The 57,671-nt window shown below is 34.8% G+C and carries 56 protein-coding genes and 1 riboswitch (2 of these 57 only partly in view); of the genes, 40 read left to right on the top strand and 16 right to left on the bottom strand.

What is annotated here, in order from left to right; translation table 11 throughout:
- Positions 1–148, bottom strand: the beginning of a protein-coding gene (locus AsFPU1_RS08455) for a glycosyltransferase family 4 protein (RefSeq protein WP_124971698.1). 1,115 nt of this gene lie to the left of the window's left edge; only the first 148 of its 1,263 coding nucleotides appear in the window; it begins with the start codon at positions 146–148; the stop codon falls past the left edge of the window.
- Positions 149–459: 311 nt separating this feature from the next.
- Between AsFPU1_RS08455 and AsFPU1_RS08450 the strand changes: the two genes are divergently transcribed.
- The 5 genes from AsFPU1_RS08450 to AsFPU1_RS08430 all read left to right on the top strand — a co-directional run bounded on the left by AsFPU1_RS08450 (position 460) and on the right by AsFPU1_RS08430 (position 7,533).
- Positions 460–1,086 (top strand): sulfotransferase family 2 domain-containing protein, encoded by a 627-nt coding sequence (locus tag AsFPU1_RS08450; protein ID WP_438357498.1) that lies wholly within the window; start codon positions 460–462, stop codon positions 1,084–1,086.
- 125 nt (positions 1,087–1,211) lie between these two features.
- Positions 1,212–2,327: a sulfotransferase domain-containing protein gene (locus AsFPU1_RS08445; protein ID WP_124971694.1), complete on the top strand. Its 1,116-nt coding sequence runs from the start codon at positions 1,212–1,214 to the stop codon at positions 2,325–2,327.
- 1 nt (position 2,328) lies between these two features.
- Complete coding sequence (locus AsFPU1_RS08440; RefSeq protein ID WP_124971692.1) at positions 2,329–3,492, top strand: aldo/keto reductase; 1,164 nt, start codon at positions 2,329–2,331, stop codon at positions 3,490–3,492.
- 333 nt (positions 3,493–3,825) lie between these two features.
- Complete coding sequence (locus tag AsFPU1_RS08435) at positions 3,826–5,853, top strand: ABC transporter ATP-binding protein/permease (protein ID WP_124971690.1); 2,028 nt, start codon at positions 3,826–3,828, stop codon at positions 5,851–5,853.
- Between the two features lie 18 nt (positions 5,854–5,871).
- Positions 5,872–7,533 (top strand): GUN4 domain-containing protein, encoded by a 1,662-nt coding sequence (locus AsFPU1_RS08430; RefSeq protein ID WP_124971688.1) that lies wholly within the window; start codon positions 5,872–5,874, stop codon positions 7,531–7,533.
- An 80-nt stretch (positions 7,534–7,613) separates the two neighbouring features.
- Here AsFPU1_RS08430 and AsFPU1_RS08425 read toward each other — a convergent pair whose 3' ends face one another.
- Together AsFPU1_RS08425 and AsFPU1_RS08420 are read right to left on the bottom strand one after the other, a co-directional pair.
- On the bottom strand, positions 7,614–8,606 hold the full coding sequence (locus tag AsFPU1_RS08425; RefSeq protein WP_124971686.1) for a hypothetical protein: 993 nt from the start codon (positions 8,604–8,606) through the stop codon (positions 7,614–7,616).
- Between the two features lie 129 nt (positions 8,607–8,735).
- Positions 8,736–8,933 carry a hypothetical protein gene (locus AsFPU1_RS08420; RefSeq protein WP_124971684.1) on the bottom strand — a complete coding sequence of 66 codons (198 nt, stop codon included), beginning with the start codon at positions 8,931–8,933 and terminating at the stop codon, positions 8,736–8,738.
- Between the two features lie 684 nt (positions 8,934–9,617).
- Between AsFPU1_RS08420 and bchL the strand changes: the two genes are divergently transcribed.
- From bchL to AsFPU1_RS08380, 8 genes are all read left to right on the top strand, one after another.
- On the top strand, positions 9,618–10,487 hold the full coding sequence (gene bchL / locus AsFPU1_RS08415; RefSeq protein WP_124971682.1) for a ferredoxin:protochlorophyllide reductase (ATP-dependent) iron-sulfur ATP-binding protein: 870 nt from the start codon (positions 9,618–9,620) through the stop codon (positions 10,485–10,487).
- Positions 10,488–10,747: 260 nt separating this feature from the next.
- Complete coding sequence (locus tag AsFPU1_RS08410) at positions 10,748–11,140, top strand: DUF5331 domain-containing protein (protein WP_124971679.1); 393 nt, start codon at positions 10,748–10,750, stop codon at positions 11,138–11,140.
- Positions 11,137–12,537: a ferredoxin:protochlorophyllide reductase (ATP-dependent) subunit N gene (locus tag AsFPU1_RS08405; protein ID WP_124971676.1), complete on the top strand. Its 1,401-nt coding sequence runs from the start codon at positions 11,137–11,139 to the stop codon at positions 12,535–12,537. Before AsFPU1_RS08410 ends, AsFPU1_RS08405 begins: the two co-directional genes overlap by 4 nt.
- 67 nt (positions 12,538–12,604) lie before the next feature.
- The gene (locus AsFPU1_RS08400) at positions 12,605–12,883 is read left to right on the top strand and encodes a DUF4258 domain-containing protein (RefSeq protein WP_124971673.1); all 279 of its coding nucleotides are present in this window, start codon (positions 12,605–12,607) and stop codon (positions 12,881–12,883) included.
- 4 nt (positions 12,884–12,887) lie between these two features.
- Positions 12,888–13,091 (top strand): hypothetical protein, encoded by a 204-nt coding sequence (locus AsFPU1_RS08395; RefSeq protein WP_124971670.1) that lies wholly within the window; start codon positions 12,888–12,890, stop codon positions 13,089–13,091.
- 24 nt (positions 13,092–13,115) lie between these two features.
- Positions 13,116–13,355, top strand: a complete 240-nt coding sequence (locus AsFPU1_RS08390; RefSeq protein WP_124971667.1) for a type II toxin-antitoxin system Phd/YefM family antitoxin — start codon at positions 13,116–13,118, stop codon at positions 13,353–13,355.
- A 33-nt stretch (positions 13,356–13,388) separates the two neighbouring features.
- Positions 13,389–13,754, top strand: coding sequence for a Lin0512 family protein (locus AsFPU1_RS08385; protein ID WP_124971664.1), 366 nt, complete (start codon positions 13,389–13,391; stop codon positions 13,752–13,754).
- Between the two features lie 174 nt (positions 13,755–13,928).
- Positions 13,929–14,693 carry a pantothenate kinase gene (locus tag AsFPU1_RS08380; protein WP_124971661.1) on the top strand — a complete coding sequence of 255 codons (765 nt, stop codon included), beginning with the start codon at positions 13,929–13,931 and terminating at the stop codon, positions 14,691–14,693.
- A 249-nt stretch (positions 14,694–14,942) separates the two neighbouring features.
- Here AsFPU1_RS08380 and AsFPU1_RS08375 read toward each other — a convergent pair whose 3' ends face one another.
- Together AsFPU1_RS08375 and AsFPU1_RS08370 are read right to left on the bottom strand one after the other, a co-directional pair.
- Positions 14,943–16,406: a RecQ family ATP-dependent DNA helicase gene (locus tag AsFPU1_RS08375; RefSeq protein WP_124971658.1), complete on the bottom strand. Its 1,464-nt coding sequence runs from the start codon at positions 16,404–16,406 to the stop codon at positions 14,943–14,945.
- Positions 16,387–17,433 (bottom strand): Vgb family protein, encoded by a 1,047-nt coding sequence (locus AsFPU1_RS08370; RefSeq protein ID WP_124971655.1) that lies wholly within the window; start codon positions 17,431–17,433, stop codon positions 16,387–16,389. Before AsFPU1_RS08370 ends, AsFPU1_RS08375 begins: the two co-directional genes overlap by 20 nt.
- 308 nt (positions 17,434–17,741) lie before the next feature.
- Between AsFPU1_RS08370 and AsFPU1_RS08365 the strand changes: the two genes are divergently transcribed.
- From AsFPU1_RS08365 to AsFPU1_RS08335, 7 genes are all read left to right on the top strand, one after another.
- Positions 17,742–18,515, top strand: a complete 774-nt coding sequence (locus AsFPU1_RS08365; protein WP_124971652.1) for a Tic22 family protein — start codon at positions 17,742–17,744, stop codon at positions 18,513–18,515.
- Positions 18,516–18,816: 301 nt separating this feature from the next.
- The gene (locus AsFPU1_RS08360) at positions 18,817–19,554 is read left to right on the top strand and encodes a Tic22 family protein (RefSeq protein WP_125061081.1); all 738 of its coding nucleotides are present in this window, start codon (positions 18,817–18,819) and stop codon (positions 19,552–19,554) included.
- Between the two features lie 15 nt (positions 19,555–19,569).
- Entirely contained in the window at positions 19,570–20,475 is a 906-nt protein-coding gene (prmC, locus tag AsFPU1_RS08355) for a peptide chain release factor N(5)-glutamine methyltransferase (protein WP_124977227.1), read from the top strand.
- A gap of 591 nt (positions 20,476–21,066) precedes the next feature.
- Positions 21,067–21,414 (top strand): NfeD family protein, encoded by a 348-nt coding sequence (locus tag AsFPU1_RS08350; RefSeq protein ID WP_125061080.1) that lies wholly within the window; start codon positions 21,067–21,069, stop codon positions 21,412–21,414.
- A 19-nt stretch (positions 21,415–21,433) separates the two neighbouring features.
- Positions 21,434–22,780: a flotillin family protein gene (locus AsFPU1_RS08345; protein WP_124977224.1), complete on the top strand. Its 1,347-nt coding sequence runs from the start codon at positions 21,434–21,436 to the stop codon at positions 22,778–22,780.
- A gap of 64 nt (positions 22,781–22,844) precedes the next feature.
- A complete protein-coding gene (locus AsFPU1_RS08340) occupies positions 22,845–24,134 on the top strand; it encodes a flotillin family protein (protein ID WP_124977222.1) in 1,290 nt (429 codons plus the stop codon).
- A gap of 707 nt (positions 24,135–24,841) precedes the next feature.
- On the top strand, positions 24,842–25,384 hold the full coding sequence (locus tag AsFPU1_RS08335) for a PAS domain-containing protein (RefSeq protein WP_227875712.1): 543 nt from the start codon (positions 24,842–24,844) through the stop codon (positions 25,382–25,384).
- Between the two features lie 10 nt (positions 25,385–25,394).
- Here the strand turns inward: AsFPU1_RS08335 and AsFPU1_RS08330 are convergent, their stop codons facing one another.
- Positions 25,395–26,393 carry a Gfo/Idh/MocA family protein gene (locus AsFPU1_RS08330; protein ID WP_227873525.1) on the bottom strand — a complete coding sequence of 333 codons (999 nt, stop codon included), beginning with the start codon at positions 26,391–26,393 and terminating at the stop codon, positions 25,395–25,397.
- Between the two features lie 246 nt (positions 26,394–26,639).
- Between AsFPU1_RS08330 and AsFPU1_RS08325 the strand changes: the two genes are divergently transcribed.
- On the top strand, positions 26,640–26,942 hold the full coding sequence (locus AsFPU1_RS08325; RefSeq protein WP_124975099.1) for a 2Fe-2S iron-sulfur cluster-binding protein: 303 nt from the start codon (positions 26,640–26,642) through the stop codon (positions 26,940–26,942).
- Positions 26,943–27,349: 407 nt separating this feature from the next.
- The gene (locus AsFPU1_RS08320; RefSeq protein ID WP_124975097.1) at positions 27,350–27,646 is read left to right on the top strand and encodes a ferredoxin; all 297 of its coding nucleotides are present in this window, start codon (positions 27,350–27,352) and stop codon (positions 27,644–27,646) included.
- A gap of 91 nt (positions 27,647–27,737) precedes the next feature.
- On the opposite strand, the gene AsFPU1_RS08315 is transcribed toward AsFPU1_RS08320, so the two are convergent.
- A complete protein-coding gene (locus AsFPU1_RS08315; protein ID WP_124975095.1) occupies positions 27,738–29,093 on the bottom strand; it encodes a 2-succinylbenzoate--CoA ligase in 1,356 nt (451 codons plus the stop codon).
- A 202-nt stretch (positions 29,094–29,295) separates the two neighbouring features.
- Positions 29,296–30,705 carry a helicase C-terminal domain-containing protein gene (locus AsFPU1_RS08310; RefSeq protein ID WP_227873524.1) on the bottom strand — a complete coding sequence of 470 codons (1,410 nt, stop codon included), beginning with the start codon at positions 30,703–30,705 and terminating at the stop codon, positions 29,296–29,298.
- Positions 30,706–31,194: 489 nt separating this feature from the next.
- Here AsFPU1_RS08310 and AsFPU1_RS08305 point away from each other — a divergent pair, with 489 nt between their 5' ends.
- Together AsFPU1_RS08305 and proB are read left to right on the top strand one after the other, a co-directional pair.
- Complete coding sequence (locus AsFPU1_RS08305) at positions 31,195–32,235, top strand: glucokinase (protein WP_124975091.1); 1,041 nt, start codon at positions 31,195–31,197, stop codon at positions 32,233–32,235.
- A gap of 39 nt (positions 32,236–32,274) precedes the next feature.
- Positions 32,275–33,393 carry a glutamate 5-kinase gene (proB, locus tag AsFPU1_RS08300; RefSeq protein WP_124975089.1) on the top strand — a complete coding sequence of 373 codons (1,119 nt, stop codon included), beginning with the start codon at positions 32,275–32,277 and terminating at the stop codon, positions 33,391–33,393.
- 100 nt (positions 33,394–33,493) lie between these two features.
- On the opposite strand, the gene AsFPU1_RS08295 is transcribed toward proB, so the two are convergent.
- Positions 33,494–34,267: a COP23 domain-containing protein gene (locus AsFPU1_RS08295; RefSeq protein ID WP_124975087.1), complete on the bottom strand. Its 774-nt coding sequence runs from the start codon at positions 34,265–34,267 to the stop codon at positions 33,494–33,496.
- Positions 34,268–34,990: 723 nt separating this feature from the next.
- Here AsFPU1_RS08295 and AsFPU1_RS08290 point away from each other — a divergent pair.
- The 3 genes from AsFPU1_RS08290 (at position 34,991) to AsFPU1_RS08280 (ending at position 37,497) form a co-directional block, all read left to right on the top strand.
- On the top strand, positions 34,991–35,395 hold the full coding sequence (locus AsFPU1_RS08290) for a RidA family protein (RefSeq protein ID WP_124975085.1): 405 nt from the start codon (positions 34,991–34,993) through the stop codon (positions 35,393–35,395).
- Between the two features lie 300 nt (positions 35,396–35,695).
- Positions 35,696–36,745 (top strand): DUF3474 domain-containing protein, encoded by a 1,050-nt coding sequence (locus AsFPU1_RS08285; RefSeq protein ID WP_124975083.1) that lies wholly within the window; start codon positions 35,696–35,698, stop codon positions 36,743–36,745.
- A 134-nt stretch (positions 36,746–36,879) separates the two neighbouring features.
- Positions 36,880–37,497 (top strand): hypothetical protein, encoded by a 618-nt coding sequence (locus tag AsFPU1_RS08280; protein WP_124975081.1) that lies wholly within the window; start codon positions 36,880–36,882, stop codon positions 37,495–37,497.
- A gap of 145 nt (positions 37,498–37,642) precedes the next feature.
- Here the strand turns inward: AsFPU1_RS08280 and mfd are convergent, their stop codons facing one another.
- The gene (mfd, locus tag AsFPU1_RS08275) at positions 37,643–41,125 is read right to left on the bottom strand and encodes a transcription-repair coupling factor (RefSeq protein WP_124975079.1); all 3,483 of its coding nucleotides are present in this window, start codon (positions 41,123–41,125) and stop codon (positions 37,643–37,645) included.
- Between the two features lie 167 nt (positions 41,126–41,292).
- Between mfd and AsFPU1_RS08270 the strand changes: the two genes are divergently transcribed.
- Positions 41,293–41,673 carry a methyl-accepting chemotaxis protein gene (locus tag AsFPU1_RS08270; RefSeq protein ID WP_124975077.1) on the top strand — a complete coding sequence of 127 codons (381 nt, stop codon included), beginning with the start codon at positions 41,293–41,295 and terminating at the stop codon, positions 41,671–41,673.
- Positions 41,674–41,677: 4 nt separating this feature from the next.
- Here AsFPU1_RS08270 and AsFPU1_RS08265 read toward each other — a convergent pair whose 3' ends face one another.
- Together AsFPU1_RS08265 and AsFPU1_RS08260 are read right to left on the bottom strand one after the other, a co-directional pair.
- On the bottom strand, positions 41,678–43,039 hold the full coding sequence (locus AsFPU1_RS08265) for a (Fe-S)-binding protein (RefSeq protein WP_124975075.1): 1,362 nt from the start codon (positions 43,037–43,039) through the stop codon (positions 41,678–41,680).
- A gap of 24 nt (positions 43,040–43,063) precedes the next feature.
- Positions 43,064–44,413 carry an FAD-binding oxidoreductase gene (locus tag AsFPU1_RS08260; protein WP_368665970.1) on the bottom strand — a complete coding sequence of 450 codons (1,350 nt, stop codon included), beginning with the start codon at positions 44,411–44,413 and terminating at the stop codon, positions 43,064–43,066.
- Positions 44,414–44,524: 111 nt separating this feature from the next.
- Here AsFPU1_RS08260 and AsFPU1_RS08255 point away from each other — a divergent pair, with 111 nt between their 5' ends.
- From AsFPU1_RS08255 to AsFPU1_RS08245, 3 genes are all read left to right on the top strand, one after another.
- The gene (locus tag AsFPU1_RS08255) at positions 44,525–45,637 is read left to right on the top strand and encodes an alkene reductase (protein WP_124975073.1); all 1,113 of its coding nucleotides are present in this window, start codon (positions 44,525–44,527) and stop codon (positions 45,635–45,637) included.
- A gap of 338 nt (positions 45,638–45,975) precedes the next feature.
- The gene (locus AsFPU1_RS08250; RefSeq protein ID WP_124975071.1) at positions 45,976–46,299 is read left to right on the top strand and encodes a hypothetical protein; all 324 of its coding nucleotides are present in this window, start codon (positions 45,976–45,978) and stop codon (positions 46,297–46,299) included.
- A 170-nt stretch (positions 46,300–46,469) separates the two neighbouring features.
- Positions 46,470–47,009 carry a GIY-YIG nuclease family protein gene (locus AsFPU1_RS08245; protein ID WP_124975069.1) on the top strand — a complete coding sequence of 180 codons (540 nt, stop codon included), beginning with the start codon at positions 46,470–46,472 and terminating at the stop codon, positions 47,007–47,009.
- A 280-nt stretch (positions 47,010–47,289) separates the two neighbouring features.
- Here the strand turns inward: AsFPU1_RS08245 and hemL are convergent, their stop codons facing one another.
- A complete protein-coding gene (gene hemL, locus AsFPU1_RS08240) occupies positions 47,290–48,594 on the bottom strand; it encodes a glutamate-1-semialdehyde 2,1-aminomutase (RefSeq protein WP_124975067.1) in 1,305 nt (434 codons plus the stop codon).
- Between the two features lie 326 nt (positions 48,595–48,920).
- On the opposite strand from hemL, the gene fabG reads away from it, so the two are divergent.
- Complete coding sequence (fabG, locus tag AsFPU1_RS08235; RefSeq protein ID WP_124975117.1) at positions 48,921–49,676, top strand: 3-oxoacyl-[acyl-carrier-protein] reductase; 756 nt, start codon at positions 48,921–48,923, stop codon at positions 49,674–49,676.
- A 24-nt stretch (positions 49,677–49,700) separates the two neighbouring features.
- Positions 49,701–50,195 carry a universal stress protein gene (locus AsFPU1_RS08230; RefSeq protein WP_124975065.1) on the top strand — a complete coding sequence of 165 codons (495 nt, stop codon included), beginning with the start codon at positions 49,701–49,703 and terminating at the stop codon, positions 50,193–50,195.
- 26 nt (positions 50,196–50,221) lie between these two features.
- Here AsFPU1_RS08230 and AsFPU1_RS08225 read toward each other — a convergent pair whose 3' ends face one another.
- From AsFPU1_RS08225 to ribE, 3 genes are all read right to left on the bottom strand, one after another.
- Positions 50,222–50,446, bottom strand: a complete 225-nt coding sequence (locus AsFPU1_RS08225; protein WP_124975063.1) for a riboflavin synthase subunit alpha — start codon at positions 50,444–50,446, stop codon at positions 50,222–50,224.
- 31 nt (positions 50,447–50,477) lie between these two features.
- Positions 50,478–50,554: riboswitch (Glutamine riboswitch) on the bottom strand.
- A 106-nt stretch (positions 50,555–50,660) separates the two neighbouring features.
- Positions 50,661–50,891: a hypothetical protein gene (locus AsFPU1_RS08220; RefSeq protein ID WP_124975061.1), complete on the bottom strand. Its 231-nt coding sequence runs from the start codon at positions 50,889–50,891 to the stop codon at positions 50,661–50,663.
- Positions 50,892–51,289: 398 nt separating this feature from the next.
- Positions 51,290–51,976, bottom strand: a complete 687-nt coding sequence (gene ribE, locus AsFPU1_RS08215; RefSeq protein ID WP_124975115.1) for a riboflavin synthase — start codon at positions 51,974–51,976, stop codon at positions 51,290–51,292.
- Positions 51,977–52,145: 169 nt separating this feature from the next.
- Here ribE and AsFPU1_RS08210 point away from each other — a divergent pair, with 169 nt between their 5' ends.
- The 7 genes from AsFPU1_RS08210 to gloA form a co-directional block, all read left to right on the top strand.
- Positions 52,146–52,733 (top strand): DUF3782 domain-containing protein, encoded by a 588-nt coding sequence (locus AsFPU1_RS08210; RefSeq protein ID WP_124975059.1) that lies wholly within the window; start codon positions 52,146–52,148, stop codon positions 52,731–52,733.
- Between the two features lie 105 nt (positions 52,734–52,838).
- Positions 52,839–53,405 (top strand): DUF3782 domain-containing protein, encoded by a 567-nt coding sequence (locus tag AsFPU1_RS08205; protein ID WP_124975057.1) that lies wholly within the window; start codon positions 52,839–52,841, stop codon positions 53,403–53,405.
- Between the two features lie 176 nt (positions 53,406–53,581).
- Entirely contained in the window at positions 53,582–54,148 is a 567-nt protein-coding gene (locus AsFPU1_RS08200) for a DUF3782 domain-containing protein (protein WP_124975055.1), read from the top strand.
- A gap of 176 nt (positions 54,149–54,324) precedes the next feature.
- On the top strand, positions 54,325–54,927 hold the full coding sequence (locus AsFPU1_RS08195; RefSeq protein WP_124975053.1) for a DUF3782 domain-containing protein: 603 nt from the start codon (positions 54,325–54,327) through the stop codon (positions 54,925–54,927).
- A 144-nt stretch (positions 54,928–55,071) separates the two neighbouring features.
- On the top strand, positions 55,072–55,860 hold the full coding sequence (locus AsFPU1_RS08190) for an MBL fold metallo-hydrolase (protein ID WP_124975113.1): 789 nt from the start codon (positions 55,072–55,074) through the stop codon (positions 55,858–55,860).
- A gap of 55 nt (positions 55,861–55,915) precedes the next feature.
- Entirely contained in the window at positions 55,916–57,550 is a 1,635-nt protein-coding gene (locus AsFPU1_RS08185) for a mechanosensitive ion channel family protein (protein ID WP_124975051.1), read from the top strand.
- 75 nt (positions 57,551–57,625) lie between these two features.
- Positions 57,626–57,671, top strand: partial view of a lactoylglutathione lyase gene (gene gloA / locus AsFPU1_RS08180; protein ID WP_124975048.1) — the 5' portion only. 392 nt of this gene lie beyond the right edge of the window; 46 of the gene's 438 nt are visible here — the first part of the coding sequence; the start codon lies at positions 57,626–57,628; the stop codon falls past the right edge of the window.

Here is a 57,671-nt window from a genome sequence, read left to right as displayed (position 1 = left end):
ACTCTTTATGTTCGGAAGATTTTGACCCATAAAAAATGACATCATTAGAGCAAGCAAGACGAAGAGCTAACTGATAGCATAAAATGCCTGAGCCAAATTTTGGCGGTTCAGCCAGAGTCCAAATATAATCAAAAAAAGCAATTTTCACGTCTTATCAGGGGTCTAATGACAATTATTAGCCTATAGTACCTAAGAATAAGTATTTAAACTCCAAAATTCAGGAAAATTTAATCTACATAAAGAAAAGTAAATATTAATAGATTAATATTCTTCTTTGTATGATATATTCTTTAAAAGGAATTAAAAATGCTAATTTTCGGTGTTTGTATTAAGTAAAAATACAGTAACTAGTATTTCTTCCACTTATTTCCATTGGTGTTATTCTCAAAAATTCTTGTGATTATTTCCCACAAATATAAATTTATCTTCTTTAAAACCTCAAAAACTGCAGGAACTAGCATGGAAATTGCCCTTTCTAAGTTTTGTGGTAAAAATGATATTATCACTCCCATTTCAAGAGAAGACGAAGTAATTAGAAAAAAATTGGGTTATCCAGGTCCCCAAAATTATGAAGTTTTATTGACTACTACTGATACCAGGATCTTTAAAAAGCCACAGTCAATTGTATTTTATAATCATATATCAGCCAGGGAGATAAAAAATTGGTTAAACGATGAAATTTGGTATGAATATTTTAAGTTTTGCTTTGAAAGAAACCCTTACGATCGCATAATATCATTATATTATCATTACATTAGTTATTTGCCTGAAAAGGATGAAAAGATGACTTTATCAGATTTTATCAATTCTGATTTGATTTTTGGTTTACGAAAATGGGGTTTTGATATTTATACCATTGACAAGGAAATTGTTGTTGATCAAGTTTATTTATATGAAAATTTAGAGCAAGAAATAGAAAATATTCGTTTACAGCTTAATCTCCCTGAAATGCTATTACTTCCGAAAGCCAAAGGACAATATCGTCAAGATAAAAAAACTTCTACAACCACATTAACCAAAGAAGAAATAAAAAAAATTTCTCAATTATTTGAGAAGGAAATTCAACTGTTTGGTTATACAATTTGACTTTATAATTCACGGTTGAGAATCAATAAAAAAATGTGGTAATAGTCAATAAATATAGCTGACAAAAAAGAATGGATTAAACTCAGCAGCTTATTTTATTTTCTTTAAATTATTGGATTAAAATTATGACAATACAAGCTAAAATTTTGAAAATTAACAGAAAAAACAAACCTCATTCTTTAGGAATTCCTTGTCTAGAAGATTTTGACTATGAAGAAGAAAAATGGATAGATATCAATCTTATTATTCATCAGCCTAATATTAATTTATATTGTCTTGATTTCTCAGAAAAATTAGCTATTTTTGTTGAAACTAATCCCGGTATTGATCTTTATCAATTTCCTTTCTTTTATCAAGCACAGTATAATCATGCACAGCGATTAATTGTCATAACTTTTGATGACTTATCAAAAATAGCACAAGAGAGAGAAAAACCCCAAAAACTGATCCTGATTTATTCAGTGGGGCGTTGCGGTTCAACCCTCCTTAATTCTGTTTTCAATCAACTAGAAAATACCGTCAGTTTTTCAGAACCAGGAGTATATGATCAACTGGTCATTATGCGACAATGGGATGGAAGTAATGACGGTCAAATTAGTCAATTAGTTGAAAATTGCACGAAATTATTTTGTAAATCAGGTCAGACATCGACACAGGTAATTAAATTTAGAAGTTATGGAATTGAAATTGCCGACTTAATCTTACAGAACTTTCCTGAAGCAAAAATAATCTTCTTATATCGGGACATAGAAAGTTGGATGGACTCAGCTTTTCGTGCTTCTTTAGGAAAAATTCCTGAGCAAATTGACTCATTACTAGAAATGGACAAAGAAGCTAGTCAAATTAGTCCTTTAATTGCTAATTATAGGAAGGATAAACCTTTATCTTATGTAAAAATTTTAACTCTTTTATGGTTATCTGTAATGGAACGTTATTTATTGCTAGAAAAACAGTTTCCTTCTTCTATTGCTATTCGTTTTGAAGACTTAAAAGCTGATTCCCAACAAACTGTCTTAGAAATATTAAAATATTGTGATATACCGACGAATAATTTAAGTCAAGTCTTTGAAGTATTGCAGAAAGATTCACAAGCTGATACAGTTTTATCAAAAATGAATCTCAGGGAGCAACAAGTTGAGTTGACAACAAAGGATATAAACGAGATTAGAGAAACATTAAAAGAATCTTTAATCATTCTAACATCCGATTTTATTGTTCCTAATACATTATTTTTAAAGTAAAATGCAATATCGTAGATTTGGACGTACAGAGATACAAATACCCATCTTTTCTTGTGGAGGAGTTCGTTTCATTTATGATGAGTTTAAAGAATATCCCAGAGAGAAAATTCCTCAAGATAATCAAAACAATGTTATAGCAACGATTCATCGTTCCTTAGCAGTGGGAATTAATCATCTCGAAACAGCTCGAATTTATGGCACTTCAGAAATGCAGTTAGGGGAGATTTTTCCTCAACTGCCTCGTCAAGAAATACTGGTACAAACTAAAGTAATGCCTCAATCTGATCCCCAAAAGTTTCGCCATTTATTTGAGCAATCTTTAGTTCATTTAGGGTTAGATTATGTGGATTTTTTAACCATACATGGGATTAATAATGAGCAGCAACTTCGTGATAGTATTCGTCCTCAAGGTTGTGTTGATGTGATCAAACAATTACAAGCAGAGGGGAAAGTTCGTTTTCGAGGTTTTTCTAGCCATGGCCCAACAAATTTAATAATAAAAACAATTCAAACTAATCAATTCGATTATGTCAATTTGCATTGGTATTACATTAATCAGTTTAATTGGCCAGCTATAGAAACAGCAAATCGTTATGATCTAGGAGTCTTTATTATTAGTCCCTCTGATAAAGGTGGAATGCTTTATAAACCGCCACAAAAATTAGTTAATCTTTGTGATCCTTTGAGTCCAATGTTGTTTAATGATCTATTTTGTTTAAGTCATTCTCAAGTTCATACCTTAAGTTTAGGGGCTGCTCAACCATCAGATTTTGATGAACACCTTAATGTTTTGGGACTTTTAGCAGAAGCTGACAACATTTTACTACCTATTTTAAATCGTTTGCAAACAGAAGCGATCACCCAATTAGGAGAAGATTGGGTTAATAGTTGGTATGTTGGTTTACCTTCCTATGAAGACACTCCTGGTCAAATCAATATTCCTATTATTTTATGGTTAAGAAACTTAGCTATTGCTTATGATATGTTGGAATATGCCCAAAGACGTTATAATCACTTAAAAACCCAAGATCCTTGGTTTCCTGGCAATACAGCCGAAAAATTATCTCAGTTTGATTTAATACCTTATCTAAAAAATAGTCCTCATCAAATGATAATTCCTAATCTCTTAAAAGAAGCTCATCAACTATTAAATAGGGTTTGCTGAATTATTGGTTTTTCATCAAAATCATTGCCGCATTATGCCGATTTGAGATTCTCATCGAAAACTTGAGTAGAAACCCCGTCCTTTGAGGACGGCTTTATGTTATATTGTGGATGGTCAGGCGACTCACCCGCGACGATGGATTCAAACAGCCTTTAGAGCGAAGTCCAGTTGAACTGGCGGCGCAGACAAATCCGTAGACCACCGAAAAGAGGATAGGGCAATGGGTATAAACATCCCTAAAATCAACGCGAGTTGTTCATAGGGGAAACCTCTAAGACTACACTCGCTCAATAAAGTACATAGGAATTGTCTTTAAAAGCTAAATAATGTGCTATGCAAGTCTCAGAAAATTTAATGGACAATATGGAGAGGGAAGCTAACACTTCCTTTAATAATACTTTTCTTCTTAAACTATTGTCTTTCCTTCAACTTTATTGGTATCCAAAGGAATCAGAAAATAGAGCTTTCTCCGAGATAATTCGTGCTTGGGGAATGTTATTTTTATTAGTTGTATTTTTAGTCATCCTAGTAGCTTTAAATGCTTTAAATAGCTTTATTTTTAGAGATTTAATCGATGTTATTGAAGAAAAGAATTTACCTGTATTTAATAATATGTTGATTCTGTATTCTTTTACTCTTTTAGGGGTAATTTTTTTTACTGGATTTTCTAAGTTTTTTAGAAAGTTAATCGCCCTAGATTGGTATCAATGGATTAATAAAAATATTTTACAGGAATATTTTAGCAATCGGGCCTATTATAAAATTAATTTTCAATCTGAGATTGAAAACCCAGATCAACGTTTAGCTCAAGAAATTGAACCTATTGCCAGAACTATCATAAACTTTGGGGCAACCTGCTTAGAAAAAATTATGGAGATGGTAGTGTTTATGGTTATTCTCTGGTCAATTTCCCAAACCATTGCTATTATTCTTATTGTTTGTACAATTCTGGGTAATATAATAGCTGTTTATCTAAGCGATCGCTTAAATAAAATTAATCAAGAAAAATTAGAAGTTGAAGCGAATTATAATTATGCTTTAACCCATGTTCGGACTCATGCAGAATCTATTGCCTTTTTCCGAGGAGAAACCCAAGAATTAAATATTATTCAGCGAAGATTTAATGAGGTAATTGATCAGACTTTTAGTAAGATTGATTGGGAAAAAAATCAAGAACTTTTTAAGCGGGCATATCAAGCAACTATTCAAATCTTTCCTTTTTTAATTGTTGCTCCTATCTATATTAGAGGAGATATTGATTTTGGAGAAGTTACTCAAGTCAGCTATGCTTGTCATTCCTTTGCTAATGCTTTAGCCGCCTTAGTAGATGAAGTTGGAGACTCAGGGAGATTTATTAGTTATATTGAACGGTTTGATAGCTTATCCAATGCTTTAAAAAAAGTTGGCAAGCAACGTAAAGATGTTAGTACCATTAACGTTATCGAAGAAAACCATATCGCTTTTGAAAATGTTACCTTGCAAACACCAGATTATGCAAAAGTTATTGTTGAAAACTTGTCTGTTTCTGTTGAACCAGGACAAGGGTTATTAATTGTTGGCCCGAGTGGCAGAGGAAAAAGTTCTCTTTTGCGGGCAATAGCTGGTTTGTGGAATTCCGGAACCGGAGATTTACTGCGACCTTCTTTAGAGGATATGTTATTTTTACCCCAACGTCCTTATATTATTCTCGGAAACCTGCGAGAACAATTACTTTATCCCAAAACTAATCGTTATTTAACTGAATCAGAACTAACAGAGATTTTAGAAGAAGTTAATCTTCAAAATATCGTCACCAAAGTGGAAAGTTTTGAAGCTGAAGTACCTTGGGAAAATATTTTATCTTTGGGAGAACAACAACGCCTTGCTTTTGCTAGATTATTGGTTAATAATTCTAATTTTATAATTTTAGATGAGGCAACTAGTGCTTTAGATTTACAAAATGAAGCAAATTTATACACGCAACTACAACAAACAGGAAAGACATTTATTAGTGTAGGACATCGAGAAAGTTTGTTTAATTATCATCACAAAGTTTTAGAACTTTCGGAAGATTCTAGTTGGCATTTAGTGGATATGAAAGATTATCAGCTATCACAAACACCCCTGGAAAAATCTTTATCAAATAAAAACATAGAAACCAAGGAAAAAAAAGCTGCCGAAATCGGAGAAAATTCATTAAAAATAGAAACAACTACAGGTTTATCTCACGAAGAAATGGAACAATTAAGCAAATATGCCCTTAATACCATTAGAAGTAAAGCCAGTCGAGGAAAAACAATTGTTGCTGAAGATGGGTTTACCTACCGTTATGATAAAAACCCCAATATTTTAAAATGGGTTAAAGTCATAAATAATCAATAATTATACCAAATTTTTACTATGTTAAATGAACATAAACCATCTTTAATTGCTTATAAGACTCTTCAAATTTATGGAGAAAAATATAAATTACCAGTCCTGAAAAACACTCAATTAAAAAAAATTCAACAAAAAATAAAAGAACGGCGGCAAGTGATTCGACAAGGTATTCGTTGTCATTATTATTTTGGCAAAATTCTTAAGAAAAAAGAAAAAATTACTCAGCAAGCTAGATTTTCGGAACTAAAACTATTAATTCAAGATTATATTCTTTTAACTAATTGTTTAGAAACATATCATAATTACTATTATAATTTTTTGTTGATTTTAAGTGATAATTTGAACCAATTCGTAATCCAAAAATATCAAGAACTAAAAATGTTAGATTATGAGAGAATAAACTTAGAGTTAAAAAATAAAAATAATCCAATCATTCTCGATCAACTCAACTATGAAAAGCAAGAAAATTTGAAAGCAACTCTACTCTTAGGTCAAACTTCTTTTTTAATGTTGGAAAAGCTAAAATTACTCGGTAATGGAATTGAAAACTTAAGAGAAGATACCAAAAAACAAAAACAGATTATTCAGAAAGTTCTTGAAAAATTAGAAGTTTACGAAGAAATTAATAATTATAAACAAAAAGCTGAAAAAGTTCGTCAAGAAATTGCTAACTTAGCACAAAATACCCTAGATTTTAACAATTATTTACAGGATTTTTTTAATCCTTTTTACACACTTATCGATCAAGCTATTAAAATTGATGAAGAATTTTATGGTATTGTTGCGGAAATTCAAGAGTTATTTAATAATATCTTTGACTTGACAATTAATGAATCGAATTTAAAACAATCAGATAATTTTTCAGATTTATTTTTCGAGTTTATGATTAACAGTTATCAAAAAACGACACAAATCAAAGAAGCTTGTTTAAATTCTAAGTTGTTGAATCAACAAGTAACTAACTTTGAATTACCTGATAAATTAACTTCTTTAGAACCAACAATTGAAGAATTATCAAATTATCTTTCTAATCAATTTATAACGAAACAAAAACTATGGCAAACAAAAACTGAGTTTTTGACCTCTTTAGATTCTAAGTTAACTCAAGAACAACCAAAAAGCAAGTCAGAGATTTCTTTTTCTGATAAAACAATCAACAATATTCAGATTAATTATACTAAATTGGGAAATTTACTCAAAGAAAAAAATTGGAAAGAAGCTGATTTAGAAACCAGTGACTTATTATTAAAAGTGATGGGAAAAAGCTATTGGAATGAAGTTTATCCAGAAGATATTAAAAATTTTTCCTGCCAAGCTATTAGGACAATTGATCAACTTTGGGTACAGTATAGTAAGGGTTACTTTGGTTTTACAATTCAAGAAAGTATCTGGAGTCAAATAGGAGGACAAGAAGATTATGAAACAGAAAAGAAATTTGGCGAACTTTTAGGCTGGCGAAAAGAGGGAAATTGGTTACAATATGAACAGTTGACGTTTGAATTATCCTCCATAACACCCATCGGTCATTTACCCGTTAATTGGTTAACATATCATCAGCCAATATCTAGTTTATCATCAACTGAAATATCCTCCATGGGAGCATGGAGAGTAGACTCTTGGTTACTGTGGCAAATGCACCTCTTTTTATCAAGAGTTAGAAGTTGTCGCACTCTTTTAAGGTAAAGTTTTGACTGTACAATTAATTTTGTGCGCCCTACTTTTAAATGCGTAGGGGTCAACGGCCCTTGACCCCTACAAATGATTTAGCTGATATCAGGATCAACTGGCACAAATACCCGTGATTTTCGTAAATATTTCCAAGCAATTCCATCAGGATCTTTGCTTTGACTCCACTGAGCAAAATCAGGTTCGGTTTTACGCCGTCCAATAGTGCTAGGTGTGGTGTCTAATCGTTTAGCTAAATCCACTTGAATTAGGGATAATTTACGAGGTTTATCGGTGCTAGTTTCAGTTTCTAAGTATTCTTCTTCTTCTGGGCTTTCTTCCTCAGTTAAAGAACTGTCTAAAACCCTATCCGTTGCAGTTAAGAATTCATCAGAAGAAACCGACTCAATAGATGTATCTAAAACCTCTGGTTGAGAAACTGTCTCAATTTCTGTTTGTACTTCTTTTATTTCATCTGGAGAAACTGTCTCAGAGGAAACAGTTTCTGAGGAAGTTTGACTTGATTTTTGTCGTTCTTCTTTGATTTCTGCCAGTTGAGCAAAAGGACTAGATAATAGAGATTGAGGGGGTTTCTCCGGTTCGGGGGTTGTAACGATGACTTCAGGGGGAATAGTAGCCTCTACGGTGTCCCTATCGTCGTCTATTTCGTCTGTAAAATCTGTCTCGTTTGCAACGGGTTCACTATCATCTAAAATGCTGCCCAGGGTACTCGCAGTAATAAAATAATAAACTTGCCCCCCTTCGGGCAAATCTTTCCGATACGCGCCATATTCTTCGGCTTTCTTATCCAGAAATCTTTTGGCACGTCTCGCGCCTAGATTTGCTTTTAAAGATAAATCCATCGGGGTGAGACATCCCTGGTTAGCCTGAAGTAACTGATTAAACATGGGGTCAACTTGAAAACACCACTGTTGCCATAGATAATTGTCAAATAATTTCCAGATGACAATTAACGCAACAAGTCCTAGTAAAAATGGCCAGGCTTCATACAGCAGAATAACTGCCCCCGCAAAGGGCAGAATGAGAACAAGCAAGGTGGCCGGATTACCATTAAAAACTTTTCCAGTCATAATTTCTGGTTATCAATAAAAGTGAATGGCACAATAACACAATGGTTTCCATTATGTACTTAAGTCTTATCAATATTAAAACTTAATCTCAAAGACTTTTATATTATCAGTATTTGAGTTACTTTCTTTCTACAAACGTCTAGGAGGTCGAATACTGTAAACAATACTTAAGATAATTGATACTGCAATCAATAATAACAAAATACTACCAGGAATAAATCCTAAGATTCCTAATCCTCTGAGGACATATACCATGATGGTTATGGCGATGGAGATAATTAAGGCAGATGTTAGAGGAGCAATTTTAGGCGGCTTTGATTTACTCATAAATTAGACTGGATAAGGCTATCAGGTCAAGGGTAATTATATACCCAAACACCGACAGACTAAAGCCTGTGGCTATACAAACAAAGTCCGCCTACGCGGACTTTCACTAATATTAGCCTGCTATGCTACGGCTTTGTACAGTTAACCCCACCCTTGGCATGGTGTGGGTGGGATGGTGGGAATTGCATATTGAGTTTCCGTTAGGTTGAAACCAATCAAAGGTCCTTGACCCCTTCAAAATTTAATTATTCTTAATAATAATCTTTTCTGCGTGATCGCCTAGTCCCTAAACCCCCATGAATTCAGGGTTTTTGTAGCCTTCCTTAATAATTTTTACGGTTTGTGATTGCCTAAATTATCCATTTTTATTGACTGTCATAAGCCTCAATCATGAGTTTTAGCCATTGTATTGAGTTTGTATGCTTGAGAGTTTCTGCTCATTTTTTGTTTTTGTTCCTGATTATATTAATACAGAACACAAAAATTTATAATTGAGGCTTTAAAGCAATATTATGAGCTAATAAAGGATTTATATGTTAATTAAAACTTTTTAAACTTGATTTAGCCTAAATACTTCTTAAATCATCTTTAAGGTTCCTTTTCATTCTGGGCAACTTGCCTCATAATTCGATCAATGAGATTGACAAAACAAAATTTATTTTGATCACACAGGAGACTTGACCCTTGACTTTAACAATTGCAGTTTACGGAAAAGGCGGAATTGGCAAATCTACTACTAGCTGTAATATTTCCACAGCATTAGCCAAACGGGGTAAAAAAGTGTTACAAATTGGCTGTGATCCCAAACATGACAGCACATTTACTCTGACAGGTTTTCTGATTCCTACTATCATTGATACGCTACAAGAAAGAGATTTTCATTATGAAGATATCTGGCCCGAAGATGTGATTTATAAAGGCTATGCGGGTGTAGATTGTGTAGAAGCTGGTGGTCCCCCCGCAGGTGCAGGTTGTGGCGGTTATGTAGTAGGAGAAACCGTTAAATTACTCAAAGAATTGAATGCGTTTGATGAGTATGATGTCATTCTTTTTGATGTTTTAGGTGACGTAGTTTGTGGTGGTTTTGCTGCCCCTTTAAACTATGCAGATTATTGTTTAATTGTGACAGATAATGGTTTTGATGCGTTGTTTGCGGCTAACCGTATTGCTGCTTCAGTAAGAGAAAAAGCACGGACTCATACTTTACGTTTAGCGGGGTTAATTGGTAATCGTACTTCTAAGCGTGATTTAATTGATAAATATATAGAAGCGGTTCCCATGCCTGTGTTAGAAATTTTACCGTTAATTGAGGATATTCGGGTATCTCGTGTTAAGGGTAAAACGTTGTTTGAGATGACAGAAACTGACCCTTCTCTTGAGTATGTTTGCAATTATTATTTAAACATTGCAGATCAGTTATTAGCATTACCTGAAGGCGTGATTCCTAATGATGCTCAAGATCGGGAATTATTCACTTTATTGTCTGATTTCTATCTTAATCCTAAAGAGCCTGTTAAATCAGAGGAAAAAGAATTAGATCTAATGATGGTTTAATTATTTAATTGTAGGTTGGGTTAGCGATAGCGTAACCCAACATTTTACGGTTATTTTAGTTGGGTTTTGTTGGGTTTCGTTCCTCAACCCAACCTACGAATTGTATCTCGTGCAAAGACGCAAAGAAAGACGGGAAGTTTAAAGGGGAGGTTATGGCAATTTTGTCAAGTGTAATTTAATTTTTTCGGTGAGGTGATATAAATCCTGATTGGTGAGGGAATACTAAATATAGTTACTTTTGCTAATAAGGAGACTTAATAATGATTACTTTTGAAGAAATCAAGGCAACTCTACCTAATAAATGGTTAGATTACTATCAAATTAACCGTTCTTGGATTAAACCCTTAATGGACTCTAGAAGTTGGTGGCGTAAAACAACTGATGATGGTAAACGTCCTTGTGCTGATATCATTTTAGGCGCAATTACGGCTCTAGAACCGAAATTATCGATTTGGATGCCACCTTTTTGTCAACTTAATTCTGATGGAGACAAGCTTATAGACGTTCTGGGATTACATTTTGATCCTGATAAGGAACTCACAAAAAGAGAGGAAGAAAGAGCAAAATTGCCACAATTAAACTCATCAGAAATTGATGAAATTGAAATAATTCGCCAACTCAACAACTTAGCAAAGGAGAACTCTAAATTATGACCGCTTTACAAGAACCCACCGCTTTACAATTTGAATGCGAAACAGGTAATTATCACACCTTTTGTCCCATTAGTTGCGTTGCTTGGTTATACCAAAAAATAGAAGATAGTTTCTTCTTAGTTATTGGCACAAAAACCTGTGGTTACTTCCTACAAAATGCTATGGGAGTCATGATTTTTGCTGAACCCCGTTATGCGATGGCAGAATTAGAAGAAGGAGACATTTCTGCTCAATTAAATGATTACGAAGAACTCAAAAGATTGTGTGTCCAAATTAAACGCGATCGCAACCCTAGCGTAATCGTTTGGATCGGTACTTGTACCACCGAAATCATTAAAATGGACTTAGAAGGATTAGCCCCCAAATTAGAGGCAGAAATCGGTATTCCTATTGTAACAGCAAGAGCTAACGGTTTAGATTATGCCTTTACTCAAGGAGAAGATACCGTCTTAGCAGCAATGGCCCATAAATGTCCTCAAACTGCCAAAGCAGAAGGAGAAAAAGAAGAAAGAAACGCCATTCATAAACTATTAAACTTTGGACGGAAGAAAGAAGATATTAAACAAGAAGAATCCGAATATGCAGATCATCCTCCCTTAGTTATGTTTGGTTCTTTACCAGACCCAGTTGTTACTAATTTAACCCTAGAATTGAAGAAACAAGGAATAAAAATAGCTGGTTGGTTGCCCTCAAAACGTTATACAGAATTACCCGTTATTGATGAGGGATATTATGTCAGTGGAGTCAACCCATTCTTATCACGAACGGCCACTACATTAATGCGTCGTCGTAAGTGTAAATTAATCGGTTCACCCTTCCCTATTGGCCCCGACGGAACCCGCGCATGGATAGAAAAAATTTGCTCTGTTTTTAATATTGAACCTCAAGGTTTAGAAGAAAGAGAAGCACAAATTTGGGAAAGTTTGGAAGAGTATCTCCAATTAATTCGCGGTAAATCTGTCTTTTTTATGGGAGATAATTTATTAGAGGTTTCTTTGGCCCGTTTCTTAATTCGTTGTGGAATGACTTGTCCTGAAATTGGCATTCCTTACATGGACAAACGTTATCAACAAGCAGAATTAGCATTCTTAGAAAAAACTTGTCAAGAAATGGGAGTTCCTCTACCAAAAATTGTGGAAAAACCCGACAATTATAATCAAATTCAACGCATTTATCAATTAAAACCTGACTTAGTTATTACAGGAATGGCCCATGCAAACCCCTTAGAAGCAAGAGGAATTAATACTAAATGGTCAGTAGAATTTACCTTTGCACAAATTCACGGGTTTACCAATGCGCGGGATATATTAGAGTTAGCAACTCGTCCTTTACGTCGTAATAATAACCTAAAAGAATTAGGTTGGGAGAAATTAGTCAAAGAACAAGCTAAAGTCTAATTAGTAGGGTGGGCAATGCCCACCTTTAATAATTTTATAGCTATAATATTAAATAGGTAGCCAATCTATGGAGATTCGTTTCTATATCGATTCTGAAACCGACTTACCCCATATTTATAAACACAATATTAATGAACGGGAAGTTGAGGATATCTTAAGATGTCCAGGAGAGGATCGTCAAGGAAGGGAAGGATCTAGAGTAGCTATTGGTCAAACGCAAGCAGGTCGATATTTAAAAGTTATTTATGTACCCGATAATCAAACAAATGGTATTTTTGTAATTACTGCATACGAATTAACAGGAAAACCTTTGACCGCATATCGAAAAAGACAGGGTAGTAGGTAAAACAATGAATAAAAATCAATTTCCGTCAGGATGGGATGAAGTAAAAGTGCATCGTGTTATTGAATATTATGACACTCAGACTGAAGATGAAACAGTAGAAGAAGATGAACATATTGGCAAAAATTTGACAAGAACACTAATGGAAATTCCCAAAGAATTAGTCCCTCTAGTAAGGGATTTAATTACTAAATATGAAACCTCTCATTAATTAATTTATGTTAACATTAAAATTATGCTCAAAGGTTTAAAACAAAAAGCAATTGTTGGTAAAAATGGAAAAATTGAAGTACCTATTACCGAACTTATTGAAGGAACAATAGTAGAGATAATTATTTTAGTTGAATCTCAAAATGAAGAAGATGAAACAACTTACCTTCTTAAATCAGAAGCTAATAAAAAACAATTAATAAAAGCTTTAGAAAATGCTAATCAAGGTAATTTAATTGAAATTGATTTAGATGAATATGATTAGAATAAGTATAATAGATTGTAATTATTAAAAACTATGCCACGTAAACGATTTATTATTGAGATGGGAATGGGTATTGATCAACATGGTCAAGATCCTACTGTAGCAGCAGCCCGGGCCGTTCGCAATGCGATCGCTCATAATGCGTTACCTGGAGTCTGGGAAGTGGCAGGTTTGAGTCATCCTAATGAGATGATTGTAGAGGTACAAGTAGCCGTTCCTTACCCGGAAAGTGTCCGTCAAGATGAGGTTTTAGCGGTGTTACCTTTTGGTCAAAAAAGTATTACTATAAGAGAAGGTGGGATGATAGTTAAAGGACGCGCTATTCCTGAATTAAATGATAAGAATGATGACATGATTATTGCTAATGCTGCGGTAACTGTGTTAATAGAAACTCCCTAAATTATTATTGTAGTAGGTTGAGTTGAGGGACGAAACCCAACAAACCCGAATCCTAATGCACCAAATTACTTGAAACATTCCAGTAGGTTTGATTAGGTGAAGATAACGTAGAAAACCAACTAATTAATTTAATATTCATCGTAACTCACACAAATATTTTTTTATAGTTAAATTGTGAATAATTCACCTACCTCAAAATCACCTGATTGGTTAGCATTAATGATTGGTAATTCTCGCTTACATTGGGCATATTTTCAAGAAGATAAATTACAAACAACTTGGGATACGAACCATTTATCTAATCCTTTAATAACTTCAAGATTACCCTCAGACTTTTTGCTTACTACAATTCCTAATAATTTACCTTTATATATTGCCTCTGTGGTTCCTTCTCAAACTAAATTATGGCAAAATTATCCTAATACTAAAATTATTACTTTAGAGCAAATTCCTCTAAAAAATATCTATCCTACAATGGGAATTGATCGCGCTTTAGCAATATTAGGTGCAGGAGAAATATATGGTTTCCCTTGTTTGGTTATAGATGCAGGAACTGCATTAACATTAACAGGAGTTGATAGCGATCGCAGTTTAATTGGAGGGGCAATTTTGCCAGGACTAAAATTACAATTTCAATCATTAGCAACAAAAGCTGCAGCGTTACCTAATGTTAATTTACCTGATAGTTTACCCCTTCGTTGGTCAATTAATACTCCTGATGCTATTACCAGTGGAATTTTGTATACTATATTAGGAGGAATTAAAACTTTTATTGATGATTGGTTGAAAAAATATCCTAGCAGTCAAATTATTTTAACGGGAGGAGATTCTCAGTTATTATTAAGTTATTTTAAACAAGAATATTTTAAGACATCGGAAAAACTTAAACAAAATAAAAACCTAATTTTTTGGGGCATATTGTTCAGCTTATTATCCTAATCATCATTAATGTAAAAGGTTCTACCGAACTTGTTATGTAAAATTAATAAATCAATACAGGCTAAAGCCTTATTCTATAAGCACAAAGGCTGTCTACACAGCCTAATTTTAAGCCTGGGTAGCCAGGCTTAGTTCCTATAGCTTAACCCTGAGGGGGTTTAAGCCTGTAATTTGTAATCGTTTTACATCCTAAGTTCGGTAAAACCATGTAAAATAATTTTTGTCAATAAATATAATGCCATATTTTTGTTATGATTGGCGATGACAATTATCACAATGTCCACACTTAAACTCTTTGGCTTCTTCTTTAAATCCAAACGCTTCTAAGAGAAATTGCCAACGACATTTTTTTGTATAAAGATATTGTCTCATTTGTTTTAATGGTTCATTTTGAGAAGATTGTAATTGAGATAAATTAATTGTAGAAATATTAGTTTTTAGGCGATAATTAAAGGGATCTATCCATTCTAATTGTCCGGCACTATGAAGCAAAGATAAGATGATCTTTCCTTGAGTAAATTGTTGAGTAATCGCGTTTATTTCTCCTTGTTTTGGTATCTGTTTAATTAACTGTTTAACTTGTTGATATTGTTTCTGTAATTGTTGTTTTAAATACTTGTCTCTTTGTTGATCACTGGGATCAAGCCATCCTGTCGGTTCACTCATTAATGTTAAAGCATGGGCCGGGTTTCCATCTCGTCCCCCTCGTCCTATTTCTTGCAAATATTCTGACAGTAAATAAGGGGATTGAAAATGAATGATCCAACGTACATTAGCTTTATTAATTCCTAACCCAAAAGCAGAAGTACAAACTACAAATTGTAAACTTTCTTCTAACCATTTATTCTCTATTTCTCGTCTCTTTTGAGGACTTAATCCAGCATGATAAGCCCCTACTTTATAGTTGACAGATTGTAACCATTGAGTTAAGATTTCGCTGTCTCGACGGGAACGAACATAAATTAAACCAGATTGTCTTTTTCTAGGTTTAATAAATTGAAGAATTAGGTCACGACGACAACGAGGAGTCCAAGCAATTTTGACGTTTAAATTTAGATTAGATCGATAAGGACTTAAACAAAATATTTGCGGATTTTCTAATTGTAAAACCCTTTCAATAATACCCTGAGATTGAGGATTAGCCGTTGCTGTAAACGCCGCGATCGCTATTTTAGTATGGGGGGCTTTTTGTTCAATTAAAGCCGTTCTGACTGCCCCTAAACGTCGATAAGCAGGGCGAAAAGTTTCTCCCCATTGTACTAAACAATGAGCCTCATCTAAAATTAATCCATTGATCTTAACATCAGGACTTACTAATACTTGCCAAACAGAATTAATAAGCAGAGTTTCTGGGGATAAATAAAGTAACCTAAGTTGATTATTTTTAATCTTTTGTAAGGTTATTTTTTTTTGATCTCTAGGGATTTCATTATGTAATAATTCTGCTGGTAATTGTCTGTTTTTTAAGTCATATACTTGATTTTCCATCAAAGCAACTAAGGGAGAGATAACTAATATTAATCCCTCATTTAATAAGGCTGGAAGTTGAAAACAGAGGGATTTTCCCCCACCTGTTGGCATCACAATGAGGGCATCTTGACTCTCTAATAAACATTGAATAATCTCTTTTTGAGGATATCTAAAATCTTCATAACCCCAAATATGTTGAAAAGTTTGGACAATTTTTTCCCAATTATTTAGACTTTGATTCATAATTTAATTTGTCTTGAGAAACGGATTTTAATGGTTTGGAAGTATAAAGAATTCCGATAGGACGAATTAGTTTATCAGTGGGAGGTACTAAGATAAAATTAGTCTGATTTATAAAAGGCAAAGATTGATTATCTATCCCCTCAAATCTTAGTATTTTACCTTGATTATTATTGTTTAACTCAAATCCTACTGTATATAATTTATTGTCATCATCAAACGTTAAACTGCCGATAGCATGATGGCTAGAATTGATGTCTGTATCATGGGTCTTAATAAGTTTAATTAGTTGCCCTGTTTGAGAATTATATTGTCTAATTTTATTGGCAAAATCACTCACAAATAGATCTCCATTAGCTCCAAATTTTAAACCTAAAAAGCTCACATACTCTAATTTTGAAGAATGAGGTTGATCAATAAATACAGTAGGCTTTTTTTCTCCAGGAGTAAACCGCAAAACTTGACTAGGAAGACCAGAAAATTTTCCCTTAATACTCCCTTCAGTAGTTACATAGAGACTTCCGTCTTTGCCAAATAATAAATCATTGGGGCCATTTAATCCCCCAGGTAAACCATTTCCTTGAGCAAAAACATCAATAAATTTACCATTTTTTCCTTCATAAAGCAATATTTGATCTGTTAAAAAACTACTTACATATAAATAGCCATCAGGGCCAAATGTAAAGCCAAAAGGACGAATTAAGCCACCACCAAAAGCAAATTTTTCTTTAAATTTTCCTGTCAAACCATCGTAACGAATAATAGCAGAATTTTCTACTCTATCACCACTACTAACATAAAAATCACCATCAGAACCAAAAGCTAAATGATCAGGAGCTTTTAAACCCCCTAGTTTTGGAGTAATAAATTCTCCTAAAAATTCCCCCGTTTTTTCATCAAACATTACAATATTATCCCCTCTCGTATTCCCTACTAATAAAGTGGCATTCACAGGAGAAATAATAATTAAAAAAGTCAATAATATAGCTAGACATAAAATAATTTGAGCCTTCAGAAATAATCGTTTCATCAAATTAACTGATAATAAGCAATAGGGAACAAGATAATTACATTATAATACTACCGTACATTAAAAAATAATGTAATCAGGAACTTAAATAGTCAAGCATCTCGTCTTATAGGCAAATAATGGCTTAATTAGTTGCTTTTTCACTAAACTCTAGCCTAACTGAAAATGTTAATGATGAGTTTTTGGCTAGAATGTATTAGGATAGGGACAATTTGAATCGGATAAATAATTAATTAATCCCTTTCAATTGTCTGATAAGCTGATTAACTCTAAAATAAACCTGCCTGTAACGTTTGAGGATAGCCTATATGAAATCATTTATTCGCTGGAGTGCCACCCTGGGATTAATAGGAAGCACCATTTTAGGGTCTTTTTTGGCTCAACCATCCCAAGTATTCGCTTTACCTGAAGCAGATATTATTAAAGTTCTTCAAGATGTTCCCGTATTTACTATTACGGATGAACAAGGAGGCCCATTGATTGCGGTGGTAGGAGATAATCAAAAGGTAACACAGGTATTTATTAGTCAACAAGATGCTCAAAAGTTTTTAGCGGAATTACAGAAAAATAAGCCAGATTTAGCTAAAAAAGTCAAAGTGCAACCAGTGCCACTTAGTGAAGTTTACAAGTTTGCTGCCGCAAATGCAGATAAACCCGATAAGCTGAGTTTCTCCTTGATGCCTATACAAAGTCAAGTAGAATTAGCGAAGAAGTTACTAACTGCCAGTGGACAAGAATATCAAGGGGGTGTTCCTTTATTCATCGCCAGAGGTGGCCCACAACAAGCAATGTTGAGTATTCAACAAAATAATCAAGAGATTGTCCCCTTTTTCTTTGAAAAAGAACAGGTTCAAATGATTGTTGATAAGATGAAAAAAGATCAACCTGATTTGGCTTCAACCATGAAAATAGAAGTAGTTTCCTTAGAAAAAATTATTGGTCTTTTACAACAAGAAACGGATGTAAAATACAAAGATATCAGACTGGTTCCTTCTAACGAAAGCATACAATTTATCCAAAAAGAAATTCAATCTCAATCTAATCAAACTCCCCAATCTACTCCAACTACTCCCCCTAAATAAGTAGGTGGGGTTCTACCGGACTTATTATGCTAAACTAATAATTAATAAAAGGCTAAAGTCTTATCCTCTAGAAACAAAGTCCGACAAGCGCGTACTAAATTATAAGTTGCATAGGCAATCTTTGTTTATATAGCTTAACTATGAACGAGTTAAAGTCTATTATTTGTGATAATTTAGCATAACAACTCCGGTAGAACCTTAAGTCCTGAAATTTAAACCTATATTTAGCCCCCAGAAATTTGTCAAAAAATCGCCCCTATACTTATGTTTTAATACCAATATCAAAGAAACGAGAATTAAGATGAAAACTTTAAAGCGTTGGGGAATTACCCTAAGTTTAATAGCAAGCACCCTTATACCCACTTGGTTAAGTCAATCTTCTGCCGTTTTAGCGTTACCTGAAGCAGATATTGTACAAATGTTAAGTGGAATTCCTGTTTTTACCTTTCTTGATGCTCAAGGCGCACCTTTGGTAGCTCAACTGGAAGATAAAACAATATTTGCTAGTATATTTATGAGTCAAAGAGATGCTCAACAAGCTTTAGCTCAGTTCCAAAAAGATAAGCCAGACTTAGCTAGTCAATATAAAATTAAAGTGATTTCTTTAGGAAAAATATATCAATTTGCTAGAAAAAATTCAACTCAGTCTCAACGGTTTGTGCTTCAATATGTTCCGACTCAAGTTGAATTTGATGCAGCTAAAAAAGTGGCTGGTATTAATGGACAACCATATCAAGGAGGTGTTCCTGTATATATTGCTAATGGTGGCCCAGGAAAAGGCTATTTAACTATTAAACAAAATAATCAGGATATTGTTCCAGTATTTTTTGAACAAGGGGCGATTCAGAAAATGGTTGATGAGTTGAAAAAAAATAACCCTGAAGTGGGGTCAACTCTCAAAATTGAAGTGATTCCTCTAAATATATTAATAGCTAATTTAGAGCAACAAGATGATGAATTTTGGAAAAGTATTCGCTTGTGGCCCTCTCAAGAAATGATTCAAATTATTCGAGCTAATGCCCCAAATAAACCTAAATAATCTGACTTTAAACTAATGTTAAACTCGCCAATTGTATCCGGTCAAGAGTTGGTTAAATGGCGAAATTGGGCGAAACAAGAAGCAATTACCTTTAATATTTCGGCTCAAGAAGTAGACTGGTTATTGCAAGAAGTTGCCCCATTAGATACACTTTCTTTACGTCTAGAATCGTTTAAGCAACAATCACAAATTCCCCTTAAATTTTCTTTATCTGAATTAACCAAATTATGGCAACTTCGTGTTAATAAAAGGGTTCCGGTTCAATACTTAGTCGGTGTTACTCCTTGGCGTAATTTTCGTCTCAAAGTATCCCCTAGTGTTCTTATTCCTCGTCCCGAAACTGAATTAATTATTGATTTGGCAGTTGCAGCAACACAAAAAAGCCCCATCAAGGGTTTAGAATTAGGGCATTGGGTTGATTTAGGGACGGGAAGTGGTGCGATTTCTTTAGGACTCGCTCAGATGTTCCCTGACGCTACTATTCATGCTGTAGATACCAGTAGAGATGCTTTAGCTATTGCCGCCGAAAACAGCCAAGATTTAGGATTTTCTGACATAATTAACTTTTATCATGGATTTTGGTGGAGTCCTCTCCAGGAGTTTCGAGGAAAAATTAGCGGGATGGTGTCTAACCCTCCTTATATTCCTACAAAAACCCTTTCTCAACTTCAACCGGAAGTGAGAGAACATGAACCTTCTTTAGCATTAGATGGAGGTGAGGATGGATTAGATTCTATCCGTTATTTAATCAATACATCCCCTGATTATATCATTTCTGGTGGGATTTGGTTAATTGAAATGATGGCAGGACAGGGAGAAATTATCTCTAAATTATTAAAAAATTCTAATAATTTTATTGAGATTAATATATGTCCTGATTTAGCAGGAATTGACCGATTTGCGATGGCTTATCGTCGCTAAGATAGAATTTTATTCTATAATTTGATCCGATTTTTATGAATAATATGAAGTTTATGAAAAATAAGAAAACCTGATAGAAACAAACATAACGTAAAGATAAATTAAGTTGTTATTGTTTTTTTTTTGATAATGCTTTAGCATGGCAGTAAGTAACTGAACAAAAATAAACGTTACGGTGAAGTGAGCAGGGGAGCAGGGGAGCGCCGGAGCAGGGAGAGGGGTTACAACCTAGTTACATTTCTTAACATAGTATTGTTTATTTATGTCCGACTACTTATAGCAAATTTGATTCTTAACTATGTTTATCAGATTCATGCGTAGAGAGGTTTAAGGAGAATAATTCGAGTTAATCAGTGATTAAGTAGATAGACAAAATTAATTACATAAAATTTGTAGGGGCCGGTTTTTTACATAAATCAATGATTCTCACAAAAAAGTTAAATAAACCCGCCCCCTATTACTTCTTCTTGCTATTATCATCAAAATTTTTTGTCATTAAAAATCAATAAACTTTAGTTTTAAGCTTATCCTTTTAATTCTTACAATTCAGTAAATAATCAGGGAGTTTATTAAACATGAAGGGAAGGAATAATGAATCAACAAGAACTACTCAGATTAGCTCTAATTTCCATTTTAATCGGTATTGGTATAGGGGGTCTTTTTCTAATAATTCTCAAATTACAGAGACAAAATACCGTGATAAATAGTTTCATTGATTTTGATAATTTAGTCGGTTTAATTGGAGTTGTAGAGATTCCATTTGATCAAGATAGCAAAGGAAAAGTAAGAGTAATTTTTGAAGGCAATACCCGTTACTTTAAAGCGGTTAGCCATTTAACTCATCAATTTGAAGTAGGAGAAAAAGTCTTAATTACAGAAGTGCAAAGTAACAAAATCTGGGTCATTCCAGAAAGTGAATTAAGAAACTTTAACAACTAATAACTTAGGATAATTAATCATGACCATTCAATCATTTACAACAAAACAAACCCTAATTACTCAAGTTCCTGCAAGTGATCCTTATCAACCTGTAACCCCTAATAAATCAGATAATTCCTCATTAAGTTTAATCGTTTTACCCTTTGCATTATTTATATTTGGATCAATTTTGTCAGTTTGGTTTATTAAATCATTTTTATGTATTTGTAAACCCAACGAAGTTGTTATTTTGTGTGGCAGAAAATGGAAAAATAAAAAAGGTCAAGAAGTTGGTTATCGAGTCTTAACAGGGGGACGAGGAATTCGTATTCCTATTGTGGAAACAGTTAAACGAATTGATGTTACAACTACTCCCATTAGAGTGGAGATTAAACAAGCTTATTCTAAAGGAGGAACCCCCATCAATATTCAAGCTATTGCTAATGTTAAAGTATCAAGTAATCCTACTATTGTAGGTAATGCAATTGAACGATTTTTAGGACGCGATCGCCAAGAAATTATTAGGGTAGCGAAAGAAACATTAGAAGGGAATTTAAGAGCAGTAGTTGCTACTTTAACCCCGGAACAAGTAAACGAAGATACCTTAAAATTTGCTGAGAGAATCACTTCAGATATCAGAAAAGATTTGATGAAATTAGGTATAGAAATTGATACCTTAAAGATTCAAAATATCTCTGATGATGTAGGTTATTTAAACTCTTTAAGTCGAGAACAAATTGCTTTAATTATTAGGGATGCAGAAATTGCTGAATCTGATGCTTTGAGCGAAGCTGAGAAGATAGAAGCTCAATGTGACGAACAGGCTAAAGTAGCACAAACTCAGGATCAAATTATCATTTTAGAGAAACAAAATGAACTGAGAAAACTCAAAGCTAGACTCGAACAAAAGGCAAAATCTGAAGAAGAAATCACTATTGCTGCGGCGAAAGAAAGACGAGCTAAAGTAGAACAACAACTACAAAAAGTTAGGGCAGAATTAGAGAGATTACGGTTACAAGCGGATGAAGTTTTACCCGCAGAAGCACAACAAAAAGCATCACAATTAAAAGCCAAAGGAGATGCAGCAAGTTATGAAGAAAATGCCAAAGCTGCTGCCTTAGTGAATGATATGTTTGCTCAAGTTTGGCGAGATATGGGACAAGAAGCTTCAGAATTATTCTTAATTGAACAACTAGAAGAAGTATTACAACAAGCGACAAAAATTCCGGCTAAACTTCATCTTAATCACATAACAGTGATTGATAATGGAGATGGAAAATCTGTGTCTGTTTTACTTAAAGTTTACTTAGAAATTCTTGAGAAATTTTTTGAAAGTGCTGCTAAAACCTTGGGAATTAATGTTATTGATATTCTCACTCATAAGTAGGTGGTCATAATTAAAGTCATAATAGAAAAGTTCGTATATTATTAGTGATCAAAGGAGATGTAAAATGGAACTCATTGCTTTTTTATTAGGATTTTTGGGATTAGGAACAGGTGCTAGTTTATTAGTCATCCGTAACTATTACTATATTTGTCAACCCAGTGAAGTATTAATTTTTGCGGGAAGTAGTCAGACAACACCAACGGGAGGGAAAATTGGTTATCGTTTAGTAAAAGGTGGTAGTAGTCTACGAGTTCCTTTAGTTGAAGAAGTCTTTAAAATGGACTTAACTAATATGATTATTGATCTTAAGGTTTCTCATGCTTATGCTAAAGGAGGTGTTCCTTTAACCGTAGCAGGTGTCGCTAATATTAAAGTAGCAGGAGAAGAACCATTAATTTATAATGCCATTGAAAGATTGTTAGGGAAAAAACGCAAAGATATTGAACAGTTAGCAAAAGAAACTTTAGAAGGAAATTTAAGAGGAGTTTTAGCTAATCTTACCCCAGAACAAGCTAATGCGGATCAAATTGCCTTTGCGAAAAGTTTATTAGAAGAAGCAGAAGATGATTTAGAGAAATTAGGATTGGTTTTAGATAGTTTGCAAATTCAAACAATTTCTGATAATGTCCACTATCTTGATTCTATTGGAAGAAAGCAACAAGCAGAGTTATTTCGGGATGCTAGAATTGCTGAAGCAAAAGCAAATTCTCAGTCAATTATTCAAGATTCAGCTAATAGAAGAAATACCGCTTTAAGACAAATAGAAAGGGATTTAGAAATTGCTAAAGCTGATGCGGAAAAACGAGTTAGAGATACTCAAACAAAGCGGACTGCAATGATAGCTGAAGTTGAATCTGTAGTCATGGCAGAATTATCAAAAGTTGAAGCAGAAGTTAAAGTACAAACAGAAAGAATTAAACAAGTAGAGCAACAATTAGAAGCTGATGTTATTGCTCCTGCTGAAGCAGATTGTCAACAAAAAATTGCTAAAGCAAGAGGAGAAGCTGCTAGTATTATTGAAGATGGCAAAGCTGAAGCTGAAGGTAAAACACAATTAGCTTTATCTTGGAAAGCGGCTGGCCCTAGTGCTAAAGAAATCTTTCTCTTTCAGAAACTTGAATCCCTATTAAAAATTATTGCTGATAGTGTTCCAGAGGTAGATATTAACAATGTGACTGTTATTGATGGAAGTCAGGGAAATAATATTCCTAAAATTGCTTCTTTTGTTGAGCAGTTAAAAGAAACAACGGGGGTAGATGTAACAAAAATTATGGGACAATTCAGTAGTCATACACCTAAAGAAAATGGTCAAATTTCTCTAGTTAAACTACCTGAACCGAAAGAAGACTCATGAAGTGATGGGATGATAGTTTGACCAAAAAAAAAGGTTTCAAGCCTCCTATGAGCAAGAGGATAGAAATAAAAATATTCGTTGTTTCAAGCTACCGACTTGTTTGCGGTAGTAACTGATAACTGATAACTGTTAACTGTTAACTGAAATGACGGTTTGTTTCCGCGCTTTGCCAATATACAGTTTAAATGCGTAGAGGCTTACGAAAACGGGCGTTGCTGAATCGGAGTATGAAACAGCAATTTTTTGCGTTGATTCTTTGCGCGAGATAAAAATCATACCATCAATCAGCAACGCCCGCAAAGGTGGGCTAAGTCGAGTTAGGGCTTGAACATAAAATTCTACAATGCTTTCAAGCCCTAAATAGCTTACTACAAACATTTGTTTATGATAGAAACTGTTACTTTAACTGTGATCCCTATTTCCACTTAGTAAAGTGGATATTGATTATCCCAAAATTGTCCAAAACTGCATTTATCTCAACTGCCTATAATATAACAAAAATCGGAAGTTTTTAATATTAGTCAAAGAAGTTATCTAAAAAATAATTACCTACTTTTATCTCCTATAACGACTACAGAATGAGCATTGTAGCCTTATAAATATATCATTAATTCATTTATTCAGTTAATCAATAATGTGACATCTTGTACAGAAAAGCAGTTAAACTGATGATATTGTAAAAGCATACCAATCATTTCCTAATCCCAATGAAGTTGCAGCTTGACAAGTTATTAGATGCTCTTGTCTCTAATATTTTTGTGCTTGATAATAACTCATCTTTTGAGAAAGTATCGTCTCAAGGAGAACTAACTATAGAGGAAAAAGGGAAAAAGACAGATAAGCTAACCATAACAGAGGAATTTATTGCTCAACAGAGTCAAGAAAATAACAAAATTAAACAAATGTTAGAAGCAAAAGATCAAGTTATTGAACAACTGAAAAATCCCGATAATCTAGGACTTACTAAAAAAGATTTTCAACGAATTCTAGAAGGGGTAACAGAAGGATTAGTGCTTATTAATGATGAAGGAAAAGTTAAGTTTGTTAATACTGCCGCAGCGAAATTATTTGCCCGTCCTAAATCTGAATTAATCAATTATTTTTTAGGATTACCCATCGCAGACGAAGGTACACAGGTAACAATTTTTCGTCCTGGGGGTCATTTAATTATGGCAGAAATGCGGGTTTCTAGCATTACTTGGGACTCAAAAACGGCCTATTTAGCTTCCTTAAAAGATGTCGCAGTTTAAATCTAACGACTTAATCGTATTCATTTAAAAATACAGTTTTTCCTAAACGAGAAGACTGTTCAGCAGCATCAGCAACTTGCAAAGCATAAAGACTAGATTTAGGACTAATATAAAGGGGTTTACCCTCAAATAAATGCTCTAAAACCATAATAGTATCTTGAGCAAATAAACCCCGACGACTCCCTAATTCAATACTTTTTGTTCCCTCTTTTGTAATTAATTTTCCCTGATCTCCTTCAAATATTAATTTACCCTGATCTCCCCATAATTCCAAGGTGCGATCGCTTTGATGAAAAACTTCACCTTTGCCATATATTATATCCACACTTAACCCTTGATTAAACTGTAATTTAGCATCACATAAAGAAGCCTTATAATATCCATCTTCTAGAGTATCCCAATAACGGGAATGACAAGTAATAGATTTTACCTCCCCAAATAAATCAGTAAAACGATGAAAACGAGGTAAGGCAGCTTTAAAAGGAAACCCGAACATTTGATGATGATAAGTCCAACGACGCGGGACAGGATTTTGTGGTGCAATGGTCACATAACGACCATAAAAAATTGTTCCCAACTCAGGTAAATAATGACGAATTGTTTGATGCAATGCCCCTAAAATTTCGATATGTTCAACATGGAGTAATTTATCTTTTTGATTAGCTAAACTTAATAAATACTTAGCTTGGGCTACATCTAAAGATAAAGGATACTCTAAAATGATGTGTTTTCCCGCTTCTAGAGCAGCTTGAGCAATTATACCATGATCTTGATTAATGCTACAAATAGCCACTAAATCAATATCTTTGTCCTTAACTAAGGTTGGCCAAGAATCCCTTGATGAGATATCATAAGTTTGACAAAAAGTCTTCACCGTTTCGGGTGTATGTCCACTAACTAAACAAAGTTGCGATCGCTGATCTTGTTGGAAAGTTTCAGCCCGTCTTTGAGCAGCATATCCCGTACCAACAATACCAATTTTGAGAGGATGAGAATGAGAAAGTATCACAATTATTAGAACTTTAACTTTATTGATTAATCTTAAAAAGATTATATATGAAACTAAACAGAAAATAAAAAAAAATCTAAACTTATTATCTTGATGAATTAATTAAGATGGATTAATTTATTTAAGAATTTCTTTACTCCTTTCGTTAAAAAATAGCATGATTTTCCTATAGTATCAAAAAAGGGAACTTATGATGAAAACCATCATAGGTAACAACAGCCGTTTCACTTGAACCAGGAATCACTTATGGCAACTTACAAAGTTACTTTGATCAACGAAGAAGAAGGAATCAACGCTATACTTGAGGTAGCAGATGATCAGACCATCTTAGACGCAGGAGAAGAAGCCGGACTAGATTTACCCTCTTCTTGCCGCGCTGGTTCTTGTTCAACCTGTGCCGGTAAACTGGTAAGTGGTGCTGCTCCCAATCAAGACGATCAGGCGTTCTTAGATGACGATCAATTAGCTGCCGGATGGGTGATGACTTGCGTTGCTTATCCTACAGGAGATTGTACTATTATGACTCACCAAGAAAGTGAAGTTCTCTAATTGATGACTCACTAGGATTTTCCTCTCACTCCAGCAGGGAAAATAGATCTCCAGTTCCTGCTGGAATGAAATAAGAAAGATCGTCAATCAAAGCTATAAACATAACTAATACTCATAAGTCAATAATTGATTCTTAAACGGGTCAAAATGTCAACAAACTAAACCATATATTGACATAAGGCTATTAAAAGAATAGATTAAACTCAATTATTTACCCCATAAGAGTCCACCATAGATAAGTAAAACTTATTTTAAGTTTGTTTGAGAATTTCATTACTAATCCCTACTCAACTATGGATGGTTTTCCCGTAGTATCTAAAGATGAAACTTACTAATGAAGTCATAGAGCTTAATCTACCTTCATTGTAAGGGAAAACTGCTGTTTCACTTGAGAAGAGGAACTATCCATGGCATCTTATAAAGTTACTCTAAAGACTCCCGATGGAGACAATGTAATTACAGTACCTGATGACGAGTACATTCTAGACGTTGCTGAAGAGCAAGGCTTAGATTTACCCTACTCCTGTCGCGCTGGTGCTTGCTCTACCTGTGCTGGTAAGCTGGTAAGTGGTCCTGCTCCTGATCAATCTGATCAATCTTTCTTAGATGATGATCAAATTCAAGCTGGATATATTCTTACTTGTGTGGCTTATCCTACCGGAGATTGTGTTATTGAAACACATAAAGAAGAAGCACTATACTAAGTGACAATAGGCACGTTGGGGTAGTAAATATTCCAAATTTCTATAATTATAGCAGGGACGAGAGCAATTATCTCCCTGCTTTATTATTTCTTTATTTATTACAATTTAGATAGGTAAGAGCGATTTCTCTTAATTTCTGATAATTTAATTTACCCTGTTGGTTTCGCGGTAATTGAGTTAAAGGAATCCAATATTTAGGTTGTTTAAATTTACTTAATTTATAATTAATAGAGGCTTTAATTGCTTCTACTTGAACTGAGGAGTTATTGGGTAGATAAAGAGCAGTGACTGCTTGTCCCCATTGAGGATCAAAAATTCCAATAACACTAATATCTTTGACTAATCCTGTCTCAAGTATAGCAGATTCTATCTCTTTTGGAAAGACATTTTCCCCACCAGTTATGATTTTTTGATTATTTCTACCCACAATATATAAATAGTTTTCATGATCAAAATATCCTAAATCATCAGTCATAAATTGATTAGGGTTTTCTTGATGAGGATAGTAACCTAAAAATAAAGACTTTGCTTGAATGCTAATCAAGCCTGTTTTTGAATCAATTAAAATATTAGCATGAGGCAAAACCTGACCTGTACTTTGATTACCTGAGAGAAAATTTTCTGGTTTTAGGGTAACAATTTGAGAAGCAGTTTCTGTCATTCCATAAGTAGGAGCTACGTTTAATTTATAGTTTCTAGCGGTGTCCAAAAGACATGGCCAAGCAGGTGCGCCTCCTAATAAAATAGTTTTAAATTGAGTTAATAATTTAGGCTTATTATCTAATAGAAATTGTAATTGTGTTGGCACAAGAGAAATAAAAAAATCACTTAAATCTAACTCTATTTTATCATTTTGTTTAAGTCTTGTATAGGGGTAAATAATAATTTTACCTCCTGTTAAAAAAGAGCGCATAAACTGCATTAATCCACTAACATGATAGAGGGGTAAAGTACAAAAAGAATTAACAGTATTAACCTCAAAAAAATCAGTAAATCCTTTAACAGAAGCGGATAAAGTTTCCCAAGTATGAATAGTAAAACGAATTTTTCCTGATGTTCCTCCAGTGGGAATCATTATCTTATTTTTTAAGTTTAATAATTCAGAATTAATCAGAGTAAAATTAGGGGTTAATTGTTCTGTTATATTTAATCCAATAATTAGATTAGGTTGAACTAAATCAATTACTTGTTCTAATTCTATTTGTCCCCATTGATTATAACCTAAAAAAATAGGGCATTCAGCGATAATTCCAGCCAAAAATGCAGCTAAAAATTTATAATCATTTTGTTCTAGTAATAAAATTTTAGGAGTTAAGTTCTTCTTTTTGATATCATTAATTTTTTTTAGATAATCTCTTGTTAAATCATAGAAATCTTTACTATTATAACCAAGCAAACAACCTTGATTTAAGTATTTTTTTAAGAGAGATAATAAGCTGTTAAGCATCTAAATTAGTTTGTGGAGACAAGGGAACAGAGAACCTGGAATAGTAAGGGTTATCAGCTTTTTTAACTAATTAGAGAATACCCAGTTTAAATGCGTCTTAGCTTACAATTAACATAACGAATTTATATTATTTGCTAATAATATTATGGAATGATCATAATCTTCATTTAATCAAATAAATCATAGTAATGCAGCCTTATTGTTATTCAAACCAACTAGCATCAATATAATTAATTTTAGCATAAGGTTCTAAAGCCGTCAAAATTTGATGACCATAACTTCTATAATTAACTCTATTATCTAATAAAGCGACAATTCCTTGAGATTCTCGTAAAGGCATTACGGCCCTTTGTATAGCCTTTAATGCTGTCGGAAGCAGATAAGAACGAAACCAATCTTTATGCTGTCGCTTACAATAAGTAACACGGGCAGCTACTAAGGGATTTTCTAAAGAAGGAATAGGTAAAGTTGCCATCACTAATAATTGAGGAATAGGTAATACTTCCTGATAAGAATCCCAAAAATCCCACCCACTAATTAAAATACTATTGTCACTAATAGTTGTTTTTTCTACCTGTACTCTTGAACCAAATTCAGCCGCTAAAGTGGTTCCTACTTGTGATTTTAACGGAGTATCATTAACAATAATAATAATTGGATTTGAGCGTTGAATACAAACTTTAATTAAAAGGATAATTTCTTCAATTAAAACTCCTTGAAATTCAGGAGTATTAGGTAGAGGAAAACGATCCCTAATATATAATTTAATTAATTCATTTTGTCTATTATGAGAGAATTTTAAACAAAGAATATCATCTGTTAAACCAATGGTTTCGCGATAAGTATTAGCGGTTTTATCTCCATCTAAAAAACCCCCCATTAAAACGACTGGGGAAGCTTGCCAGATAGGTTGTAAAATTGAAGCAACATCTAAAGGACTAATATGGAGATAAAATTCTTGCTGTTGACGATCAATAGATGCCCAAACTAATTGATTTGGTTGTTGACTTTGTTGGTAAAATTGTTGCAAGGGAGATTCCCCCGTTAACACTTCCCCTAAGTGTTGTAAACTATCATAAGCTTCTCCTTCGATGAGGTAACATTCATAAGGATTATTTGGATGACTAAAAATGTTATTTTTGAGATGAAAACGAACCTCTTGAATTAAATTACCATAAGCAGAATAAGCGGTTTGTAATTGTTGCCAATGCTCAGGGGTAAGGGTTAGAGTAAGATAGTCTCTTGTCCACTTTTCTAGGTTATCCGCATCATCAATGAGAGTGGGAATATGATCAGGAAAATCAACTCGTTTAGTTAGATAATGGCTTAACCAAACTTGAGGAGATACCATTAAAAGCCCTGTAAAATTACTAAAATTAATTGTATTTTCTGCTTTTTTAATTACTTTATCAGTTTGTAACCATTGCTGAAGACAAGGAATTTGGTCTTGGAATAATCGTTGTTGTACCTTAAGAGGAGCTACTAATAAAACAGAGCGATCACTTAATAAAGCTGGCATTAAATAACTTAATCCATAACGAGAGACAGTGCTACCAGTTTGAATGATAGCAGAACGGCCTAAACGTAACCCCCGTGAAACTAAGCGGGCCATGGTTAAATGGTGATCCCATAAAGGTTGTTTTTTTTCTCTTAAAAATGAACGTAATGATCCATGAACCGTTGCTTCAAGTATTGTATTAATGGCTTTAAACCTCTTATCTAAATATTAATTAAAATAAATTTATAGCAATAGCAAAATATTAGATTAAATTATTTTTAGACACAATAATGGTATTATAACATCTTAACATATTTTTCTTAAAATTGCCAAAATCTTATAATTGAGCAAATTTAGCCAAAATCAGGAAAAATGGATAACAGGTAAATTTATGTTAAGCCAATAATTTGATGAAAAAGAATAGTTGATTAAATCAGTAAAATAAAGTAACTTAATTGATGGGCAAAAACTAGGGTAATTATTAATTGATCATAATGTAGACGTTTCTTTGTTGGAATCTTATGATATCAAGAAAATTGACATAGATTATTTTACTCAATAAAACCCAACCCGAACCAAATTTAATCAGGAGTTAAACGAATCATGACAATGCTACTCGCTGGGGATATCGGTGGAACGAAAACAATTCTTCGTTTAGTCAACTCACAAGCTTCAGTTAATGAGAATCATTTACCCCAACAAACAACCCTTTATGAACAAGTTTATCCTAGTCAAGAGTTCTGTGACTTAGTGCCAATTATACGTCATTTTTTTGAGGAAGCAAGTCACATATTAAACAAAACATTGACCGTCAAAAATGCTTGTTTTGGCATTGCGGGGCCAGTGGTGAATAATGCTTCAGAACTAACTAATCTCCATTGGTTATTAACAGGCACTCGCTTAGAGCAAGAACTTTTCTTAGAAAAGGTAACTTTAATTAATGATTTTTCTGCCATTGGTTATGGAATTTTAGGATTAAGAGAAGATGATTTATATACTCTACAAGACGTTCAACCTAACCCCCAATCTCCTATTGCTGTTTTAGGGGCCGGAACAGGATTAGGAGAAGGATTTTTATTACCTTTTCCTAATGGGAGTTATGGGATATTTGCCTCAGAAGGATCTCACGCAGATTTTGCCCCTCGTACTTCCTTAGAATTTGAATTAATGACTTATATTCAAAAAAATTCACAAATATCTAGAGTATCAGTAGAACGAGTAGTATCAGGGCCAGGAATTGTTTCAATTTATCAGTTTTTACGCGATCGCTACCCTGATCAAGAAACAGATATTATGAAACAAATTTATAAAGTTTGGCAAGAAGAAAATATTGATTTAGCAGCAGAAGTTTCTCAAGCAGCCCTCAAAGATAAAGATATTTTGTGTGAGCAAACTATGAAAATATTTATAGAAGCTTATGGGGCAGAAGCTGGTAATCTATCCTTAAAATTATTACCCTATGGAGGATTATATATAGCCGGAGGAATTGCCGCTAAAATTTTACCTTTGATGCTACAAGGAGACTTTCTTAAAAGTTTTCGAGATAAGGGACGTTTAGGTTCTTTATTAGCTAATATTCCCTTTCATATTATCTTAAATCCTCAAGTTGGATTAATTGGGGCTGGTTTAAAAGCGGCACACTAAATTGATAGATTATTGTTTCCTATTTCATAATAATAATTGATGAATTCTCAACAAACCATTGTCATTAAAATTGGTACATCTAGTTTGACCCAAGCAGAAACGGGACAATTAGCTTTATCAACTATCGCTGCTTTAGTAGAAACCTTAACTCAATTACGACAATGTGGTCATCGAGTAGTCTTAGTTTCTTCTGGTGCAGTTGGGGTAGGATGTGGACGACTTAATTTAAAAGAACGTCCCAAAAAAATAGCTCTAAAACAAGCGATCGCGGCTGTGGGACAAGGGCGTTTAATTAGGGTTTATGACGACCTTTTTAGCACTTTAGGACAACCTATTGCCCAAGTCTTATTAACCCGTCGAGAATTGATAGAAAGGACTTGTTATGTGAATGTTTATAATACTTTTGATGCTCTGTTGGAATTAGGAGTAATTCCTATTGTCAATGAGAATGATACAGTAGCAATTGAAGAATTAAAATTTGGGGATAATGACACTCTTTCCGCCTTAGTTGCTAGTTTAATTAAAGCGGACTGGTTATTTATTTTAACGGATGTAGATAGGCTATATTCGGCTGATCCTCGTTTCGTACCAGATGCTAAACCTATTATTTTAGTGAATAAGGCTGAATTTGCCCAATTACAAGTTCAAGCGGGGGATAAAGGTTCTCAGTGGGGAACAGGTGGAATGATGACCAAATTAGCTGCAGCGCGAATTGCTACCAGTGCTGGGGTTAGAACAGTCATTACTCATGGAAAATATCCTCACAACTTGTTTAAAATATTACAAGGAGAGAATATTGGCACTCAGTTTGAACCCCAACCTAAGAGTGATAATGCTCGTAAACGTTGGATAGCTTATGGGTTATTACCAACAGGAAAATTATACTTAGATAGTGGGGCAGTTCGGGCAATTTGTCAAGGAGGAAAATCCTTATTAGCTGCCGGAATTACCAAAATTGAAGGACAATTTGAGGCGACAGAAGCCGTACAATTATGTGATGGAAATGGTAAAGAAATTGCTAGAGGAATTGTTAATTATAATAGGGAGGAAATTGATAAAATAAAGGGACATCGTTCTGATGAAATTGCTCAATTATTAGGCTATGAAGGGGTAGAGACTGTTATTCATCGAGATAACTTAGTTGTTAGTAATGGATAGTAACAAATTGATAATTGATAATTCATAATTCATAATTCATAAAAAAACCTCCCCTAATTAGTTTAAGGAGAGGATAAAAATTGATGAACAATGACTTAAATTAGCGATACTTATCCGGGTTAAGTGTACGAGAATTTGAAGGTGAATTTGAGGGGTTCTTGCGTAATTTTGATCCAGTTCCACCATCAGAGGGATCAAGAAAAGGTCTTAAATTAATTGCATTACTAGCGGTATTAGTTGGAGTTTGTCTACCCATTTGGGGAATTTTTCCATTCAAAAGTTGACCTAATTGATTTCCTAAAGAATTACCAGAATTTCCTCCAGAAAAAGCATTAACACCTTGACCATATTGTCCTTCCTCTGCAGCTACTAAAGTTTGGAAAATCTGATTACGAGTAATTTCGGCATTTTTACCAGGAGGAACCGTTAAAACAATGCGACAAGCAGCATCTTGTTGAGTAGTGACACAAATTGTATTATAATTATTTTGTCGTCCTGTTTTTAATTCTAATAAACCATCCGGTCGATACATTTCTAAGCGACGACTAATTTCATTACAACGACGTTGTGCTGTCCAACCATCTCCTAAATCACTGGGAATTGCCCAAGGATAAGGTTGACTTCCTTGACTTTCAGGATGATACATAACAGTATATTTTCCTCTTTCCATCTGACAGGTAAAACGAGGATGATCATAACTGGTATTAACAGGAGGTGGGGGAGGGGTAGAACCTTGACCAGAGGTATCAATAATAATATCATTGGGGGTCTTTTGGGCGATCGCTCCCAAAGGGTTCAACAAAAGAGCAAGGGAAAAAGAAAAAATTGCACTGTTTACTAAACAATTTAAGTGTTTTTTAGCTTGTTTACTCATAATTTTATTACCTTAGAGTTACTCCTTTTGTAAAATCTATTAAGTAGGAGGTCATAAATAAACGAATGTTTGTAGTAGCTTCCCTTTAGGGATTGAAAGTTTTGTATAATAATGGCTAAAGCCATCACTAGGAACTTTTCTATTGTTATTTTAATTATCACCACCTACTTACTATCTAAGTTAACGGATATTTGCGATAGAGAGGATCAGTAAGTGACACTTTACAGAGTGAACAGTTAACCCGACAAATTTTAGATTGTTGAAATGATTTTAGGTCTTATCCATAAAAACGTTAATAGAATTATCTGCTTTAATTCTGGCTTTGTTGCGATTTTTCGACCCTTTGATCTTACGACTAAGATTTCTTTGAAGTCTCCCTAATTTTTGAGCAGCCCTTCTATAAGGTTTCAGATTAGGAAAGACTGGTTCTACGAAACTTACTATGCTAAACTAACAATTAATAAAAGGCTAAAGCCTTATCCTATAAAAACGAAGTCCGATGAGCGCGGACAGCCATTATAGATTGTGTAGGCAACCTTTGTTTGTATAGCTTAACTATGAACGAGTTAATGTCTCTTATTGGTAATAATTTAGCATAACTTGTCCGGTAGAACCGGAATGCAGTTTTGGGGATTTACTGGATAGTATCGTACTATAGCCAATCGTTTAAATTCATGTACAATAAAGTAAGTGAAAAACGTTTTTTTGTTGTAGTATTAATCCATGAGTAATTATCAAGTAATTCGTACAGAAAATGCCCCCGCACCCGTTGGCCCGTATAATCAAGCGATCGCAGCTACAGGGAAATTATTATTTGTAGCAGGACAAATTCCTTTAGATGCAACTACGGGGGAAATTGTGGGAAATGGAGATATTACCCAACAAACCCAACAAGTAATGAGAAATCTTGAAGCTATTTTAAAAGCTGCTGGAACCAGTTATAATTATGTAGTAAAAACGACAGTGTTTCTCAGTGATTTAACAAATTTTGGAGAGATGAATCAAGTTTATGCTCAATATTTTAATTCAGAAAGGGCCCCCGCTCGCGCTTGTGTAGAAGTGTCTCGTCTTCCTAAAGATGTGTTAGTTGAAATTGATTGTATTGCGGTGATTAATGAGCAAATTTAGAGAGGTTTACTGACAATACCAGTCCCAGTAAAATAGAAAAACTGATAAATTGTGGTCGGCATTTAAGTAGAAAGAGAATCTTGATTTTAAACATATTGTTTTAACTTCTTAATTCTGCCCTAGGTTCAACGGGTTACGTTTCTCACTAGGCTATAATTGATCTCAGTTTAACCTTTAACAAAATTAAATTTTAGGTTTAGGGTAAAAAGGGTCACTCTTTAATGTAGAATAATAAACTTAGATCAAGAAAAATTAACTCTTTTTCCTCAAACAAGCTTTAAATAGGAGAACCAGAACTGAATGCAGCAACCCATGACTGCGTATAGGCCGCAACCCAAAGTCGTTGACCTTCCCTTTAGTTTACAAGATATCAAAGAAGCAATTCCCCCCCATTGTTTTGAATCTTCTGTGGTTAAGTCTCTTTCTTATTTTGTTTGGGACGTTTTTATTGTTTGTGTCCTCTATGTGATCGCTCATAGTTTAGATTCTTGGTTTTTCTGGCCCATCTTTTGGGCAATGCAAGGAACCATGTTTTGGGCTTTATTTGTAGTAGGTCATGACTGTGGACACGGTTCATTTTCTCGTTATAAATGGCTAAATAATTTGATTGGTCATTTATCTCATACGCCTATTTTAGTGCCGTTTCATGGTTGGCGTATTAGTCACCGCACTCATCATAAAAATACAGGTAATATTGATACTGATGAAAGTTGGTATCCCATCACAGAATCTAAATATAATGAGATGGAATGGTTAGAAAAATTTGTCCGTTTTAAAATGGTTTTATTTGTCTATCCATTGTATTTATTTAAACGGACTCCGGGTAGAAAAGGAACTCATTTTGATCCGAATAGTCCTTTATTTCGTCCTTCTGAAAAATGGGATGTCCTCACCAGTACCATTTGTTGCTCATTAATGATAGGTTTATTAGGATTTCTCACCTATCAATGGGGCTTTTTATGGCTAGTTAAATACTATCTTGGCCCATACATTGTCTTTGTCATGTGGTTAGATTTAGTAACCTTTTTACATCATACTGATCCTGATATTCCTTGGTATCGTGGAGAAAATTGGTACTTCTTAAAAGGTGCTTTATCTACGGTTGATCATGATTATGGGTTTATCAATGATATTCATCATAATATCGGAACTCATGTGGCTCACCACATCTTTTTAACCATGCCTCATTACCATTTAAAGACAGCTACAGAAGCAATTAAACCAATTTTAGGTGAATATTACCGCAAGTCTGATCACTCAATTCTTGATGCTTTTATTCGGGGCTATAACAATTGTTATGTTGTACCTGATGAGGGTGGAAAGGTTTATTGTGAACCCAGAGAATTGTAATATTATCCTATAATTCTATTCTTGGTAGGGGTCAACGGCCGTTGACCCCTACTTTTTTAACGGCCAATTATACTAAATCCGGTTTAGAAAAGCGGTATCATAGGAATAATCATATATCGGTTAGGTTTATAACAATGTCTTACAGTGAATTTACCCTGTCACAATTGGAATCTGAGTTTAATTTAATTCTGCAAGAACGGGTTCAAATTTTCAAGAACATTCAGTCAGTAACACCAAGCCCACTATTGAGGGAAATTTTAGAAGAAAATATACCGTTAGCATTGGATATTGATACAGAAAAGGCGCGATCTGAGTTGATTATATCGCCAATCATGGTTGAGCTAAGGAAGTATTTTAATCGTCAGATTAGTTTTTTTTCTGGTGTCGATTTTAGTGTTGACAAGTCTAAGGGATTGACTGGACGGTGTGATTTTATTATTAGTTATTCTCCTAAACAATTGGAAGTAACAGCTCCAGTGGTGACTTTGGTAGAAGCAAAAAATGATAATATTAAATCCGGTATTCCCCAATGTATTGCGGAGATGGTGGCGGCGCAAATTTTTAATGAGCGGCAACAAAATCAAATTTCTTGTATCTATGGAGTGGTGACAACGGGTAGTAATTGGAAGTTTTTAAGACTGGTTGAAAATCTAGTGGATATTGAGGCTGGGGAGCATTTTATTGGTGATTTGGAGGGTTTGTTTGGAATTTTGTTGGACATGATTAAGATGACTCATCTTCATTTTGGATGATGGGTTCTTGTTGATTTATCTTTTCAGTTTCTATCGAAACTAAGATGTAAAATTAACCAGTAAAATGCCAAATTAAGAAACTTCTGAGTTTAAAATTATCATTCTAATTTACTGACTGTCGTACAAAACGTTGATTATTTAGTTTCTATTCTATTTTTTGTTCAGGCAAAGCTCCTTTCATCTTCCCTAACCATTCGATTAAACTTTCTAATTGTTTATTCGGTCTTACAATTCCTAATCCTCTTACTGTTACTTTTTTTGGACTATAAACAAAGCGCGATCGCAAATGATTGGGTAAATTTTCTTGTAACAGTTTCCAAGCGGGTTCTTCCATGGGAGTTTCTAATACTATATGTTCTTTTCCTTCTGGTTTAATACGAGAAAATCCTAAAGATTTAGCAATTTGTTTTAACTCTATTATAGCAAATAATTGTTGCACAGAAGAAGGAATTTTCCCATAACGATCAATCCAATCTGCTGCAATTTGTGTTAAATCTTCTTTAGAATTAGCTAAAGTAATTGTTCGGTAAGCATCAATTTTTTGTTGTAAATCTGGTATATAATCTGCCGGAATAAAGGCAGTTAATTGTAAATCGATTTGAGTATCTTCTACTTTTGGAATTTCTTGACCTTGAATTTCTTTAATTGCCTCTTGTAACATTTCCATATAAAATTCAAAACCAATGGCTTCCATTTGTCCTGATTGTTCTGCTCCCAATAAGTTCCCAACTCCTCTAATTTCCATGTCACGAGTTGCTAATTGATACCCCGAACCTAATTGACTAAATTCTTGTAATGCTCTTAATCTTTGTCGGGCAGTTTCTGTTAATTCTCCCTTACTGGGATATAATAACCAAGCATGGGCTTGTATACCTGAACGTCCGACTCGACCTCTTAATTGATACAGTTGAGATAATCCAAATTTTTGCGAATCTTCGACAATAATAGTATTAACTCTAGGAATATCTAATCCTGATTCAATAATGGTTGTACAGACTAAAATATCAGCCTCTCCATTATTAAATTCTAACATAGTTATTTCTAATTCATTGACATCCATTTGACCATGAGCTACTAATATTCTAGCACTGGGAACCATTTTTTTTAATTGTCCGGCAACTTCTTCAATTCCTTCGACTCTAGGAACTACATAAAAAATCTGTCCACCTCTATCTAATTCGTTACGGATAGCAGTTCTAATCACATCAACATTATAACTAGATAAATGGGTTTTAATAGGGCGACGAGAAGGGGGAGGAGTCGTAATCAAACTCATTTCTCGTATTCCTGAAAGAGACATATATAAGGTTCTTGGAATAGGTGTGGCACTCAATGTTAAAACATCAACTTGAGTTTTTATTGCTTTAATTTTTTCTTTCTGATTTACTCCAAATCGTTGTTCTTCGTCAATTACTAATAATCCCAAATCTTTAAATTTTACAGTTTTTCCTAATAATTGATGAGTCCCTACTACTATGTCTAATTCCCCGGTTGCTAACCGTTGCACAATGTCTTTTTTCTCCGATATTGTACGAAATCTATTTAATAAACCAATCTGAATAGGATAGGGTGCAAATCTTTCTTTTAGGGTATGATAATGTTGTTGAGTTAAAATTGTAGTTGGGGCTAATAAAACAACCTGTTTATGTCCAGTAGTAACTGCTTTAAAAATAGCCCGCACTGCTACTTCTGTTTTCCCAAATCCCACATCTCCACAGACTAATCTATCCATCGGGCGATCGCTTTCTAAATCTATTTTAACCTCTTGAATAGCTTTTAATTGATCTGGAGTTGGTTGATAGGGAAAAGAATCTTCTAACTCTTGTTGCCAAGGAGTATCAGACGCATAGGGATAACCCACTTGTTTTGAGCGTTTCGCATATAGATTTAATAAATCAACCGCTAATTTTTTAATTGATTTACGGACTCTTTGTTTTGTATTTTGCCAGGCTTTTCCTGACATTTTATGGAGTTCAGGAGGTTGATTTCCTGTTTGACGATAGCGAGAAATACTATCAAGAGAATCCGCCGGAATTCGCAATAAACCGTCTTCATATTGAATAACTAAATATTCACGAGTAGATAAACTTTCTAACTTTAAAAATTTACCAATTCCATGACTTTTATGAACTACATAATCCCCTGGATGGAGTTGATTAATATCAATTTGTTTAGAAGCTGCACGGCGACGTTTACGCACATATCCAGCTGTGGCTAAAACGTGCTGTCCAAAGAATTCTTTATCTGTAACAACAACAATCCGAAAAGTGGGCAAAATAAAGCCTTCTAATTCAGCTAATCCTGAATATTTTAGAGCAATTGCTGTATTTTGAATCTGGAATTTATTGATGGCTGGATAATCACGGGGATTAGGAATAAATTGAGCAGCACAATCATGTTCTTCTAATAAAGAAACGGTACGGGAAGGTTGGGCAGAAATTAACCAAGTTGCATATTTATTTAAACTAATTCCACTATAAATTTCTCTTTTTCCTCTCAAGATTTCTGCGAGTCTGGCAAATTGATTAGGAGTAGTAGGAATGGGACGACTTGATAATTCTATTGCTTTTGTATCAGTTACTTCTGATAATTCAGATAAATATAATCTGGGAAATTTGTCAGTTAATTCTAATAATTCGTTAAATCTTCGATGAATTTTAGGTACACTAGGTTCTAATTCTTGCCAGTTATCATCTAGATAATCTAACCAGCGATCATTATGAGAGTTACACTGTTCAATTTCATCAAAAACTAACAGCGTATTATCTCTTAAATAATCTAAAATACAAGCAGGAGTATCAAAAGCTAATCCTAAAAATCTACCCATTCCTGGCGGATAATTATTCTGTTCTAAATTCTCTTGTTCTTCGGCAGATAAATAATCATTTAATGAATAATTTTTATCTTTAATTGCATTAGCTATAATGGGAATAAAGCTAGTTGGAGTTAATATTAATTGCTCTATTTTATCTAGGGAACGTTGAGTTGCGGGATCAAATTCTCGGATTTTTTCTAATTCATCCCCAAACCATTCTAAACGCAGAGGTAATTCTGAAGAAACAGGAAATATATCAATAATATCACCTCGGCGACTCCATTGCCCTTCTGTTTCAACTAAAGAGACTCTCTCATATCCTAATTTAACTAATACTTCATCAATTTTTTTAGAAGATTGTGTCATTCCCACTTGCAAAGTTAGACAATAATCTTGAAAAATATTCGGGGGAGGTAAATGGGGTTGTAAGGCTTTTTCTGTAGTGACAATAGCTAACTGATTATTCGTTGATACTTGATTATTTAGAATTGATAGTACTTGCATTTGTCCCCAAATCATCTCAGATTCAGGGTTAAAAGATTCGTAGGGAGAAGCTTCAGAAGTAGGATAAAAATTAACCGTTTTCCAACCCATAATTTCTAATTGTGCGGCCCATCTTCCTGCTTCTTCGAGGGTAGCACAAATCACTAATAAATTTTGCTGATTAGATTGGGCTAAAGTTGAAGAAATTAACCCTTTAGGAAGTCGAGGCGCACCTTTTAATCCTAAGTACCCTTGTTGTTTAAGTTTCCCTAATAGTTCTTGGGTTAAGGGAGATTTTTGTAAGGTACGAATCAGTGAAGAAAAAACCATAATTAACTTAAACTGAATTATGAATTGTTTTTTTAACTAATCTCTAAGGCTTTATTATAACATAATTTAGAAATTAAATAATATTATTAAACTTTATATAATACTCCCAGTTGTAGTGAACTGAGCTAAAATAATAGGTAGTAATCAAAATAACCTCTAACAAGAAAATGACAATTAAACGTTGGACAGATGAAATGGTCGATGAGTTAGCTTCAAGCGTTCATGAGATGCGAGAAAGCATGGGTGAAATGCGAGAAGGTATGACTGAAATGCGAGAAAGTATTACTGAGGTACGAGAAAGCATTACTGAAATGCGAGAAGGTATGACTGAAATGCGAGAAAGCATTACTGAAATGCGAGAAAGTATTACTGAGGTACGAGATAGTGTGGACGGTTTAAGAATAACTACTCAAGCATTATTACAAATTGCTGCTCAACATCAACAAGAAATACAATCAATCAAACAAAGACAAGCAGAAAGTGATGAAAGATTTAATATTCTGCTTGAAGAAGTTCGTTATCTAATTAGAGGTAAACAAGAAAATTAGTCATCTATAATTTGACTCCTCTAATAGCATAATCTAATAACTCCATCGGGTGCATTAAACTCATTTCTTTACCTTGTAAATTCAAATGTTTTTTAATTTGTAAAGAACATCCAGGGTTAGGAGAAGCAATTAAATTAGCACCTGTATTAACTAAATTATTAACCTTTTGTTGTCCTAATTCATTTGCTACTTCTGGTTGTAACATATTATAAACTCCTGCACTGCCACAACACAAAGCAGCATCAATAGGTTCTTTTAATATCACTCCAGGTATTTGTTGTAATAGTTGACGCGGTTGTAAACTGATTTTTTGTCCATGTAAGAGATGACAAGCATCTTGATAAACTATTTTTAATTCTCCTTCTGTTAGGGGAGATAAAGGAGAAGTTAACCCCACTTCAGCTAAAAATTCCTGCACATCTCTCACTTGAGAAACAAAGGTTTTAGCCTTCTCTTGATATTCTGGAACATCCGCTAAAATATGATTATATTCTTTTAAAGTATGTCCACATCCTGCCGCATTAATAATGATATAATCAACATCAGTTCCGACAAAACTATCTATCATTTGTTTAGCTAAGGTTTGTGCTTGTTGTTCTTGTCCCTGATGTGCAGGTAAAGCAGCACAACATCCTTGAGTTTTCGGGATAACAACTTCGCATCCATTCGCAGTTAAAACCCTTACAGTTGCTTCATTAACCGGAGAGAAAAATAACCGTTGAACACATCCTAAAACCATTCCCACTCGATAGCGTTTTTTTCCTTGTGCGGGAATAACATCAGGATATTTTTGAGTAAAAGATTTTAAGGTAATTTCTGGTAAAATAGATTCCATTGCCACTAAACGAGGAGAAATTATTTTTAAGACTCCTGTTGTTCTAACTATTTTTTGAATGCCTAATTTTTGATATAACCAAAGTAAGGGTAAAAAAATCTGTAATCGTTCAGGATAGGGAAACAGATTAAAAATGATACTTCTAATGAAATTATCCCCTAAACTTCGGGGTTGATTACGTTCAACTTGAGGTCGAGTTGCTGCAATTAAATTATCATATTGTACCCCAGAAGGACAAGTAGAAACACAAGCTAAACACCCTAAACAACTATCAAAATGTTGGGTAGTGGTTTCATCTAAACTAGCTTCTCCTTTACTAATAGCATTCATTAAGTAAATCCTACCCCTGGGAGAGTCCATTTCTTTTCCAATCACTCGATAACTGGGACAAGTTGATAAACAAAATCCACAGTGAACACAAGCGTCAATTAATTCTTGTTTAGGAGGATTTTTGCTATCAAATCCTTTTATTTCTTCGTCTAAAGCTTCTTGAAAGTTGAACGATTTACTCAGATTTTCTGAAAGTTGCATAAGTCTAAAAAGGTTTAAAGTGAATTAGAAAAAACGGGAAGGACTAAAGATATTTTGAGGATCAAATTGTTGTTTTATTTTCTCCATTAGGGGTAAAGCATTCCCTCGATATCCCCAAGGTTCTATCTGTTTTTTTAAGAATTTAGGAGAATCCAAAATCGTTAAAAAGCCTCCATATTCTTCTGTCAGAGTTCGCAATCTTTTGACTGTTCCTAAACTGGGTTCTATCTCTAATTTTAATCGTCCTATTCCTCGACTTGTATTTATCATACCCCATCCTTGGTGCTGGATTAATTCATCTAGTTGTGCTAGAAAATTAACTGCGGTATTGGGTCTTAATCCTATTTTGCAAGTTACAGAAGAATTACTTTGGGAACTTGTTATTAAAGATTGTAATTTTTGCCATAGATTAACTTCTATCTCTGATGAATAAAAAGAAGTGCTTAACCCTAATTCTTGAGCTATCTTATTAACTTGTATGGTTTGTTCTTTGACACTTTCAGGTATACTTTGAAAACGGATAATTAACCCCATACCTTCCCCAATATTTAAAGTTTTGACTACCGATTGGGATAAAATATCGGAAGCGGTAGGCTGTAATCCTGATTTAAGAAGACTTTGAGCCATTTTACTTATACTATTTGTCTCTCCACTTACCACCAAAGTTCCCGATGCTTCAGGAATGGGATACAATCTCAAATTAACCTGAGAAATCATGCCTAATGTGCCATAAGAACCAGTAAACAACTTCATTAGGTCATATCCTGCCACATTTTTGACAACTTTCCCCCCACATTTTGCTATTTTGCCATCCCATCGCACAAAAGACAATCCTAACACTAAATCCCGCATTCCTCCGTAACGTTGTTGCCAACTTCCTGCATCTGCTGTTGCTATAATGCCCCCCAGAGTTGCTGTATCGGGATAACTAGGATCAATGGGCAAAAATTGATTATGCTGTTTAAGAGTAGCTTGTAATTGAGCTAAAGTTATTCCTGCTTCTACGGTAATGGTTAAATCACCGACCGCATGATCAATAATACGATTAAGCTGTTGTGTACTAATAACTAATTTAGGGTTATTTATTAATCCTCCCCAGTTTAGCTTAGTGCCGTTGCCACAGGGAAGAATTGACCATTGATGATGACTAGCAAATTGAACTATTTGAGATAAAGTATCAATATCTGAAGGAACAGTTAAGTAATAAGGAGAAAAATTATCAATAATTGCTGATTCTATGCGCGTTTTCCAGGATGATTCTATCGTTTCCCAAGGAATAATTGTCTTAGGAGAATCTATTAATAATTCTAGTTGTGAAGCGATCGCAGTGGTCATCGGCGCAAAGAAAATGATTAAACTATTTTTAGTATACATTATTATGGCACAATTTTAGAAAATATCTCAAGTCTGTTAAAAGTAAAGCTCTCTGAAAAAATGAACCATAATAAGATAAGATAGGTAAGATACTAACCCAGAAATAAAACAATGGATACCATAGCTTCACCCAACTTATTAAGCTCATTTCAGTTAGGAGATTTAATCTTAAAAAATCGTGTAATAATGGCTCCTTTAACCCGTGCTAGAGCAGGAGAAGAAAGAATCCCTAATGCTATGATGGCCGAATATTATCGCCAAAGATCATCAGCAGGATTAATTATTAGTGAAGCCGCATCAATCTCTGAACAAGGTTGTGGATGGGTACAAAGTCCAGGTATTTATTCAGAAGAACAAACACAAGGATGGACACAAATAACAGAGGCAGTTCATGACAAAAAAACTCCTATTTTTATGCAGCTTTGGCATTGTGGACGAGCCTCTCATAGTAGTTTTCAAGAAAATAATCAACTTCCCGTTTCTGCCTCTGCTATTAAACTTAATGGAGACTATGTTCATACTCCCATAGGTAAACAACAATATGAAACCCCTCGCGCTTTAGAAACCCAAGAAATTCCCCGCATTGTTGAAGATTACCGTCTAGCAGCAGAAAGAGCAAAAAAAGCCGGATTTGATGGTGTAGAAATTCATGGCGCAAATGGCTATTTAATTGATCAATTCCTACAATCAAAAACCAATCACCGTACAGATAAATATGGTGAAAGTCTAGAAAACCGTTATCGCTTTCTTCAAGAAATAATTGAGGCTATTTTAACCGTTTATCCTGCTAATAAACTGGCGGTGAGAATTTCTCCTAACGGAATTTATAATGATATGGGTTCCCCTGATTACAGGGAAACATTTCTTTATGTCGCTCAACAATTAAATAGTTATAATTTGGCTTATCTTCATGTAGTAGATGGCTTAGAATTTGGCTTTCATGAATTAGGAGAACCGATGACATTAGCTGAATTTAGAACTGTATTTAATGGCCCATTAATGGGAAATTGTGGTTATACTCAAGAGAGTGCAGAAGAAACAATTAAAGTCGGAAATGCAGATTTAATAGCCTTTGGAAGACCTTTTATTAGCAACCCTGATTTAGTAGAAAGATTTACCAATAATTGGCCTTTAAATCCTCCTGCACAGATGAAAGATTGGTATTCTTTTGAAAAAGAAGGATATATTGATTTTCCTACTTATCCACAAACCAAAGTCAGTTAAAAATATAGGAGTTCAGAATCATACTGAACTCCTAAGCTGTTAAGCATATAAATTGCTAGTTGAGATTGCAGGGGAGCGCCGGAGCAAAGGGAGCACCGGAGAAGGAGTTTAAGCTTTTGTACTAAATACTAAATACCCTGTTTAAATGCGTCTTAGCTTACACATCATAATTTTGATAACTATCACGAAAAAAGTCAAGGGAAAACTCCGAATTCCGAACTCCTAACACCGAACTCAGGTTGTTAAGTATCATTACAAAATAAGTCAAATCTCTTGTAATAGGTTCAGACATTTCCTGTATGATAATGTAAGTTGTTCCAATCTCAAGTAAATTAACAATGGGTCTTAAAATCGTTGAAAACTTTGACGCTAGTTTCACCCTTACCCCAGAAGGGCAAGAAATCTTATTTAATCTCTTGACAAACGAGCAATTTATTGAGCAAATAAGTCAACAAATTCCCGCTCAAAACCTCAAATTTACTGAACTGCTATTTCAACCAGTTCCTTACAGTATTCAAACCCCAAAAGGAATGCCCACAGAATTTGAACCTTATTATAATTCTGATGAATATATTATTATTAATGTCCCCCCAAATTTCATGTTTAAAGCTAAAATTTTTAACCCTAGTCGTCTCTGTGCAATTTATCAAAAAATTGAATAATATTGTCTTGACTTAAGGACTATAATATTTACAGTTGAGATGTAAAATCTTGTAGTACACTGCTTCTAGCCTGTTACGGGCAAGATGCCCATTCCACATTTACATCTCATTTGAAAAAGCCATGCTTTTAAATGTAACTTTATCCTATTTATTAAGCCGAAAAAAACTGTATGACTACTGAAACTGAAATTCTCCAATTAACTAACTTAGAATATATTTCTTACTTAGATAATAATGGATTATTACCTGAAGAATTGCAAAATCAGATCGGTGTTTATGCTATTTTTAATCAAGAAAAAGAGCTTCAATTTGTTGGCTATTCCCGTGACATCTATTTAAGCTTAAAACAACATTTAGTCCGTAAACCTGATAACTGTTATTGGATTAAAATACAAACAATTACTCGTCCTAGTCGCACAATTTTAGAAGAAATAAAACAAGCATGGATTACAGAAAATGGAGTAAATTTATTCGCAAGTGAATCAGAAGAAAAAAGCTGGACAGATCCCATTGATGCTAAAATATTTATTACCGAAGATGAAAAACAAACCTATAATAATGGAGATGAATTATCTAAAATGAAATTACTTAAATCACTCGCTAGAAGAATTGAAACTGAGATAAAACAAACTTTAGAAAACAGAGGAAGTCAGCTAGAAATACGCTTTAATCCTAAACTAAAAGAACAGGGTTTATTAGATTTAAAATAAGTAAAATAGACATTGCCTCGTTTTTTCTCGCTTATCAGAGGAAGGCAAACTCACTAAAATGACGTATTAAAGAATTAATTGAATCGGCAGGTTGTCAGTTAAAATACTTGCCGCCTTATTCACCTGATCTTAATAAAACAGATTTTAAGCCATTAATCTATTTAGTACTTGTGTCCTATATATTAAGTTTTGGATCATTAGTTTGTATTTTTTTCTAAAATGTGTTAAGCGATCAGAAATTCACACCCCTCACAAGGATATTTGACTGATCGCTAAACTGCTATGAGAGAGACGAAAGAACGACTTGGGCCGCATTTAAGGTACGTTCAATATCTTCTTGGGTATGGGCCAAAGAAGTAAAACCGGCTTCAAATTGAGAAGGAGCAAGATAAATCCCTCTTTCGAGCATTCTACGATGGAAACGACCGAATTTAGTCGTATCAGACTTTTTAGCGTCCTCGTAATTATAAACCGGTCCTGATGCAAAAAATAAGCCAAACATAGCACCCAGATGACCACCACAGACCTGATGTCCGGCAGCCTTAGCCACATCTAGCAATCCTTCAGTGAGTTTTTTCGTGATTTTCTCTAAATATTCATAAGTACCCGGCTTTTGCAACAATTCCAAGGTTTTAATCCCCGCAGTCATGGCCAAAGGATTACCCGATAAAGTTCCCGCTTGATACATAGGGCCAGCCGGGGCTACCATAGACATAATATCTTTGCGTCCGCCATAAGCACCCACAGGTAAACCGCCACCGATGACTTTACCTAAGGTAGTTAAATCAGGAGTAACCCCAAACCGTTCTTGTGCGCCACCGTAAGCTAGACGGAACCCGGTCATCACCTCATCAAAAACCAGCAAAGAACCGTTTTCTTGGGTCAATTCCCGTAAACCTTCTAAAAATCCGGCTTCAGGCACAATAAATCCAGCATTGCCCACCACAGGCTCTAAAATCACTCCAGCGATTTCATCAGGATTTTGGGCAAATAGAGTTTTAACTGCTTCTAAATCGTTGTAGGGGGCGGTTAAAGTGTTAACAGTGGTCGTTTTAGGAACACCTGGAGAGTCAGGTAAACCCAACGTTGCCACACCAGAGCCAGCCTTTACTAAAAACATATCAGCATGGCCATGATAACACCCTTCAAACTTAATAATCTTGTCCCGTCCGGTAAAAGCTCGAATGAGTCGTAAAACCGACATACAAGCTTCTGTTCCTGAATTAACAAAGCGTACCATTTCAATACTCGGAACGGCTTCAATGACCATTTCAGCCAGAATATTTTCTTGGACTGAAGGGGCCCCGAAACTTGTCCCCTTGTCTAAAGCTTTGTGGAGGGCCGCAATTACATCAGGATGAGCATGACCACAGATAGCCGGCCCCCAAGTCCCCACATAATCAATATACTGGTTGCCATCTACATCCCAAATATAAGCTCCCTGAACCCGATCAAAGACGATCGGTTGTCCACCTACGGATTTAAAGGCTCTAACGGGAGAACTAACGCCCCCTGGCATCAGTTTTTGAGCGGCCACAAAAATTTCTTCTGACTTCGTGGTTTTAAGTGAAGTTGTGTTAACCAATCTTGTCTCCTTTTTCTATCGGATGAGAAGTTGTTGAGTCGATCAAAATCTTCTCAATTTATTATCCTACCATTGACATTCCCGCGCTTTTTAAACGGCGGGGATTCTTGGTTCACTGACTCGTCGGCTTGTCTTGACAGGTGTTACCACCGTGAGTTACACGGGTAGTGCCTGTGGACTCCAGTGCCGCCGACGGTTCGCAGTTGTTGCAGGAAGTGAACAGCCATCCAATGAAGAATTGGGACTTATTTCAACTGAGTAGGTTTGCGTAAGTTTCATGTAACGGTAAGATTGTTTTTGGCAAACTTATGATTAAAGAACGTATTATGAGCAATAATCAACTCCCTTTAAACCAACAGGTGGCAATCGTAACAGGGGCCTCACGGGGAATTGGCCGATCAGTTGCTTTAGCTTTAGCCACCGCAGGGTTAAAAGTCGTGGTTAACTATGCTAGTTCAACTACCGCGGCCCAAGAAGTGGTTCAACTAATCACAGAAGCTGGAGGAGAAGCGATCGCCTCTCAAGGAGATGTGTCTGACAGTACCGCCGTAGATACTCTGATCGCCTCAACTTTAGATAAGTTTGGCCGAGTTGATATACTGGTTAATAATGCCGGAATTACTCGTGATACCTTATTGTTACGGATGAAGTTGGAAGATTGGCAAGCCGTTATAGATCTTAATTTAACTGGGGTCTTTCTTTGTACTAAAGCAGTCAGTAAGCTGATGTTGAAACAAAAAGGGGGCCGTATTATTAATATTGCTTCTGTCGCGGGACAAATGGGTAATCCTGGGCAAGCTAATTACAGTGCCGCTAAAGCAGGAGTAATTGGTTTTACTAAGACTGTGGCTAAAGAATTAGCTAGTCGAGGAGTGACAGTCAATGCAGTTGCTCCTGGTTTTATTGCCACTGATATGACTGATGGGTTAAAATCAGAAGAAATCTTGAAATTTATTCCCTTGGGACGTTATGGTGTTCCTGAAGAAGTTGCAGGAATGGTGCGGTTTTTAGCCACAGATACGGCCGCCGCTTACATTACTGGACAGGTGTTTAATGTAGATGGGGGAATGGTCATGGCCTAGTTCAACAATTAACCCTTAACCTCGATGTACCAGAAAATCCTCGTAGCAATGGATATGTCAGATATGACACAGGAAATCTTTGCTTGTGCCTTATCTTTAGCTCAACAACAAACTCAGACTCGTTTACTGTTACTGCACGTTCTTAGTTGGGAGGAAGACAATAGTCCTTTACCTATTCCTCCTGATTTAACACAATTGTATCCTGCGGCCGGTAATGATTCAACCCTGGAAAGTTGGCGACTCCAATGGCAGGAATTTGAACAAGCTGGCCTAGCAATGCTACAATCTTATAGTCAAAACGCCCTTGAAGATGGCATTCAGACTGAATATCAACAAATTACTGGCAGTGCGGGCCGCACTATCTGTAAGGTGGCTAAAGAATGGCTTGCCGATTTAATTATAATCGGACATAGGGGACGTTCTGGGTTTCAAGAACTTCTCCTCGGTAGTGTCAGCAACTATGTCTTACATCATGCTCCTTGTTCTGTTTTAATTGTTCAACTGAAGCATTCCCCCTAATTATTGCTTAAGTAAGGGAAGGTTAGTCAACTTCCGGGTTTCTGGAGTATGGGTTGAATAATTCTATCACTCATCACAAGAATAGTAGCAAGAGTCAGCTTAATCGCCCAAGGAGCTAACAGAAGAGTTATGAATAGAGAAAGCAAGGCAATACATTTGATGGCTACTCTAAATACTTCTTCTTGCATATTTAGGCTAACAAAAGCAGACAGAGAAGCAATGGCCAAGGTAATTAAGGAAATCACAAGCATTTGTTGTTGCTACCTCATGATCTAAGGTGGGATGGCGTTCCTTCGGTTTTAATCACCTACTTCCGTCTCTAACAGCCTTGGTGTTGGGACTGAGGGGAGATGAACGGTCATTTTAGTGGACATCTCTCTATTCTACATAACTTTTAACATAAGTGTCAACACTTAATTAAGATTTATTAATTTTGTCGAATTTTCCCTGGATAATTGTCTTAACTTAACGAGGTTGCCATGGGTTATTGATAGGGGAAGCAGTCAGGGACTGACTTTTGAGGTTACTAGGAAATTGCCAATTAGGAAATGCTTGCATCCATAAGGCAGTCACTAATAACACAACGGTAATTAAGGCTTCATAAAATGGTACTTGACGTGAATTTCTACTTTTTTGGCAAGATGTTATTGGTGGGTGTGAGATTGATAGTTGATTTTTAATAGTTGGCTTAGTCATCACTATATTCCTCGATAATTTGGTTTTGAGATATAGCGCGCAGCGCTGGTATGTTTACAAATTAGATCAAGATGAAGATCGCTAAAACCTTTATTTGATAGGCTTTTCAGTTCTTTTTGCCTTTTGCCTTGCGCTGTAACTATGACTCAGTCAGTAGTCAAGCACAGAAATAGAAAATTTGACCCTTAAATGGGCAGTTATCTCTTTACTAAAGAGGCAATCTTAAGTTAAATATCCTCACACTCCAAATTGTCTCCAGGATTGAGCAAAAAATTTGATTAGATCCACAATAACCAGTATGACTTCTTAATGTAACATTCGCCACCAAAGTTTAGGAACTTAAGTAAAATTTAGGAGAGATATATTAAAAAACTTAACAAATTTTCATAATTGATAGTTCAAACATAGCCATGTTCTGAGAGAAAGTTCAAACTAATGTCGGTAGGGGTTCGATGAGAGTCTAAAGAGTGTCCCAATAATTTAGCCACATATTTTCCCAAAATATCCCCTTCAATATTTACTTCATCGTCAATTTTTAGATAAGACAGATTAGTCTGATGATAGGTATGAGGAATAACTGCTACTTTAAACCAATTTCCTTGAGCATCACAATCAGCGATCGTTAAACTAATACCATTAACTGCCACACTACCTTTAGGAATAATATAAGGGGCAATAGATTGTTCCCACTGTTGAGACAAAGAAGGAGAAGGAGCAAAAATTAGTTCCCAAGCTTTTTCTGTAGATATAGACTCTTTTAAACAACCGATTCCATCAACATGACCAGTGACAAAATGTCCTCCTAATTTACCACCTACTCGCAAAGAAGATTCTAAATTAACATAAGTAGATTGTTGAATTTGTTGACTGAGGGTTGTACGTTGTAGAGTTTCAGGAGAGGCAGTAGCCACAAAACCATCAGAGACGATTTCCTCTACTGTTAAACAGACTCCATCAACGGCTACACTATCACCTATTGCCAAATCTGACCAAATTGTTGTTGCATCTTGGGGGATACAAAGAGTAAAGCGATCAGTTTCTAGGGGACGTATTAAACCAAGACTTTGAATTAATCCTGTAAACATTTTTTGCAGTAATGATGATAAATAAGAAAATAAATTGCTATAAAAATCGTAACAAAAATGACAAAGCTTTAAAATAGGAAAGGAAATTGTGATCTGCTCCGTAGTGCCTTCGGCGATCGTGGATAATCCATTAAAATAGAGAAAACCATCATAAGGCAATAAATAATATATGGCAACCACCGCAGACGACGTATGGCAACTCCTCGCGGAATTAACCATCAAGCAATCCGAATTAACAGCTGCTCAAAAAGAGACTGACCTACAACTGAAGGAAAATGCTCAACAACAGAAGAAGACCGATCGCCAACTCAAAGAATTAGGGAAACAAATTGGGGGACTTGGTGCAAAATTTGGTAGCTTTACTGAAGGTCTGGCCCTCCCCTCAATGGAAAAGATTCTCAGACAACGGTTTGGCATGGAAGTAGTCAGTCCCAGTGTGCGAGTCAGTAAAGGAGGGCAACACATGGAAATTGATGTCCTGGCCTATACCAATGGTAATCTGAATACTGCTTATATTGTCGAGGTTAAAAGTCATGCTAGGGAAGATTCTATTACTCAATTAAAAAGTATTTTACAACGTTTTCGTACCTTTTTTCCTGAACATAAAGATAAACAACTCTATGGTGTTTTAGCCGCCGTTGATATGTCCCCCGAATTACGCCAAAAAACTCTGCAAGAAGGATTTTATGTGGCTCGGATTCATGATGAAGTATTTGAACTCGATATTCCTGAAAATTTTCAACCTCAAAGTTATTAATTTTTCTTGATCTATCAGGGAATAGGAATCTTCTCCGCAGTGCCTTCGGCAAGGGCAGATAATCCATTAAAATAGAGAAAACCATCATAAGGTAATAAATAATCTATGGCAACCACCGCAGACGACGTATGGCAACTCCTCGCGGAATTAACAGCTGCTCAAAAAGAGACTGACCGACAACTGAAGGAAAATGCTCAACAACAGAAGAAGACTGATCGCCAACTCAAAGAATTAGGGAAACAAATTGGGGGACTCGGTGCAAAATTTGGTAGCTTTACTGAAGGTCTGGCCCTCCCCTCAATGGAAAAGATTCTCAGACAACGGTTTGGCATGGAAGTAGTCAGTCCCAGTGTGCGAGTCAGTAAAGGAGGGCAACACATGGAAATTGATGTCCTGGCCTATACCAATGGTAATCTGAATACTGCTTATATTGTCGAGGTTAAAAGTCATGCTAGGGAAGATTCTATTACTCAATTAAAAAGTATTTTACAACGTTTTCGTACCTTTTTTCCTGAACATAAAGATAAACAACTCTATGGTGTTTTAGCCGCCGTTGATATGTCCCCCGAATTACGCCAAAAAACTCTGCAAGAAGGATTTTATGTGGCTCGGATTCATGATGAAGTATTTGAACTCGATATTCCTGAAAATTTTCAACCTCAAAGTTATTAATTTTTCTTGATCTATCAGGGAAAAGCAATCACTTTCTAGAAAAAAAGATAGCGGTAGGTTAGGTTTAAGAATGGCAATAAATTGGAGATATTAGTGTTAATTATTTTTTTAAATATGTGTGAAAATGCCGATAATTCATTAAAATAGAGAAAACCATCATAAGGCATAAATAATCTATGGCAACTACCGCAGACGACGTATGGCAACTCCTCGCCGAATTAACCACCAAGCAATCGGAATTAACTGCTGCTCAAAAAGAGACTGACCTACAACTGAAGGAGACTGGCAAACAACTCAAAGAATTAGGGAAACAAATTGGGGGACTCGGTGCAAAATTTGGTAGCTTTACTGAAGGTCTGGCCCTCCCCTCAATGGAAAAGATTCTCAGACAACGGTTTGGCATGGAAGTAGTCAGTCCCAGTGTGCGAGTCAGTAAAGGAGGGCAACACATGGAAATTGATGTCCTGGCCTATACCAATGGTAATCTGAATACTGCCTATATTGTCGAGGTTAAAAGTCATGCTAGGGAAGATTCTATTACTCAATTAAAAAGTATTTTACAACGTTTTCGTACCTTTTTTCCTGAACATAAAGATAAACAACTCTATGGTGTTTTAGCCGCCGTTGATATGTCCCCCGAATTACGCCAAAAAACTCTGCAAGAAGGATTTTATGTGGCTCGGATTCATGATGAAGTATTTGAACTCGATATTCCTGAAAATTTTCAACCTCAAAGTTATTAATTTTTCTTGATCTATCAGGGAAAAGCAATCACTTTCTAGAAAAAAAGATAGCGGTAGGTTAGGTTTAAGAATGGCAATAAATTGGAGATATTAGTGTTAATTATTTTTTTAAATATGTGTGAAAATGCCGATAATTCATTAAAATAGAGAAAACCATCATAAGGCATAAATAATCTATGGCAACTACCGCAGACGACGTATGGCAACTCCTCGCCGAATTAACCACCAAGCAATCGGAATTAACTGCTGCTCAAAAAGAGACTGACCTACAACTGAAGGAAAATGCTCAACAACAAAAAGAAACAGACCGACAAATCAAACAAATTAACGGAGAAATCCGTCAGTTAAGCAAAGAAATTGGTAATTTGGGTGGTAAATGGGGACGTTTTGTCGAAAATATGGTAGCACCCGCTTGTGAAACAATATTCTTAAAACGAGGTATTCCTGTTCATCAAGTCAGTCAACGGGTTAAAAAACGCTTGAATGGACAAACCCTAGAAATTGATGTCTTAGTAGCAAATGAAAATCATATTTTAGTCGTAGAAGTTAAGAGTAGTTTGGGCGTTAATGATGTCAAGGAACTAATTGAAGACTTAGGAAACTTTCGGCAATTTTTTCCTGAGTATAATCAAAAACAACTCTATGGAGCCGTAGCAGGCATTGAAATTGAAGAAGGGGCCGATAAATATGCGTACCGTCAAGGCTTATTTGTCTTAGCTCAAGCAGGAGAAACAGTTTCAATCTCAAATAATCTGGATTTTCAACCTAAAAATTGGTAGAACTCAATCTTCTGCTATTTATGGTGTTTAACGATATACTAGAAACCGATTATGAGGGAAAGCGGCAACCCCAATAAACCCGCCCCGTTTTCCTATCCTATTCATGCTTTTTGGCTTAAATGGGAGTCTTTAGCGGGAAGAAAGATGAAACGACGACAGTTAATTCGCTATGCTGGTGCTAGTGCTATAGCAGCCACCGGAATTCCCTTAGTTTCTCACTTTCAACCTACTTTAGCTCAGAGTAAGGATTCCCTGTTGGTGCAGTATTTAGGACATACTTCTTTTTTGTTTACGGGAGGGGGATTACGAATTTTAGCTAATCCTTTTCGGGCTATCGGCTGTACTGCTGGTTATCGTTTGCCTAAAGTAGAGGCAGATTTAGTAATTATTAGTAGTCAATTGTGGGACGAAGGGGCAGCCGAAAATTTGCCAGGAAATCCCAAAGTTTTGTATGAATCGGGAGTTTATGAGATTAATGGCCTCAGAATTCAAGGAATAGGCAGTCCTCACGATCGCAAAGAGGGTAAACAGTTTGGGCAAAATGTGGCTTGGCGTTGGACTCAAGGGGGTATTCGAGTAGTACATTTAGGTGGTGCAGCTTCTCCTATTAACATAGAACAAAAAATTTTGTTAGGAACACCAGATCTCGCCTTGATTCCTGTTGGTGGTGGCCCCAAAGCTTATACTCCAGAAGAAGGTAAAAAAGCGATGGAAATATTACGCCCTAAAATCATGATTCCGACTCATTATTTAACGAGTGCGGCTGATAAAAAGGCTTGTGATTTGGCTCCAATTCAAAACTTTTTAGAGTTAGTAAAGGAGATGAATGTTAAGGAGATTAATGATAATCAACTTCGTCTTAAATCTTCAGATTTACCCAAAGAAGGAACTTTAGTGAGAATCTTAAATTATAAGCCTGTTCTTAAGAAATAAATTAATCTTGAGGTTAAACAAGTAATTGGTTAAACCAAAGATATTATTGGGATTGATGTTCAATAAAATTAAATTATTATCTCAACCTAATACATTAAAAAAAGGATTATTAGGTCAAAGACTTTTGTTAGTAATATTAATATTACTAGCAACTTGCTTAATTTCTCTGCCTATTAAAGCGCAAGTTTTTACGTTACCAGATTTAACAGATACAAATAATTGGTTACTGCGAAATGATCCTTCTTCTATTGTTTCTAATTGTATTAGACTAGATGGTCTATGTTTATTTAAAGTAGTTGCCCCTAAATCTGATATTAGTGAACGAGTGACGGTTATTGAAGAAAGGTTAAATCAAATTATTGATCTTTATTTAAGCAAAGAATCTCCTAAAATCAAAATTGAACAGACAATCATTAATAATTTACCAAATATTTATATAACTATTAATGAGCAAAAAATTCGCCTCATGACTGTTACCAGTTTAGATGTTAACAATGAGGGAATTGATCCTAGTACCAAAGCTAGTTTTATTATTGAACAATTAGAACGGGGACTGCAACGAGCGAAACAAGAACGAGAATTCATATTTTTGCTATCAAAAGGATTAATCTCTTTAGGAATTTTAGGGGGAATAGTTATTATAAATTTTGTTTTAGGTTATCAGATAAATCGCTTTAAACATTCACAGAATAAGACAAGAGATTTAAGAAATAATCAACCAATTTCAACGGTGCTAATTGAACGACAACAATGGAATATTAAAGAAGTTAAATATCGAGTATTACAGTTAGTGCAAACAGCTATATGGTTAGGAGGAATTGTTTTAATTGTAGGACTATTTCCTCAAACAAGAATTATACGAATTTGGTTATTTAATATTTTACGAATTCCTGCTAAATTAGCAATTGTTGGTGCAGGAACTTATTTATTAATTCGTTTAAGTTATGCCTTAATTGCTAAATTAAGTGCCATTATATTTAGCCAAGATTTACTAAATCTTGATATTAATCAAAGACTTCAATTACGATTAACCACACTTTCTCTTGTTTCTCGGAGTATTATTACGGTTATTTGGGTAGGGGTTGGTACTTTAGTTGGACTATCAGTCATTGGAGTTAATACGGCTCCTTTATTAACGGGTTTAGGCATTTTAGGGGTAGGGGTTTCTTTAGCTTCTCAAAACTTAATTCGAGATGGAATTAATGGCTTTTTTATTATTATTGAGGATCAATATGCAGTTGGGGATATGATTGAGGTAGGCAATTTTTCTGGACTGGTAGAAAATATCAATTTAAGAATTACTCAATTACGAGATTCCCAAGGTAGATTAATTACTATTCCTAATAGTGAAGTTAAAATTGTGGCTAATCTTTCTAGTAATTGGTCAAGAGCAGATTTAAGTATTCCTATTGCTTATGAAACAGATGTAGATCTGGCTTTAAAAATTATTAAAGATGTAGCTGATAAAATGCGACAAGATAAAATTTTGCAACAAAATATTTTAGAAAATCCTGAAATTTTAGGGGTAGAAAATTTTGAAGAAAGAGGATTAATTATTCGGGTTTGGATTAAAACTAAACCTCTTAAACAATGGGATGTTTCACGAGAGTTTCGTCGTCGTTTAAAAGTAGAATTTGATCTCCAGGGTTTGCCCCTTCCTCAACTAAAAGTCTGGTTAAATCGCATTTAACTAAATGTTGCCATCAAAAAGATGTCACAATAAAATAGAAACTAGGAAACAATAATTAAGGAGTCGTGATCGGTTATGCGAATGTTACATACTATGTTAAGAGTTAATAATCTCGAAGAAT

The sequence above is a fragment of the Aphanothece sacrum FPU1 genome (genome assembly GCF_003864295.1).
GTDB classification, from domain to species: domain Bacteria; phylum Cyanobacteriota; class Cyanobacteriia; order Cyanobacteriales; family Microcystaceae; genus Aphanothece_B; species Aphanothece_B sacrum.
Note: the sequence above shows the minus strand (reverse complement) of the source record. Positions and strands in the feature narration are given on the sequence as shown.

Coding starts and splice junctions, on each gene's coding strand:
- AsFPU1_RS08450 (WP_438357498.1), top strand. CDS start 460: ATGGAAATTGCCCTTTCTAAGTTTTGTGGTAAAAATGATATTATCACT.
- AsFPU1_RS08445 (WP_124971694.1), top strand. CDS start 1,212: ATGACAATACAAGCTAAAATTTTGAAAATTAACAGAAAAAACAAACCT.
- AsFPU1_RS08440 (WP_124971692.1), top strand. CDS start 2,329: ATGCAATATCGTAGATTTGGACGTACAGAGATACAAATACCCATCTTT.
- AsFPU1_RS08435 (WP_124971690.1), top strand. CDS start 3,826: ATGCAAGTCTCAGAAAATTTAATGGACAATATGGAGAGGGAAGCTAAC.
- AsFPU1_RS08430 (WP_124971688.1), top strand. CDS start 5,872: ATGTTAAATGAACATAAACCATCTTTAATTGCTTATAAGACTCTTCAA.
- AsFPU1_RS08425 (WP_124971686.1), bottom strand. CDS start 8,606: ATGACTGGAAAAGTTTTTAATGGTAATCCGGCCACCTTGCTTGTTCTC.
- AsFPU1_RS08420 (WP_124971684.1), bottom strand. CDS start 8,933: ATGAGTAAATCAAAGCCGCCTAAAATTGCTCCTCTAACATCTGCCTTA.
- AsFPU1_RS08410 (WP_124971679.1), top strand. CDS start 10,748: ATGATTACTTTTGAAGAAATCAAGGCAACTCTACCTAATAAATGGTTA.
- AsFPU1_RS08405 (WP_124971676.1), top strand. CDS start 11,137: ATGACCGCTTTACAAGAACCCACCGCTTTACAATTTGAATGCGAAACA.
- AsFPU1_RS08400 (WP_124971673.1), top strand. CDS start 12,605: ATGGAGATTCGTTTCTATATCGATTCTGAAACCGACTTACCCCATATT.
- AsFPU1_RS08395 (WP_124971670.1), top strand. CDS start 12,888: ATGAATAAAAATCAATTTCCGTCAGGATGGGATGAAGTAAAAGTGCAT.
- AsFPU1_RS08390 (WP_124971667.1), top strand. CDS start 13,116: ATGCTCAAAGGTTTAAAACAAAAAGCAATTGTTGGTAAAAATGGAAAA.
- AsFPU1_RS08385 (WP_124971664.1), top strand. CDS start 13,389: ATGCCACGTAAACGATTTATTATTGAGATGGGAATGGGTATTGATCAA.
- AsFPU1_RS08375 (WP_124971658.1), bottom strand. CDS start 16,406: ATGAATCAAAGTCTAAATAATTGGGAAAAAATTGTCCAAACTTTTCAA.
- AsFPU1_RS08370 (WP_124971655.1), bottom strand. CDS start 17,433: ATGAAACGATTATTTCTGAAGGCTCAAATTATTTTATGTCTAGCTATA.
- AsFPU1_RS08365 (WP_124971652.1), top strand. CDS start 17,742: ATGAAATCATTTATTCGCTGGAGTGCCACCCTGGGATTAATAGGAAGC.
- AsFPU1_RS08360 (WP_125061081.1), top strand. CDS start 18,817: ATGAAAACTTTAAAGCGTTGGGGAATTACCCTAAGTTTAATAGCAAGC.
- prmC (WP_124977227.1), top strand. CDS start 19,570: ATGTTAAACTCGCCAATTGTATCCGGTCAAGAGTTGGTTAAATGGCGA.
- AsFPU1_RS08350 (WP_125061080.1), top strand. CDS start 21,067: ATGAATCAACAAGAACTACTCAGATTAGCTCTAATTTCCATTTTAATC.
- AsFPU1_RS08345 (WP_124977224.1), top strand. CDS start 21,434: ATGACCATTCAATCATTTACAACAAAACAAACCCTAATTACTCAAGTT.
- AsFPU1_RS08340 (WP_124977222.1), top strand. CDS start 22,845: ATGGAACTCATTGCTTTTTTATTAGGATTTTTGGGATTAGGAACAGGT.
- AsFPU1_RS08335 (WP_227875712.1), top strand. CDS start 24,842: ATGAAGTTGCAGCTTGACAAGTTATTAGATGCTCTTGTCTCTAATATT.
- AsFPU1_RS08325 (WP_124975099.1), top strand. CDS start 26,640: ATGGCAACTTACAAAGTTACTTTGATCAACGAAGAAGAAGGAATCAAC.
- AsFPU1_RS08320 (WP_124975097.1), top strand. CDS start 27,350: ATGGCATCTTATAAAGTTACTCTAAAGACTCCCGATGGAGACAATGTA.
- AsFPU1_RS08315 (WP_124975095.1), bottom strand. CDS start 29,093: ATGCTTAACAGCTTATTATCTCTCTTAAAAAAATACTTAAATCAAGGT.
- AsFPU1_RS08310 (WP_227873524.1), bottom strand. CDS start 30,705: ATGGCCCGCTTAGTTTCACGGGGGTTACGTTTAGGCCGTTCTGCTATC.
- AsFPU1_RS08305 (WP_124975091.1), top strand. CDS start 31,195: ATGACAATGCTACTCGCTGGGGATATCGGTGGAACGAAAACAATTCTT.
- proB (WP_124975089.1), top strand. CDS start 32,275: ATGAATTCTCAACAAACCATTGTCATTAAAATTGGTACATCTAGTTTG.
- AsFPU1_RS08295 (WP_124975087.1), bottom strand. CDS start 34,267: ATGAGTAAACAAGCTAAAAAACACTTAAATTGTTTAGTAAACAGTGCA.
- AsFPU1_RS08290 (WP_124975085.1), top strand. CDS start 34,991: ATGAGTAATTATCAAGTAATTCGTACAGAAAATGCCCCCGCACCCGTT.
- AsFPU1_RS08285 (WP_124975083.1), top strand. CDS start 35,696: ATGCAGCAACCCATGACTGCGTATAGGCCGCAACCCAAAGTCGTTGAC.
- AsFPU1_RS08280 (WP_124975081.1), top strand. CDS start 36,880: ATGTCTTACAGTGAATTTACCCTGTCACAATTGGAATCTGAGTTTAAT.
- mfd (WP_124975079.1), bottom strand. CDS start 41,125: ATGGTTTTTTCTTCACTGATTCGTACCTTACAAAAATCTCCCTTAACC.
- AsFPU1_RS08270 (WP_124975077.1), top strand. CDS start 41,293: ATGACAATTAAACGTTGGACAGATGAAATGGTCGATGAGTTAGCTTCA.
- AsFPU1_RS08265 (WP_124975075.1), bottom strand. CDS start 43,039: ATGCAACTTTCAGAAAATCTGAGTAAATCGTTCAACTTTCAAGAAGCT.
- AsFPU1_RS08260 (WP_368665970.1), bottom strand. CDS start 44,413: ATGTATACTAAAAATAGTTTAATCATTTTCTTTGCGCCGATGACCACT.
- AsFPU1_RS08255 (WP_124975073.1), top strand. CDS start 44,525: ATGGATACCATAGCTTCACCCAACTTATTAAGCTCATTTCAGTTAGGA.
- AsFPU1_RS08250 (WP_124975071.1), top strand. CDS start 45,976: ATGGGTCTTAAAATCGTTGAAAACTTTGACGCTAGTTTCACCCTTACC.
- AsFPU1_RS08245 (WP_124975069.1), top strand. CDS start 46,470: ATGACTACTGAAACTGAAATTCTCCAATTAACTAACTTAGAATATATT.
- fabG (WP_124975117.1), top strand. CDS start 48,921: ATGAGCAATAATCAACTCCCTTTAAACCAACAGGTGGCAATCGTAACA.
- AsFPU1_RS08230 (WP_124975065.1), top strand. CDS start 49,701: ATGTACCAGAAAATCCTCGTAGCAATGGATATGTCAGATATGACACAG.
- AsFPU1_RS08225 (WP_124975063.1), bottom strand. CDS start 50,446: ATGCTTGTGATTTCCTTAATTACCTTGGCCATTGCTTCTCTGTCTGCT.
- AsFPU1_RS08220 (WP_124975061.1), bottom strand. CDS start 50,891: ATGACTAAGCCAACTATTAAAAATCAACTATCAATCTCACACCCACCA.
- ribE (WP_124975115.1), bottom strand. CDS start 51,976: ATGTTTACAGGATTAATTCAAAGTCTTGGTTTAATACGTCCCCTAGAA.
- AsFPU1_RS08210 (WP_124975059.1), top strand. CDS start 52,146: ATGGCAACCACCGCAGACGACGTATGGCAACTCCTCGCGGAATTAACC.
- AsFPU1_RS08205 (WP_124975057.1), top strand. CDS start 52,839: ATGGCAACCACCGCAGACGACGTATGGCAACTCCTCGCGGAATTAACA.
- AsFPU1_RS08200 (WP_124975055.1), top strand. CDS start 53,582: ATGGCAACTACCGCAGACGACGTATGGCAACTCCTCGCCGAATTAACC.
- AsFPU1_RS08195 (WP_124975053.1), top strand. CDS start 54,325: ATGGCAACTACCGCAGACGACGTATGGCAACTCCTCGCCGAATTAACC.
- AsFPU1_RS08190 (WP_124975113.1), top strand. CDS start 55,072: ATGAAACGACGACAGTTAATTCGCTATGCTGGTGCTAGTGCTATAGCA.
- AsFPU1_RS08185 (WP_124975051.1), top strand. CDS start 55,916: ATGTTCAATAAAATTAAATTATTATCTCAACCTAATACATTAAAAAAA.